The organism is Methylorubrum zatmanii, from assembly GCF_014845115.1.
GTDB classification, from domain to species: Bacteria; Pseudomonadota; Alphaproteobacteria; order Rhizobiales; family Beijerinckiaceae; genus Methylobacterium; species Methylobacterium zatmanii.
Genome location: NZ_NKUI01000045.1, coordinates 1 through 49,737, shown reverse-complemented (window position 1 = coordinate 49,737; position 49,737 = coordinate 1). Strand labels below are relative to the sequence as shown.

The following is a 49,737-nucleotide window of genomic DNA, read 5'->3' as shown; positions in this document are numbered from 1 at the left end:
GCCGGCAGGATCGAGCAGCCGGAAACGGCCATCGCGGCGCCGACGATCGCGAGCGCAGCGGCACGTCTCACGGGCTTCTCCCTCAGGGTCACGACGGATCGTCCCATCACGTCCGCCCCCTCCTCGATAGCCGCGCGATCACTGCGATCCATTTAACGCTTGCCCATGCCTGACTCTTCGGACGACGCGCACGAGAGGCGCCGACGGCCCGCGAGCGCTCACGCAGCAATGCGTCACCACCGTGGCACAGCCACGCTTATCCCCTTAATCCCTCGGTTTTGCCCGACAGGGCGTCCCGCAGGACACAGCCGAGCCGGGCCGCGGTGAGATCGATCCGGGCCGGGGAGGGCGCCGCGTTCCGTCCGAAGCGGAACAGGGCGTAATCGGTCGCGAGCGGTCCTTCCGCCGGGGAGCGCAGGCCCGGCAGCGACGGCGCGTGGTCGCCGAACACGCAGAGCGTCGCCCGTCGGTGGGCGAGGCCGTCGATCAGCAATTCGACGGCCCGGCCGGTATTGGCGACGTGATGGACATATTGCGCCAGCGGCGTATCGATCCCGGTAAGCCGCCCGGCCTTCCAGGGACCGTGGTTCTCCATGGTGACGCTGAACAGGAAGGTACGGCCGCTGCCCTCCGCCACCTCCGCCAGGATGCGCTCCGCCACGGCGACATCGCCGACATAGGGGCCGACCCGGGGGCTCCGCGCGAAATCCTCTTCCATCACGAGGCGGTCGAAGCCGAGCCGGGCGAACACCCGCGCCCGATCGAAGAAATCGCGGTCGAAGGGATGCACGAAGATCGTCCTGAACCCGGCGGCGCGGGCGAGCCGGGCGAGGCTCGTCGGCTCGTCACCCTTGCGGGCGAGGTAGGGGTCGAACCGGCCGAAGCCGAGCGTTTCCGGTTCGCAGCCGGTCAGCACGGCGTGTTCCGAGCGCATGGTGTAGGCGCCGTGGGCCGGCACCGCGAGGCGGCCATATTGCGCCGCTTGCGCCCGGATGCGCGCCATCAGCGGCAGATCCGGTCCGCCGATCCGGGCGGGGTCGAGGAAGGATTCGAGCTGGACGACGACCACCACCTCGTCGGCGGGGCCGGCCGGCGCCCCGACCGGCGGCGTGGGAGCCACTGGCCTCGTCCGGCTCTCGCCGAGGCGGCGCAGGGCATAACCCATCATGGTCGCCACGAGGCCGTACCGCGCCACGTCCTCCGCGAGATCCGGGCGTGGGAAGACACGGCGCAGCCATCGTTCGGCAGGCGGGGTCAGGGCCGCGAAGACGAGGCCCGCCAGCGCCGCCGGAAGGCCGAGGATCGCGAGGAGGCGCGGAGCCGACGCTTCCGGCAGGGCCGCCGGCTCCAGAACGTACCACGCCACGATCGCCGAGAGGCCGAGGAACAGCGGACCGGCGATCCGCAGATCGGTGAGGGGCAGGGTGTAGTAGAGCTGCGGATGGCGCGGCACCTGCGCCAGCAGCGCGAGGTCGCTGAAGACCACCGGCTCGCCGATCACCTTCCGCTTCAGCCGGTCTACCACGGCGAGCACCGCCAGCGTCAGCAGGCAGGAGGTGGCCGCGAGCCAGGGGCGCCAGGAGAACTGAAACCAGAACAGCGTGATCAGCGTGTAGCCTGCGGCCCGGATCGCGAGATCGCCGGGGCGAAGGCTCGGGCGGCGCGAGGCCGCCGCCTCGATGACGAGGGAGCCGGCAAGCGCCATGCCCAAGGGAACGAGAAAGGTCGCCGGGCTCATGCGGCCTCAGCGTTCCGAGCCGCTGCGCACGCCGCGGCGGGCGCGCAAGCGGCGCAGGATCGGATTGATCAGGGCGTAGCGCAGCCGCATGGTGGCGTGGCGGGCGGCGCCCAGGGCGAGCCGCGAGGGTGGCGCGGCGGCGCGGGCCTCGCTCAGCCGGTCGAGCAGTTGCTCGGGCTCGCACGGCTTCATCGCCACCGGATCGAGATAGAGCGGGTAGAGGATCAGCGCGCCCGCCACCAATTCGTCGAGGCTGAGGCTCCGGCCCCGGTCGGCGCCGGGGGCGAGATCCTCGGTCAGGCCCCAGCCGGCATAGAACGGGCGGCCGTGAACGGCGACGGTCAGGCCCCGGATCAGTGCCTCGAAGCCGGCGAGCGAAGTCATGGTCTCGACGTGATGGCAGCGGTCGAGCAGGTCGACGATGGATAAGCCGCCGACCACTCTGTCGGCCAGCGCCCGCACCTCGTCCTCCGGGATCGTACCCGGTCTGAAGCCCGCCTCCACGTCCGGGTGCGGCTTGTAGAGCAGGAAGGCGTCGGGGTTGCGCGCCCGGGCGGTCCGCAGGAGCGCGAGATTGCCCCGCACCTGCGGCGAGCCGGTGAGCACCGAGGCATCGTCCTCGACCTGGCCCGGCACCAGCACGATCCGCCGGTCCGTCGGCCAATCCTCGCCGATCCCGGCAAGGCCGACGTTGTACTTGCTCAGGCGGCGCGCCACGATCGACTCCCGCAGGGCGGCGGCGCGGGCGGTCAGTCCCGGCGGGAAGTCGGTCTCGCGCAAGATGCGGGCGAGGCGGCTCTCCACTCGGGGATCGTAGTAGATGCCGAGGTCGTCCACGACGATGGAGGCTCCCGGCTCGAGGCTGGCGCCCAATCCCACCGAGCGCAGGAAGCCGTCCTCGATCCGCGCGAAGGGAATATCGGCCTCGGCGCACAGGCGCGGGAGCTGTTCCGGGCAGCGGGTCGCCCAGGCCTGGACCCGGCCGTCATGGCTGCGGGCGAGGCTCACCGCCTCCTCCGCCGTCATGGCGTGGAGCGGCGCCCCCTCCGGTCCCGTGGCAAAAACATCGAGCGCCGCCCGTTTCCAGCCGGAGATGCCGACGAGGACGATGCGGGTCTCATGGCCGAGGAAGCGGTCGCGCAGCCACGCCACCCGCTCGGCCGCCGCCGCCAGCGGGATCGGCCGGCGGGTCCAGGGGTCGAAGCCGTGAACGCCCGCGCCGTAGCGCCTGGCGAGGAACGCTTCCAGGCCCTCCGGCCGCGGCCCGGCGGCCGGGTCCGGGCAATGGGTCTCGAAACCGGCGAGTTCCGCCTCGCAGCCCGCCTCCCAGCGTGCCACCCAGAGGCGCGAGGCCAGCGGAAACAGCGGCCACGGATCGGTCGGCGCGGTGATGACGGCGAGGCGCGGATCGGCCGGGGCCGCCTCCTGGGGGCAGCCGTCCGGGCCGGCGGCGATGAAGCGACCGGCGGGATCCTCGGCCAGGAGACGGGTCAGGAAGGCGCGCGTCGCGCCGGCGGAAGTCCGAAGCCGCGGATCGATCAGGGCCAGCGCCGGCCGCGGATGCCCGGCGAAGGCCTCCGCATGAGGGGAGCGTTCCGGCCGGGGGAAGCGGTTGAGGCCCGAGAGACGGCGTGCCCGCAGCAGGTCGGCGAGATCCGGCAAGGCCGCTTCGCCGCCGACCGGCCGGCCGGCATAGGTCAGAAGCAGGCTCGACAGGCCGGTCTCGGGTGTATCGTACGGGCTCAGCAGCGGCCCCGGCATCACCCGCAGAGCCGGCCGGCCGTCCTCCGTCGCTGCGGGCGACCACAGCGCAGGGGGGCCGAAGGTCCGAAAGCTCAGCGCCGCCCCCGAGGCCGCCTCGATCTGGGCACGCAGGTGCCGCACCGTCCCGCCGAGCGGCAGGAAGGAGCGGGGCAGCCCGGGATGTCCCGGCAGCTCGATGTGGCGCAGGTCGATCATGGTGAGGACCGCTCCATAGCCCATGCCTCCGCCGCGGCACAGCGCGACAGTGGCATGAGCCATATCTTCATGGACGGCGGTGTGACGTGTCCCGGACCTTGCGGATTATTTTTTGAGGGACAACGAGGGGCGCTGACACACCTGAGCCGCAATCCGGCGCGAAAGCTGCCTCGACCGATCGTCGCAGGTGAAAACCCCGATGGGAAACCGTGACGAATCGGCAACGGCTTGAGTGGATCTTGTTGGCTGGCTCGCGCAGTGGTTGTCCGCTGCGGCCCATCGTGAGACCGTCAAGCCGAACGCCATGACTCGAATTGCTTCGTGAGCAGGGATTGAGCACCTGGGAATGTCGCAGCCTCGTGTCGATGCCATAGGCAGCCACGCCGCCACATTCCTGTTCCTGCAGGGGATCGCCTCCCCGTTCTTCTCGGTTCTCGGTGCGGCCCTGCGTGAGCGCGGCCATGGGGTCCGCCGCATCAACTTCTCCGCGGGCGACTGGCTGTTCTGGCGCCTGCCCGCCGATCACTATCGCGGCAGCCGCGACGGCTGGGACGCCTATCTCGAATCCTACATCCGCGAGCACGCCGTCACCGATATCGTGTTGTTCGGCGATTGCCGGCCCTATCATCAGGCGGCGATCCTCGTCGCCAAGCCCATGGGTGTGCGCATCCACGTGTTCGAGGAGGGCTATGTCCGGCCCTACTGGATCACCTGCGAGATGGGCGGCGTGAACGGCAATTCCACCCTGCCGAAGCGCGCGGAGGACATCCGAGCCCTGGCCCGCAAGCTGCCCCAACCCGGCCGGGCGATGCCGCTCACCGGGGACATGGCCCGACGCAGCCTGTGGGATATCGGTTTCAACATCGCCAATATCGGTTTCCCGTATCTCTATCCCGGCTTTCGCAGCCACCGGCCGAATCACATCGCGGCGGAGTACGGCGGCTGGATCAAGAAGTTCCTGCGCCGCAGCCGGACCCGCCGCGAGGCGGCCCGGGTCAATGAGATCTACGAGGCGATCAACGCCGACTATTTCCTGCTGCCGCTGCAACTCGACAGCGATTACCAGATCCGCGTCCACTCGCCCTTCCTCGGCGTCGAGGGCTTCATGGACCGGGTGATCGCCTCCTTCGCCAAGCATTCGAAGGCGCCGACGCGGCTCCTGGTGAAGCTGCACCCCCTCGACAGCGGCATCCTGAACTGGCGCAAGCGCGCCCGCCAATCGGCCAAGCGGCACGGCTGCAACGACCGCCTCGACTTCATCGACGGCGGCGATCTGCCCAAGCTCATCGATGGCAGCCGCGGCGTCGTGCTCGTGAATTCCACGGTCGGGATGCTCGCGCTGGAGCGCGGCCGGCCGACCCTCGCCTTCGGTTCGGCGGTCTACAACATGCCCGGCCTGACCCATCAGGGCGGCATCGACACGTTCTGGAACGACCCGCAGCCGCCGGACATGGAGCTGATGGGCGATTTCAGCCGGGTCGTCATGCACCGGACCCAGATCAATGGCGGCTACTTCTCCCGCCCGGCGATCGAGCGGGCGGTGGCGGGGTCCGTCTCGCGCCTCGAGGCGACGCTGCCGCCGGCTGCCCTCGCTTTCGCCCGCGACGCGCTGGAACAGGCCGGGCGCGACGGACGGCTCTCCCCCGCGTATTGACGGCGAACCATCGGCCATCCCGGCCCGGCCCGGCGGATCGTCCCTTCCCGAAAGCGTCCCGAATCCTTGCCCGTCATCCTGATCACCGGCGCCTCCAGCGGCATCGGCGCGGCCCTCGCGCGGCACTACGCGGCAGAGGGCACGCGCCTCGTTCTCACCGGTCGCGACCGGGAGCGGCTCGAAGCGGTGGCGCGGACCTGCCGGGATCGGGGGGCGGATGTGCGCACCCGCAGCATCGATGTTCGGGAGCGCGAGGCCATCGGCGCCTGGATCCGCGAGACTGACGGATACACGCCCCTCGACCTCGTGATCGTCAACGCGGCGGTGAATGGCGGCCATCCCTCGGGCGGCTTGGAGACGGAGGAGACCGCCTTCGAGACGGCGGACATCAATCTCACCGGTGCGCTCAACGTCATGCTGCCCTGCGTGACCCTGATGAGCGGCCGGGGCCGGGGCCAGATCGCGCTGATCTCCTCCCTCGCGGCCTATGCCCCGCTGCCCGACGCGCCAGCCTATAGCGGAGCCAAGGCGGCGCTCCTCGCCCACGGCCTCGCCCTGCGCCAGAAGCTCAAGCCCTTGGGGGTCCGGCTCAGCGTGGTGACGCCGGGCTACGTCAAGACGCCGATGGGCGGGGTCATCAAGGGCTGGCGGCCGTTGGAGATCAGTGCAGAGGAGGCCGCCGCCCGGATCGCCCGTGGTTTGGAGCGGGACCGCGACGTGATCGCCTTCCCGGCGATCCTCGCGGCGATCGCCCGCGGGGCGCTGCTGGTGCCCGAATCGATCCGCAGCGCCGGCTTGCACGGTTTCCGCTTCCGCAACCGGCCGCGCCGCTGATGCCCGCGCCCCGCCTCGCCCTGTTCGCGCTGGAAGCCTTGCCGAATGCCCGCGCGGTGCGCCGCTTCGTGGCCGACCGCGCGGCGCAGATCGCCTTCGTCGGCCTCTCCAACGCGGAGCGTCCCGCGACCGGCGGTCTGACCGGTCAGGTCCGGCGTCATCTCGTTCGCTCGGGCGCGGGCTTCCTGCCCTATCTCGCCGTCAATTTCGGCCTGCCCGATCTGCTGCGTCCCCTGGCCCCCCTCGGCCAGCGCCTCGCCGGCAGTCTCGATGCGCCGGAGGCGACGCCGCTCGCCGTCCTCTGCCGACGCCTCGGAATCCCGACGCTCGTCGTCGACGATGTGAACGGTCCCGAGGTGGCGCGGGCTTTCGCGGCTCACGCGCCCGACCTGATCGTCGCCTTTCATTTCGATCAGATCTTTTCCGAGCCGACCCTGGCGCGGGCGCCGCTCGGCGGAATCAACGTCCATCCGAGCCTGCTGCCGCTGCATCGCGGCCCGGTGCCGACGATCCATGCCCTGGCGGATGCGACAGGTGAGTTCGGCGTCACGGTCCACCGCCTCGCCGCCGCGATCGATGCCGGCGCGATCCTGGCCCAGGAGGCGATTGCCCTGCCGGACGACATCACCGCGACCCGCGCCGCCGTGCGGTTGCACGCGCAGGGCCGCATCCTCTTGGACCGGGTGCTCGGGCAGATCGCAACCGAGGGCACGGTGCCGCCGGGCCGCTCGGTGCCGGTGCTGCCCTATCGCGGCTTCCCCGACCGGGCGTTGCTGGCCCGGATGCGCCGGGAGGGGAGGCGGCTCACCGATGCCCGGGACCTGCGGGACGCGATGACCCTATCCCGCAAGGACTGAGACCGGACGCGGGATCGGCAAGCCCGCAGCCTCTGAGCGAAGACGCCTTCCGCCTGCCCGATAGGCCCAGCGGAGGGCGTATGAGGCCGTTACGCCCGCAAGGCCGCATCGAGATCGTCGATCAGGTCCTGCGCATCCTCGATGCCGATGGAGAGCCGAACCACCTCTGGGCCGGCGCCGGCGGCCCGCTTCTGCTCGTCGGTGAGCTGGCGGTGCGTGGTCGAGGCGGGATGGATCACCAGCGAGCGGGTGTCGCCGATATTGGCGAGATGGCTGAACAGCTGCAGGTTCGAGACGAGCCTGACGCCGGCCTCGTAGCCGCCCTTGAGGCCGAAGGTGAACACGGCACCCGCTCCCTTCGGCGTGTAGCGCTGCGCCAGGGCGTGGTAGCGGTCGCTCTCCAGGCCGGGATAGCTCACCCACGCGACATCCGGGTGGTCCTTGAGGAAGCGGGCCACCGTCAGTGCGTTGTCGGAATGGCGTTGCATCCGCAGCGGCAGGGTCTCGATGCCGTTGAGAATCAGGAAGGCGTTGAAGGGCGAGAGCGAGGGCCCGAGATCGCGCAGGCTGAGAACCCGCACCGCGATGGCGAAGCCGAAATTGCCGAAGGTCTCGGCCAGCACCATGCCTGCATATTCCGGCCGCGGCTGCGAGAGCATCGGATAGCGCTCGTCGCCCTGCCACTGGAAGCTGCCGCCATCGACGATCAGGCCGCCGATGGAGTTGCCGTGGCCGCCCAGGAACTTGGTGGCCGAATGCACGACGATGTCGGCGCCGTGCTCGAAGGGTTTGATCAGGTACGGCGTCGCCATCGTGTTGTCGACGATGAGCGGAATCTTGTGGCGCTTGGCGATGGCGCTCAGGGCGGCGATGTCGGTGATCACGCCGCCGGGATTGGCGATGGATTCACAGAAAATCGCCTTGGTGCGCGGCGTGATCGCGCGCTCGAAGGAATCCGGATCGTCGGTATCGGCCCAGACCACCTGCCAACCGAAGTTCTTGTAGGAATGGTTGAACTGGTTGATCGAGCCGCCGTAGAGCTTGTTGGCCGCCACGAACTCGTCGCCCGGCTGCATCAGGGCGTGCAGGGTCAGGAATTCCGCCGCATGACCGGAGGCCACGGCGAGCGCTGCGGTGCCGCCCTCCAGGGCGGCGATGCGCTCTTCCAGCACCGCGTTGGTCGGGTTGGTGATGCGGGTATAGATGTTGCCGAACGCCTGGAGCCCGAACAGCGAGGCGGCGTGATCCACGTCGTCGAAGACGAAGCTCGTCGTCTGGTAGATCGGCGTCGCCCGCGCCCCCGTGGCCGGGTCGGGCGTGGCGCCCGCGTGGATCGCGAGGGTGTTGAAGCCAGGCTGGCGGTCGGTCATCGCGTAAACTCCTCAGGGATTGTCGTTTACGCTCCCGGTCTTCGACGGTGCAAGCAAGGCGCGGCGGCCGGCCGCGCGGCTGAAACGTCTCGAACGTCTTGGCGCCATCGTTTTTCGGGTGACGATCGGCCAGGATCGTTTCGACGACTCATCACGCGTAAGCTGGGCAGTCTAGACAGGTTCGCATCTGGCATGCCAGAGAACCGCCCGGGAGACGACGGTAATCCGGTGACCCACGGTCGCATTGATTGCCGCTGCGCGATGGTGTCTGCACCTCGTGCAAGAATTCGAATTTGAAGGCCTCCAAGGTCCGAACGAGCCGAAGGGCTCGGCGATGGCCCGGAGGGGCTCGGCATAGTCTGACGACGGGAGGGTTGCACCTTGGCGGACGAAGGACCTCAGGGCACCAAGCGCGATTTCCTGTTCCTCGCGACGGGCGCGGGACTGGCTGTCGGTACCGCCGCCGTGGCGTGGCCCTTTGTGGCCTCCATGGCGCCCGACGCCGCCACCGTCGCCGCCGGTGCGCCGCTGGACGTCGATCTCACCCCGATCCAGGACGGCCAGATCGTCAACGTGTTCTGGCGCGGCAAGCTGATCTTCGTGCGCAAGCTCACGGAGAAGGAAGTCACGGACATGAAGGCCGTGCCCCTCTCCGAGATGATCGATCCAGCCGCCTTCGACACCCGCGTCAAGGCCGGCCACGAGCGTTGGCTCATCGCCTACGGCAACTGCACCCATCTCGGCTGCGTGCCCATCGGCCATTCCGGCAATTACGAGGGTTGGGCCTGCCCCTGCCACGGCTCGCAGTTCGATGCCGTCGGCCGCGTGCGCCGGGGCCCGGCGCCGACCAACCTGCCGATCCCCCCCTACGCCTTCGAGACCGATACCAAGCTGAAGATCGGTGAAGAGGGCGGCAAGGCCGTCGCCTGAAGCAGGACACGAGAAGCCGGAGCGGGCAAATCCGATGAGCAGCGCACACGCGACTTCGACCTACGTCCCCAAGAGCCGCCTCGCGAAGTGGTTCGAGTCACGGCTGCCGCTGGTCGGGCTGGTGCACTCGTCCTTCGTCGCCTTCCCGGTTCCGCGCAACCTCAATTACTTCTGGACCTTCGGCGCGATCCTGATTGCGTTCCTCGGCATCCAGATCATCACCGGCGTCTGGCTGGCGATGCATTACGATCCGAGCGCGGGCAACGCGTTCGAGAGCGTCGAGCACATCATGCGCGACGTGAATTACGGCTGGCTGCTGCGCTACGCGCACGCCAACGGCGCGTCGATGTTCTTCGTGGCGGTCTATGTCCACATCTTCCGCAACCTCTATTACGGGTCGTACAAGGCCCCGCGCGAGGTGCTCTACCTGCTGGGCGTCATCATCTACCTGCTGATGATGGCCACCGCCTTCCTCGGCTACACCCTGCCGTGGGGCCAGATGAGCTTCTGGGGCGCCACCGTCATCACCAACATCCTGGCGGCGATCCCGGTGGTCGGCGACACGATCCAGAGCCTGCTCTGGGGCGGGTACTCGGTCGGCAACCCGACCATCAACCGCTTCTTCTCGCTGCACTTCCTGCTGCCGTGGATGATCGCCGGCGTCGTCGTGCTCCACGTCTGGGCCCTGCACGTGACCGGCCAGAACAACCCGGCCGGCATCCCGATCAAATCGAGCAAGGATGCCGTGCCCTTCACCCCCTACGCGACCATCAAGGACGTGTTCGCGGTGGTGGTGTTCTTCATCCTGTTCGCGTGGTTCATCTTCTATCAGCCGAACTATCTCGGCCATGCCGACAACTATGTCCCGGCCAACCCGTCGGTGACGCCCGCGCATATCGTGCCGGAATGGTACTTCCTGCCCTTCTACGCGATCCTGCGTGCGGTGCCGGACAAGCTCGGCGGCGTGGTCCTCATGTTCGGGGCCGTGCTGATCCTGGCCTTCGCGCCCTGGCTCGACACCTCGCGGGTGCGCTCGTGCAACTACCGTCCGGTCTACCGGGTGTTCTTCTGGGTGTTCCTGATCAACGCCATCCTGCTCGGCTGGCTCGGCGCCAAGCCCCCGGAGGGCGGCTACGTCCTCGCCTCGCGGCTGTGCACGGTCTACTACTTCGCCCACTTCCTCATCATCATGCCGCTGGTCGGCCTGTTCGAGACACCGGATCGCCTGCCGGGCTCGATCCTCGAGACGGTCACCGGACCGGGCAAGCAGGTGAGCGGGGCGGGCCTACCCGCCGGCGCGGCGGCCGAACCGGAAAAGCGCGGCTAAGGGGTCGGGGAGAAAGAACGATGCGCATCGCACGCCTCGCCGCCGCCGCTCTCGTCGCGGCCTCCCTCGGTGCCGGCTCGGCCCTGGCCGAGGACGGCCACGGGACCAACCCGCCGCGGGAGAAATGGAGCTTCGCCGGCATGTTCGGCCGCTTCGACCAGGCGCAGCTCCAGCGCGGCTTCCAAGTCTACAAGGAAGTCTGCGCCAACTGTCACTCCATGCGCCTCGTCGCCTTCCGCAACCTCGCGGAGGAGGGGGGGCCGGGCTTCACCGCCGGTCAGGTCAAGGCATTGGCCGAGACCTACAAGGTGAAGGAGCTGAACGATTCGGGCGAAGAGGTCGAGCGTCCGGCCCGGCCGGCCGACCGCTTCCCGTCCCCCTTCCCGAACGACAAGGCGGCCGCCGCCGCCAATGGCGGCAAGGCGCCGCCGGACTTCTCGGTGCTGGCCAAGGCCCGCACCTACGAACGCGGCTTCCCGTGGTTCGTCCTCGATGCGCTGCCTTTCACCGGATATTCGGAGCAGGGCGTCGATTACATTCACGCGCTCCTGAACGGCTACGAGGAGGCTCCGAAGGGCTTCACGATGCCGGACAGCGGCTATTACAACAAATATTATCCGGGCCTCGTGATCGCCATGCCACCGCCCCTCAGCGATGGGCAGATCACCTACCCGAAGAACGAGGCCGGCCAGCCGGTGGTGCCGGAGACGATCGAGCAATATTCGCATGACGTGTCGGCCTTCATGGCCTGGGCGGCCGAGCCGCACATGATGGCTCGCAAGGCGCTCGGTCTGCGCGTAATCCTGTTCCTCATCCTGCTCGCCGGCCTGCTCTATTACGTGAAGAAGCAGATCTGGAAGAAGGTCGGTGGCGAGGTTCACGGCCTTCAGCCGGAGCTGCACAAGACCTACTGACCGATCTCACGAGATCGAACCGACGAACGGGCCCCATGCGGGCCCGTTTGCGTGTCGGGGCAAGCCTGCGATAAGGGCTATCGTCGCCGGATGGCTGATCCGGGCGAATCCAAAAACGTCATGGCCGATCTCGGCTCCGCACGCGCCGCGTGACCCAAGGGGAATCGCGTGGCGCGGCTTCAAGGCCGGAGGGCCGCTCCCGGACGGCGCTTGCCGGTTTCGGGATGAGACGGTGCAAGAACACTCGTCAGGTCCATCGTCCCGGAGCCGCTTCCAGGGAGGAGGCGCCGGGCACACACAACAAGGGATGCTCGCATGACGGCAGCGGTACTCGGCGTGATCGGTGGCTCGGGCGTCTATGATCTGCCCGGCCTGGAAGATGTCCGCGAGGAGGCGATCACGTCTCCTTGGGGTGAGCCTTCCGACGCGCTGCGCATCGGCCGCATCGGCGCGACGAAGGTGGTATTCCTGGCTCGCCATGGGCGCGGCCATAAGCTGTCGCCCACCGGCATCAATTACCGCGCCAATATCGACGTCCTCAAGCGAGCAGGCGTCACCGACATCCTCTCGCTTTCGGCCTGCGGCTCCTTCCGCAACGAGCTGCATCCCGGCCTGTTCGTGCTCGTCGACCAGTTCGTGGATCGCACCTATGGCCGCGCGACCTCCTTCTTCGGCAATGGCTGCGTCGCCCACGTGCCGTTCTCGCATCCGGTTGGACCGCTGCTTCAGAGGCGAATCGCCGCCGCGGCGGAGGCCGAGGGCATCGCGGTGCATCGGGGCGGCACCTATGTCTGCATGGAGGGGCCGCAATTCTCCACCCTCGCCGAATCGAAGCACTACAAGGCCTCGAATTTCGATGTGATCGGTATGACCAACATGCCCGAGGCCAAGCTCGCCCGCGAAGCCGAGATCACCTACGCGACGATCGCCATGGTGACGGATTACGATTGCTGGCATCCGAGCCATGACAGCGTGGATGTGGCCTCGGTGATCGCCGTCGCCCGGGCCAATGCCGACCGGGCGGCTCAGCTCGTCGCCCGCGTCGCCCGCGACTTCCCGGCCGAGCGCGAGAATTGTCCGGCCGGCTCGCACCGGGCCCTCGACGGCGCGATCATGACCGCCCCGGCCCATCGCGACCCCGCGCTTCTCGCTAAGCTCGACGCGGTCGCGGGACGGGTGCTCGGCGAGAGCTAGGCGCGGAAGCCTGGCGCGGGCGCTGGAAAGGCCAGTCCCGCGCCGGTCACCGCCGGGCCTCTCGTTGGTTGATGCCAGGAAGGCGCACCGGAAAAATCAGCGGGCGCAGCCGTTGGCGCGCTCCTGGCGCTGGATGTCGGCGATGTCGGCGCGTTGACGGGCTGAGAGCGGCACGTCGGCGAGATCGTCGTATTTGCATCCGGCATTCCCGAAGGCGCGGATCGCGCGCTCGGTGCGGAAGCAGTAGCCGGCATCCTTGTAGATGGCGTTGCGCTCGCCCCACAGCTCGTCGCAGGGGAAGCCCGCCAGGGCGGGCGAGGCCGCGACCATCACCAGAAGCAGAACGGCGAGACGGCGCATGAGGCAGGCTCCGGTCCGCCGAAGCCGAGTCGCCTCAGGCGGCCTTGAGGGTGAGGGAACGGCTCGGCTCACGGCCGTGGCCGCGGATCTCCATACGGTCGCCCGCGATCTCCACGACGGCAAAGGCCGAGCTGTCCGGCGTGTCTACCATGCCGTGGAGGTTGACGTAGTGGATTCCGTCGCGCTCGGCGTAGTTGCCCGCGTGGTTGTGCCCGTTGAAATAGGCGATCACGTGCGGCTGGCGCCCGAGGAGGGTGGTGATCCGCGCCGCATCCCAGAGATTGTGGGGGTTCTCCGGCGCGACCGGATAGTGATTGAATACGACGACCCGCTCGCCTGCCGTCCGCGCCGCCGCAAGCCTCTGTTCGAGCCATGCGACCTGCGAATCGCCGAGCGAGCCGTTCCACCGCTGGGCATTGGGCTGGTCGGCCGCCTTCGCCGCCGCGAGACGGTCTTCGGCAAGCGCCCGGCGCGGGTCGCCCGGCGGCGGCGCGAACAGGGAGACGTCGTTGCCGTCGAGGACGATGAAGCGAAGGCCGCCGAGGGCGAAGTCGTAGGTGCGGGCCTCCATCCCGAGCAGGGCCGGCACCCGTCCGAGATGCTCCGGCGCCACCGCGAAATCGTGGTTGCCGAGGACGAAGCGCGTCTCGTGGCGCAGCGTACGGTAGATCGGCAGGATGCGCTCGAAGCTGGCCACATCGCGATCGATGATGTCGCCGAGGGTGATGACGAAGCCAAGATCCTCCCCATTCAGGGTGGCGACGGCGGCGCGCAGCTTGTCGAGGCTGTTGGCGTAATAGCGCCCGAGCGTCAGGTTCGGCGGAGCCTCGGCATATTGCGGATCCGCGATGATGCCGAAACGGACCGGGCCCGCCGCAGCCTGGCCACCGCCCGCGAGGAGAGCGGCGCTGCCGGCAAGGACGGTACGGCGGGACAGCATGGCGGAGCCTCGGGAGGTCGTCGGAAGCGGTCACGGTGGCGCCCCCGCATGACCGGCAGATGACGCGGACTCGTTATCGCCGGACCGGATCGACGGGTTCGACCGTCAAAACCCTTCCCCCGCCGGGCAAAACCACACTACAAGGCAGGCCCGGCCGGCCTTTCGAGGGCCGCCGACCGTTCAGGGTCACCGCGAGCCTCACACCGCGATGCGTAGCGCCAGCATCAGCCGCCGTACGGCGGAGACCGACGTTTCCGTTTCGATCGATCTCGACGGCACGGGCAAGGCCGAGATCTCGACCGGTGTCGGCTTCCTCGACCATATGCTGGAGCTGTTCGCCCGGCACGGCCTGTTCGATGTCACGATCAAGGTCGAGGGCGACCTGCACGTCGATCAGCACCACACCACGGAGGATACCGGCATCGCCCTGGGGCAGGCCGTGGCCAAGGCTCTGGGCGACAAGCGCGGCATCGCCCGCTACGCCGACATCCACCTGCCGATGGACGAGACACTGAGCCGTGTCGCGATCGACATTTCCGGCCGCCCGTTCCTGGTGTTCCGCACGAGCTTCCGCGTCGAGAAGATCGGCCAGTTCGACACCGAGCTGGTGCGCGAGTTCTTCCAGGCCTTCGCGATGAATTCCGGGCTCACCCTGCATGTCGAGACGCTCTACGGCGAGAACGCACACCACATTGCCGAAAGCCTCTTCAAGGGAGTGGCCCGAAGCTTGCGCAAGGCCGTCGCCATCGATCCGCGCGAGGAGGGCCGTGTACCCTCCACCAAGGGCTCGCTCTGAGGCTGTCGAGGAAGAGTGATGCGGACCTATACGCTCCACGTTCCCGAGGGCGCCGCCCGTGGTGATACCCGCGCCCTGGAGCAGGCGGAACTGGTGCGGGACGGGTTCTCCTGGGGCGCCTTCGCCTTCACGGTGCTGTGGTTCCTGCGCCACCGGCTCTGGCTGGCAGCCCTGCTGGTGCTCGCGGGCCTCGTCGCCCTGGCTCTGGCCGGCCGCGCCCTCGGCCTATCGCCGCTGGCGGCCTTCGTCGTCACGCTGCTGGCAAGCCTCCTGATCGGGATGGAGGCGTCGAGCCTGCGCCGCTGGACCTATGGCCGCCATGGCCGGCCGGCGCGCGATGCCGTGATTGCGGGCTCGCCAGAGGAGGCCGAGATGAAGGCCGCTGCCCGCTGGCTCGATGGGGAGGCGGCGCCCCGTCCCGCCCAGCCCGCGCGCCCGGTCCATCGCCGCGACGAGGATGCGGTGATCGGTATCTTTCCCGTGAGTGAGGCTGGACGGTGAGCGAGCAGACCGTCGCGATCATCGATTACGGATCGGGCAACCTCCATTCGGCGGCGAAGGCCTTCGAGCGCGCCGCCCGCGAGGCCGGGCTCGATGGCACCCGCATCGTCGTCACCGATGGGCCAGATGCGGTGGCGAGCGCCGACCGTGTGGTGCTGCCCGGCGTCGGTGCCTATGCCGATTGCCGCCGCGGCCTCGACGCCGTGCCGGGCATGGTCGAGGCCATGACCGAGGCGGTGAAGGGCAGGGGCAGGCCGTTCCTCGGCATCTGCGTCGGCATGCAGCTCATGGCGAGCCGCGGCCTCGAATACGAGGAGACGGCGGGCCTCGGCTGGATTCCCGGCGATGTCGCCCCGATCGAGCCCGCCGACCCGGCGCTCAAGATCCCGCATATGGGCTGGAACATCCTGCATCTCGACCGCGAGCACGCCTTGCTCGACGGGATCGAGACCGGGGAGGGCGGGCTGCACGCCTATTTCGTCCACAGCTTCGCGCTGAAAGCCGCCGAGCCGGCGGATGTGGTGGCCCATGCCGAGTATGGCGGCCGGGTCACGGCCATGGTCGCGCGCGACAACATGGCGGGGACGCAATTCCACCCCGAGAAGAGCCAGCGCCTCGGCCTGGCTCTGCTCGGTAACTTCCTGCGCTGGCGCCCGTGAGGGGTCGACGCATCTTCACCCAACGATTTCGGCGAGCTGACGCGTGATCCTGTATCCGGCCATCGACCTCAAGGAAGGACGCTGCGTCCGCCTCGTTCAGGGCGACATGGCCCAGGCCAAGGTCTTCAACGACGACCCCGCCGCGCAGGCGGCTGCCTTCGAGTCGCAGGGTTTCCCCTGGCTGCACGTGGTCGACCTCGACGGCGCCTTCGCCGGTGCCCCGCGCAACGCCGCCGCGGTCGATGCGATCCTGGCGCGGGTGACGATGCCGGTGCAGCTCGGCGGCGGCGTGCGCGAGATGCGCACCCTCGAAGGCTGGCTGGAGAAGGGCGTCAGCCGCGTCATCATCGGCACCGCTGCGGTGCGCGATCCCGCCTTCGTGCGGGAGGCCGCCCGCCGCCATCCGGGAAAGATCGCCGTCGGCATCGATGCCAAGGACGGCCGCGTCGCGGTGGAGGGCTGGGCCCAGACCTCCAGCATGACGGCAGAGGAACTCGGGCGCCGTTTCGAGGATGCCGGTGTCGCCGCCATCATCTACACCGACATCGCCCGTGACGGCATCCTGAAGGGGCTCAATATCGAGATGACCCTGGCCCTGGCCTCCGCCGTCAGCATCCCGGTGATCGCGTCGGGCGGCCTCGCCTCGATGGCCGATGTCGAGCGCCTGCTGCAGCCCGATTGCGCGATGCTGGCCGGTGCCATCACCGGCCGCGCCCTCTACGACGGACGGATCGACCCGAAGGAGGCCCTGGCGGCCATCGCTCGGGCCAAGGGGGCAGAGAACGGGGCGGCGCAGTGAGTGCCATGCCTCGATCCATGCCCGCCATGACAGCCTGAAGGCGCCCCGCGTGCTCAAGACCCGCATCATCCCCTGCCTCGACGTGAAGGACGGGCGCGTCGTGAAGGGCGTCCAGTTCCTCGAACTGCGCGATGCCGGCGATCCGGTCGAATCCGCCAAGGCCTACGACGCCGCCGGCGCCGACGAACTCTGCTTCCTCGACATCACCGCCAGCCACGAGGACCGTGGCACCCTGCTCGATGTGGTGAGCCGCACCGCGGAAGCCTGCTTCATGCCGCTGACCGTCGGCGGCGGCGTGCGCACCGTCTCCGATGTGCGCACGCTCCTCCTGGCGGGCGCCGACAAGGTCGGGATCAACACGGCGGCGGTGAAGAACCCGGATTTCGTCGCCGAGGCGGCGGAGAAGTTCGGTGACCAGTGCATCGTCGTCGCCATCGACGCCAAGCGCGTCTCCGGCCCCGGCGAATCCGCGCGCTGGGAGATCTTCACCCATGGCGGCCGCAATCCCACCGGCATCGACGCGGTCGCGTTCGCCCGCCGGGTGTCCGAGCGCGGGGCGGGCGAACTCCTCGTCACCTCCATGGACAAGGACGGCACCCGCTCCGGCTACGATCTCGCGCTCACCCGCGCCATCGCCGATGCGGTGAAGGTGCCGGTGATCGCGTCCGGTGGCGTCGGCGGGCTCGACGACCTCGTGGCCGGCGTCCGCGATGGCGGCGCGAGCGCGGTGCTCGCCGCCTCGATCTTCCATTTCGGCGAGGCCACCATCGGCGAGGCCAAGGCCCATATGGCGGCGGCCGGACTTGCGATGCGGCTCGATCCGTAACGCGTAACGGTTGCGCCGATGCGCGCACCCCTTGACCGGGGCGCCCGCCCTGCGCAGGGTCCGCGCAGCCGGTATCCGATCATGCGATGCCGCATGGTACAGGTTCCGTTTGCACGCTCTATGACGAAGTTCAGCCTCGACGACCTCGCCGCCCTCGTGGACAGCCGGGCCGGCACTCCTCCCGAATCTTCCTACACCGCCAAGCTCCTGGCCGAGGGGCCGGCCAAGGCGGCCAAGAAGCTCGGCGAAGAGGCGGTCGAGGCCGCCATCGCCGCCGTGCAGGGCGACCGCAAGGCCCTCACCTCGGAAGCCGCCGACGTGCTGTATCACCTCGTTGTGACGCTCAAGGCGGTCGGCGTGCCGCTCGATGACGTGATGACGGAACTGGATCGGCGCACCGTCCAGAGCGGGCTCGCCGAGAAGGCGGCGCGGAGGCATACATGATCGGCGCCCCGATCCCGTCGGCCGGGATCGAACCGGAAGAGCGCCAGAACCCGGTGACCGGCCAGGGGCCGGGACGCCTCTCGCCCTACCGGATCTTCTCCCGCGAGGAATGGGCGCAACTGCGCGCCGACACGCCGTTGACGCTGACCGCCGAGGATATCGGCCGCCTGCAATCCCTCAACGATCCGATCTCCATCGAGGAGGTCGTGGCGATCTACCTGCCGCTGTCGCGGCTGCTCTCGCTCTACGTCGCGGCGACGCAGGGACTGTTCAAGGCGACCCAGCGCTTCCTGCTCGCCGAGCACGATACCAAGGTTCCCTACATCATCGGGCTCGCCGGCTCGGTGGCGGTCGGCAAGTCGACGACGGCCCGGGTGCTCAAGGCCTTGCTCGCCCGCTGGCCCAACACGCCGAAGGTCGATCTCATCACCACCGACGGCTTCCTTCATCCCAATGCCGAACTCCAGCGCATGGATGCGATGGAGCGGAAGGGCTTTCCCGAGAGCTACGACAGCGCCGCCCTGCTGCGTTTCCTCGCCGACATCAAGGCCGGCCACAAGCGCGTGTCGGCCCCGGTTTATTCCCACCTCGTCTACGACGTGGTGCCGGGTGAGGAGCAGGTGATCGAATCGCCCGACATCCTGATCGTCGAGGGCCTCAACGTGCTGCAGCCGGCCCGCCTGCCCCGGGACGGCACGGCGATTCCCTTCGTCTCCGACTTCTTCGACTTCTCGATCTATCTCGACGGGCACGAGGACGACCTGCACCGCTGGTACGTCAACCGCTTCCTGCGCCTGCGGCAGACCGCCTTCCGCGATCCGCTTTCCTATTTCCGCAAATATGCCGAGGCCGGTGAGGCCGAGGCCCTGGAGATCGCCGACCGGCTCTGGACGACGATCAACCTGCCGAATCTGCGCGACAACATCCTCCCCACCCGCCAGCGGGCGAGCCTGATTCTGGCCAAGGGGGCGAGCCATCGGATCGAGAGCGTGGCGCTGCGGCGGTTGTGAGGGGCGTGCCGTCCCGGTCCCGGCCCTTGGGTCTCCTACTTAGGGAAGAGCCATCCGCGCTTCGTTTTCGCTGACCCGGCGGATGGAGGCCAGGGTCCGTCGCCGGATCAGGCCGCTGACCGGGCGGATGAGATGCCAGTAGAGCCTGAGCTTGGCTCGGGCGTCGGCATCGGCGCAGACGATGCGCGTCTCTGTCGAGAGTTCGCAGATGCCCCGTCCTTCGGTCCGGACGGCGAAGTTGAGTGCGAGCCTCGCGACGCCCGGATCGTCGAGCGCCAGGAAGCCGGCTCCGCCTTCGACCGGGGTCAGATCGAAATCGGACCGCCAGAAACGACCGGCCAATCCGTAGACGATCTCATGGTCGTCGCTGTCCAGCAGAGTGAAATCTTGGAGGCCGAAGGGGCGCCGATCCACAGAAGACGGCTGTGAGAGGCGCTGCATGACCCGCATGGGCAGCTCGCGGAGCCCGATCATCGCTCGAAAGAACGGATCGGTCTCGGTGCGGTAGGCCCGCGCGGCCCGGAGTACGGTGCGGGACGGGGCCCTGACAGCGAGACGATGCCGTTCGCGGAAATGCGGATCGGGCAGATAGCGGTCGATCAGGGCCATGGAACAAGCTCGGCTTGAATGAACCGGGCTGCTTTACTGAATATCCTTGCCGCACAGCCAGTGTCTCCGCGCGGTGAGGGCTGATCTCCTGTCGATCCGTCCGGCTCCCGACCTCTTCGCGAAGGTGCGCTGGGCGATTCCGAGGTGAGACAGTGCCTGGGCGAGGTGCCCTCCCATCGCGCCCTGTGCATCCCGTCATCGGTGGAAAACACCGGGGATAACCACCGAAACGGCTCAGCTTGCCCGCAAATTGCCCCGCACTGCCCTGGGGATGCCACAACCTCGGCCGTGTTTGCGCCACATCCGTCACCGTAACTGTTGCCCATACGCCGCTGGCGGCATCACGAAGAGTGAGCGACGACAACGATGCAGGGCCGTACGATCGGATCGCAACGGACCACCGGAACCTCTCGCAAGAGCGGGCGCCCCGCCCCATCCTCCGACGTCATCACCCTGTCCGCTCGCACCGGTCGCGAGCATGGCAGCCGCACCGCACTTCTCCGCTCTATCCTGTCCATGACCCTGCTCGCCGGCGGTTTGAGCGCGGTTCTTCTCAATGCGGGGACCGATTTCGGTCGGGCCGAGGCCTCGACCAAGGCCGGCTCCGATCTGTCGATGCCGCGGCCCCGCGTGCAGTCCCTGGCGCCCGAGGCGCCGGTCCCGTCGGTGCTGGCGGCCTCGTCGAGCTTCCATGCCGTGGACGGCCTCGATACCGAACTCGGTACCAACAGCGTGGACCGGGTGTCCTACGACTTCCTGCTGTCGCAGACCGCGACCGGCGATCCGAATGACATCCTCGAATTCGGGCCGATGAAGATCCGCCGCCACCTCGTGCAGACCATCGTCAAGGCGGCTCAGGTGGTCGAGACCGATCCCGTGCTGCTGATGGCCGTGGCCGACAAGGAATCGAGCTTCATCACCGCCGTGCAGGCCAAGACCTCGTCGGCGACCGGTCTGTTCCAGTTCATCGAGCGGACCTGGCTCGGCGTGATCCGCGATTTCGGTCCCAAATACGGGTACGACAAGGAGGCCGCCCTCGTCGTGCCGGATGCCAATGACCGGCCGAGCATCCAGGATCAGGCCGAGCGGACCCGCATCCTCGATCTGCGCCGCGATCCCTACCTGTCGGCGGTGATGGCCGGCGAGATGCTCAAGCGGGATGCCGGACGCATCGCCCTCAAGATCGGCCGCGAACTGAGCCTCGGCGAGGTCTATCTCGCCCACTTCCTCGGACCGGACGATGCCGAGAACTTCCTGTCGCAAGTCGTCGACAAGCCGAGTTCGGCCGCCGCCACCCTCTTGCCGGGTCCGGCTCGGGCCAATCGCTCGATCTTCTTCGCCGGCACCACCGGCCGGGGGCGTCATCGCAAGCCGGCCAGCCTGTCCGTCGCCCAGGTTCATCAGAAGTTCGAGGCGATGATGAGCACCCGGGGCGACCGCTATCGCGACGTGCGCAGCGTCGCCGGCCTCATCACCATGGCCGATGCCGAGGCGGCTCAGTAAACTTCTTCCGCCTGCGTCCGCCCGCCGTGTGGCAGGATCCGCGACGACGAAAATCTCTCTTCGAGGCAACTGTGCGGCATCTCCCCGCTTTGTTGTCCTGTGCGGCCATCCAGGCGGAATACTCTGTGCCGGCCGCCCATCGGTCGAACGCGCGAGAGAGGACCGTTTCGCTTTGAACGACTCGTTTCGAGATCGCTCCTATCGCGGCCACACCAGCGATCCGCTGTTGCCGGGCATGCAACTGGACCAGATCGGGCAGGCGCTCGCCTCCTGCTACGATCACCTCGTGGCGGAAGGCATCCCCGACCATCTCGCGGCCCTCGTCCGGCGGGTGGACCGCTCGAACGAGACGCCGTCCGCGCCCGGTGGGCGCCCCAAGAGCCGCATCGCCCTCGTCGTCGAGGACGAGCAGGATACCCGCGAACTGGCCGAGGGTGTTCTGGAGGAGACGGAGCTGCGGGTGATCGGCTGCGACAGCGCCGAGCGGGCGCTCGGCATCCTGCAAGAGAGCGGCGGCGATGTCGCCCTGGTCTTCGCCGATATCCGCCTCGCCGGAGCGATGGACGGGTTGCAGCTCGCCCATGCGATTGCCACGCTGTGGCCGCGCACGCGGCTCGTGGTGACATCGGGCCTCGATCCGGAGCCGGATGTCGTCCTGCCGGAGGGCGCCGTGTTCATCCCCAAGCCCTGGCGCGCCTTCGATGTGCTGGTCGAGGCCGAACGGGCAGCCTGCGATCCCTTGCCTGTCATCAGCTGAGAGACAGCTCGGCCGCATCGTTCCCCATGATGAGGGGTCGAGCGAAAACCCGCCTTGGGTTGAGCCGCCCTCCATCATCCCAGGCGCCGGTCAGTCGATCCAGCGGCGCGCCGTGTCCGACCATTCGGCGGTTCGAAGCTTCTCCGCTACCCGCCCCGGTCGGGGGCCGTCCGGCCCATACACTCCGAGCCGTCCCGCTGCGACGGCCGAGCCGGCCGCTTCGTTCGGTTCCAACCACGAAGTCTTGTCCTGTCGCGCCCGGCCGATTCGGGAGTAAGCCGGACGATACGGCCAAGCTGTCGCCGGCTGCCCGCCACCTGATCCGTGCAAAATCCGTAAACGCCGTGGAACCTGTCAAGCACAGTCACGCTTGTAATAGCAAAGATTATTGCACAGGTAGGCACCTGCGATGAAGACTCTGGCTTCTGTTCTCGCCGGCGTTGTCGGCGTCTGTGTCCTCGCGACCGGCCCGGTCAAGGCGGCGCCCTATGACCCGTTCGGTTCCGACGGGGACGATTATTATCAAGAGCAGTCGTCGCAAGGCGGCTGGCCGGTCTACGATCCCTACTCCTCGCAGCGCGGTTCCAGCGCTCAGGGCTACGGTGAAGCCGAGGCGGCGCAGGCACAGGTCGCCCGCATCCCCCGCGAGGTCGTGGCCTATAACGGCCGCTATGCTCCGGGTACGATCGTGGTCTCCACCTCCGAGCGGCGGCTCTACTACGTACTGCCGGGCGGGCAGGCCGTGCGCTACGGCGTCGGGGTCGGCCGTCCGGGCTTCACCTGGAGCGGCGTGAACAAGATCACCGCCAAGCGCGAATGGCCGAGCTGGACCCCGCCGGCGGCGATGCTGGCCCGTCGCCCGGACCTGCCGCGCTACATGGCCGGCGGCATCGAGAACCCCCTGGGCGCCCGGGCGATGTATATCGGCCGGTCCGAATACCGGATCCACGGCTCCAATGAGCCGGATACGATCGGTCAGGCGGTCTCCTCCGGCTGCATCCGCATGACCAACGAGGATGTGACCGACCTGTATTCCCGTGTGAAGGTCGGTGCGACGGTTGTCGTGAACTGACGCGAGACGCCCTGTCCCCCCCCTGTGAGATCGGGCCGTGCCGGAGACATCCGGCACGGCCTTGTGCTGATCAGGGCGCGACGCGGCCGACGGCCGTGCGCGGCCCGTTCAGGAACGACACCGGCATATCGCAGAAACAGCGGGCGCCGAGCGGGCGCGGACCGGGCAGCGGGCAGGAGAAGGGCTGAAGGCCGCTGATGCCCGATTGAACCGCATCGCAGTTGAAGCCGACGGCCCTTCGCGGCGGCGGCCCGCCGCCCCAATCCCGATAGGCTCTGGCGCGCGGGGGAGGGGCGTCGTACCCGTCGTCGTCATACTGGGCCTGGGCGGGCGCGAGGCTCCCGGCCGCCCAAGCGGCCAAGGCCAGGATGCCGAGGTAACGGACGGCACGCATGATGTCGGAAACTCCGCGTTCGCGCGCTCTCCTGGGAATGGGAGGCCGACTCGGCCAGGATGAGCGCGCCAAATCAAGGATCGAGAAAGGTCACACGATCCTGCCGGATCGGCGCACCTCCTCAGGCCGCCCGGACCCTTGCTGTCCCTGGCGGCGGAAAAGAGGCGGAACCGGCCCGATATGAAAATGGCCCGCTCTGCCGAGAGCGGGCCACAGACGTTCGAGGGGCAACCGTGGCGGCCCCAGACGAAGACTTAGGAGGTGGCCTTCTGGGCCTCGCTGGCATTCTCACGGGCCGTCTCGACGCCCTGCTCGTAGGCTTGGCGGGCTTCGGCGGCCCCCTGCTGCATTGCGCTCTTGGCGTTCTCGGCACTCTGCTGGAACGCGCTCTGCGCGAGGCCGCCGAACTCCTTGGCCTGGGCCTGGATGGCGGCGAACTGCGCCCGCACGAACTCAGCCTGATGCTGCATCGCCTCTTGGACGTCGCGCGAACGGACGAGTTTCTGCGCCAGATCGAAAGCGGCGTTGACGTTTTGCTCCGCGTATTCGAAGCCACGGCTCGAGATGTTGGTGGCGTTGGTGCGAGCCAGATCGGTCGAACCCTGCACCGTGTCGGCGGTGCGACGGGCCGCGCCGATGAAGGAATCGAAGGCCTTGCGGGCCTGCTCGACGCTCTTCTCGGCGAAATCGCGCATCTCGGTGGGGACTTCGTAGTTAGGGGTGCTGCTCATTCCCGTCTCCTCTGGTGATCGCGTCAGGCGCTCGTTGTGCGGCGCACAATGTGCGATGCACAATAACGCAGGGTCGGCTTTTCCGCCAGCCCCGTGGTGCCGATTAAGGTTACCAGTTGATAAACGTGTGTCGGCACGCTTCAGTGTCCACGTCCGGTGGCAGTTAAGTTAAACAGGGCGACGAGCGCCCACGCCCAGAGGGACCACACAGGGCTGTGAAGGGCTTATGACCAGTGTTCCAATGTCGGGCCGCGCAGTGCCAGTAATTTCGCCGGAGAGCGATTCGACTGTCGGCGCGGCTCTGGCGCGCTGGCGGGACGACGCGTCGATCGCCCATCTCCTCCGCGAAGGCGGCTCCTTCCTGATCCTCGACGACGATGCGGGACGGGTGCTCCACGCGGCCGGCGGAGCGGCGACTTTGCGCGCGGGCATCGCCGGAGTCGACGGCACGATCCTTCCGGGCTTGCGCCTGCCCGATCAGGTTCGCCGTGCCGGGATGCTGGATGGGCGACCGCGCATGATCCGCCTGCGCCTCGATCCCCGTGGCGTCGCTCTTCCCGTCGTCGGCCTCGCCGCCCGGGCGGAGTTGGAGGGAGGCCGGTCCGCCCTCCTGTTTGCGCCGGTCGGCGCGTTGCCGGTCTTGCGGCCGGCTCAAGCCTCGCCGCCGAAGGCCGTTGCGCCGCGCGAGGAGGCGAAGCCCGCCGCTGCCGTCACCGGCCCCGAGCCCGAGATGACACCGCCCCCCGGTCTTGCCGAAGAGGGTATGGCGGGCGACGTGCCGCTGCGCTTCGTCTGGCGCAGCGATGCCGAGGGTGTGCTGACCCATGTCTCGCGCACGCATCCCGACCTGACGGAGGCCCTTGCCGGTCGCTCTTGGACCATGCTCGCGGCGGACGGCGTGATCGACGGCGAGGCCTTCACCGAGGCGCTCTCGGCGCAGCGCACTTTCCGGATGCTGCCGCTGACGGTGCTGGGACGCTCCTACAAGCATCGTCTCGAGATCTCGGGCGCTCCCTCCGGCCGGGCTCAGGCCGCGTTTGCCGGTCTCAACGGTTTCGCGATCCTGAGAGAGAGCCAGCCGCGTGCCCCGGAGGACGAGGCCGTTCCGGCGGAAGACGGGCCGAACGAGGCCTTCGAGACGGAACCCGGCCTGTCGGTGAACGAGCATGCCGCCTTCCGGGAGGTGGCCCGCCTGCTCGGTCTTCGCTTCGCGGCCGATGAGCCCGCCGAGGACGAGGCGTTGCCTCCGTCACGGGCGGAGGCCGCATCCGGCGGATCGGTGATGCCGTTCCCGACGCCACCCGGCCGCCTCGCGGAAGCCGAGGGCCGGGCGCGGTCGGCCCTGACCGAATTGCTGGAAAGCCTGCCGCTCGGCGTGCTGATCCATCGCGGCGACGAGCTTCTGTTCGCGAGCCGCGCCTTCCTGAGCCTCACCGGCTATGACGATCTGGCGGCCCTGCGGCAGGTCGGGCTTTCACAGCTGTTTTGCGGCCTCGCCCCGGCGGAGAGGCAGGCGGCGGTGCAACAGCCCTTCGCCCACGCCGCCGGCGGGACGATAGCCCTCCTCGTGGATCGCGCCGACCTGCTCTGGGACGGGGGGGCGGCCGAGATCTGCCTCGCCCGTGCCGCACCCGGACAGAACGGCGAGGAGACCGCTCCCCTGCCGCCCAACGATGCGCGGCTGCGGGCGCAGACGGTGCTGGACAGTCTGGAGGAGGGGGTCGTCACCCTCGATGCGGAAGGGCGTGTCGTCGGGCTGAATCCGAGCGCAGCCGAACTCGTCCATGCCCATCCCAAGGAGGTCGTGGGCGGGCGCTTCGCGGACCTGTTCTCGCCGGCCAGCCAATCCGTGCTGGAGGCGGCCGTGACGGATTCGCGCCGCTCCGGCAGCAGCGAGTTGCATGGCGTCACGCCACGTTCGGGCGCCGCCGCCTTGCGCCTGCGCATCGCCCGGCTGCTCGGCGAGGAGGCGCCTGGCTATTGTGCCAGCCTGCGCGAGATTCGCGACGAGCCTTCCCTCCATCCCGCCCGCCGGGATGAGCCGGAGGCGGAAGGGGTGTGGAAGGCCAATGCGCTCGCCCGGGTGAGCCGCGAGATCCGGCCCTCGCTCAACGCGATCCTCAGCCTGACCGACATGATGCTGTCCGACCGCTTCGACCGGGCGGATGCCGAGCGGCTGGAGGCCTATCTCCGGGACGTGCGCCTGTCCGGCGGCCGGATCGCCAGCCTGATCGACGATCTGCGCGACCTCGCCGAGATCCAGGCGGGACGCAGCAAGCTGACCTTCACCGAGCTTGCCCTCAACGACCTCGTCTCGTCCTGCATCGCCGCCCGGCAGGCCCAGGCGGCGCGCCATCGCATCGTCCTGCGCACCAGCCTCGCCCCCGACCTGCCGCGCCTGAAGGCCGACGAGCGCTCGATCCGCCAAGCGGCGCTGACCGTGCTCGGCAAGGCGATCCATGTCACGGAGGCCGGCGGTCAGGTGATCGTCTCGACCACGCTGGCCGAGCGCGGCGAGGTCGCCCTGCGGGTGCGCGACACCGGGACGGGGATGACCGAGGACGAGCTGCTGGGCGCCCTCGAGCCGTTTCAGATCGGTGCGCCGGCGGTTGCGGAGGGCGAGGAGCGGGGCTTCGGCCTGACCCTGACCAAGGCCCTCGTCGAGGCGAACCGCGGCCGCTTCCGCATCACCAGCCGGAAGGACGAGGGCACCCTGGTCGAGATGCTGTTCCCGGCTGCCTGACGGCGGCCGATGCGCGCTCTTCCGCGCCGGAATCCCCTGACATCTCTGACATTTCGGCCGTCCTCCCCCGGGAGTGGAGGACTATGCTGTCGTCGGCAATAAAATTGCTGCCAATTCGGTTGCGCGAAATTTCGAACCTCGACTTTTTGGTGCTTGCCGGGTCTGTTCAACTGCGCTTAAGAGTTTTGAGGAAGCCCCGGCTGCGCGGACCTTCGCGATACGATCGGGCACCGTCAGGGAAGAAACCAAATGAGCGAGAAGGTCATCGACGTCCAGGACGGGTGGCGCGAGCGGGCTCTCATCGACGATGCCAAATACACGGAGATGTACGCGGCCTCCGTCTCGAATCCGGAAGCTTTCTGGGCCGAGCACGGCAAACGCATCGATTGGTCGACCCCTTTCAGCAAAGTCAAAAACACCAGCTTCGCGCCGGGTAATGTCTCGATCAAATGGTTCGAGGACGGCAAGACCAACGTCGCTCTGAATTGCATCGACCGTCACCTGAAGACCCGCGGCGATCAGACCGCGATCATCTGGGAAGGCGACGATCCGAACGAATCGAAGCACATCACCTACAAGCAGCTGCACGCGGAAGTGGGCCGGATGGCCAACGTCCTGCGCAATCGCGGCGTCGGCAAGGGGGACCGCGTCACGCTCTACCTGCCGATGATCCCCGAGGCCGCCTACGCGATGCTGGCCTGCGCGCGGTTGGGCGCCATCCACGCCATCGTCTTCGGCGGCTTCTCCCCCGATTCCCTGGCGAGCCGCATCAAGGGATGCGGCTCGAAGTTGGTCATCACCGCCGACGAGGGTCTGCGCGGCGGGCGCAAGGTGCCGCTGAAGGCCAATGTCGACGAGGCGATCAAGCGCCTCGACGCGGACCTCGTCGACCATGTCGTCGTGGTCAAGCGCACCGGCGGCAACGTGGCGATGGAGCCCGGCCGCGACGTCTATTACCATGAGGCCGCCGAGCAGGTGACCGACGAGTGCCCGGCGGAGCCGGTCGAGGCCGAGCACCCGCTGTTCATCCTCTATACCTCGGGCTCGACCGGGCAGCCGAAGGGCGTGGTGCACACCACCGGCGGCTATCTCGTCTACGCCTCGATGACCCACCAATACGTCTTCGATTACCATGACGGCGACGTCTATTGGTGCACGGCGGATGTGGGCTGGGTCACCGGCCACAGTTACATCGTCTACGGACCGCTCGCGAACGGCGCGACCACGCTGATGTTCGAGGGCATCCCGACCTACCCGTCGAATTCCCGCTTCTGGGAAGTCATCGACAAGCACAAGGTCAACATCTTCTACACCGCGCCGACCGCGATCCGCTCGCTCATGGGCGGCGGCGAGGGGCCGGTGAAGAAGACCTCGCGCCAATCCCTGCGGGTGCTGGGCTCGGTCGGCGAGCCGATCAACCCGGAAGCCTGGGAGTGGTACTACCGCGTGGTCGGCGATTCCCGCTGCTCCATCGTCGATACGTGGTGGCAGACCGAGACCGGCGGCATCCTCATCACCCCGCTGCCCGGCGCGACCAAGCTCAAGCCCGGCTCGGCGACCCGGCCCTTCTTCGGCGTCCAGCCGGTGATGGTCGATGCCGAGGGCAAGGAACTCGACGGCGCCTGCGAGGGCAATCTCTGCATCAAGGACAGTTGGCCGGGCCAGATGCGCACGGTCTACGGTGACCACGAGCGGTTCGAGCAGACCTACTTCTCCACCTACAAGAACCTCTACTTCACCGGAGACGGCGCCCGCCGCGATGCGGACGGCTATTACTGGATCACCGGCCGCGTGGACGACGTCATCAACGTCTCCGGTCACCGCATGGGCACGGCCGAGGTCGAGTCGTCGCTGGTGGCGCATCCGAAGGTCTCGGAGGCGGCGGTGGTCGGCTACCCGCATAACCTCAAGGGCCAGGGCATCTACGCCTACGTCACTCTCAACGAGGGCGAGGAGGGCTCGGACGCCCTGCGCAAGGAACTGGTCGCCTGGGTCCGCAAGGATATCGGCCCGATCGCGTCGCCGGATCTGATCCAGTTCGCGCCGGGCCTGCCCAAGACCCGCTCGGGCAAGATCATGCGCCGCATCCTGCGCAAGATCGCCGAGGACGATTTCGGATCGCTGGGCGATACCTCGACCCTCGCGGAGCCGGCGGTGGTCGACGATCTGATCGAGAACCGCCAGAATCGCCCCGCTTGATCTCGAAGGGCCCCGCCGGAAGATCCCGGCGGGGCCCTTCTCACGTCGTTCCATCCAAAAGGCGGCGCGTCCCCCCATGCGAGCCGCTGCCGAGCGAAGAGATCACGGTATAACAGCAGCTTAGGCCCGCAGCCGATTGCAACGTGCTCGCGAGCGGTTCTAAGGTGACATCGATGGCGGCGGATATTCTGTATCCACCGCCGCGAAGGACGGCCGGTGACCCGTGGGGCTGCCGGAACAAGCCTGCGACGAAGCGGAGAAACAAGCCCGCGTCGCATTCGCCATAAGACAAGCCGGCCGATGGGCCCGCCTTCGCGGGGATCGAGCCGGCGGGAGGAGATTCATGAGCGCCACACAGTCGGTGGGCCGATCCGCGACGTCGGACGCCCGCACGCTTCATGGGGCTGGGGCCCTGGACATGCCCGAGCCCGATCACCGGCTCGACCGCATCGCCGAACACCCGACCTTCAAGACCCTGGTTCACGAGCGCACCCGCTTCGGCTGGATCCTCACAGGCCTCATGCTGCTGGTCTATTTCGGCTTCATCGGCCTGATCGCCTTCGACAAGGCGCTGCTCGCCACCAAGATCGGCGGCACCGCCTCCCTCGGCTTCTACATGGGCATGTTCGTGATCGTGTTCGCCTTCGTGCTGACCGGCATCTACGTTGCCCGTGCCAATACCCGTTTCGACCGGCTCTCGGCCGACCTCGTCCGGAGCCTCGCCAAATGATCCGCTTCGTTCCCCTTCTCGGCGCGGGCCTCGGCCTCGGCGCGACCTCGGCCCTCGCCGCCGGGCCGGATCTCGGCCAAGTGCAGCAGCAGGCCACGAACTGGCCCGCCGTGGCCATGTTCTTCTTCTTCGTGATCTTCACCCTCGGCATCACCTACCGGGCGGCCAAGGGCTCGAAATCGGCGGCCGACTTCTACGCGGCCGGCGGCGGCATCTCGGCCCGCACCAACGCCCTCGCCATCGCCGGCGACTACATGTCGGCGGCCTCATTCCTCGGCATCTCGGGCCTCGTCTATTCCTCGGGCTTCGACGGCCTGATCTACTCGACGGGCTTTCTCGTGGGCTGGCCGATCGTGCTGTTCCTGATTGCGGAGCGGCTGCGCAACCTCGGCAAGTTCACCTTCGCCGACGTGGCGAGCTTCCGCCTCGACCAGACCTCGATCCGCATCATCTCGGCGACCGGCACCCTCGTGGTGGTGGCGTTCTACCTGATCGCCCAGATGGTCGGCGCCGGTAAGCTGATCCAGCTCCTGTTCGGCCTGCCCTACCTCTACGCGGTGGTAATCGTCGGCGCGCTGATGATCATCTACGTCGCCTTCGGCGGCATGAAGGCGACGACCTGGGTGCAGGTCATCAAGGCCTGCCTGCTGCTCGGCGGCGCGAGCTTCATGGCCGGCGCGGTGCTCTACCATTACGGCTTCAGCCCCGAGAGGCTGTTCGCCGCCGCCGTGCAGACGCATCCGAAGGGCGACGCCATCATGGCGCCGGGCGGCCTCGTCTCCAACCCGATCGACTCGATCTCGCTCGGCGTCGGGCTGATGTTCGGCACCGCCGGCCTGCCGCACATCCTGATGCGCTTCTTCACGGTGTCGGACGCCCAGGCTGCCCGCAAGTCGGTGTTCTACGCCACCGGCCTGATCGGCTACTTCTACATCCTCACCTTCATCATCGGCTTCGGCGGCATCGCCCTGCTGATGTCCGATCCGAGCTACTTCAAGCTCGGCGCGGACGGCACCACCTACGACAAGATCAAGGACATGATCGGCGGCACCAACATGGTGGCCGTGAACCTCGCCAACGCCGTCGGCGGGCCGTACTTCCTCGGCTTCATCTCGGCGGTGGCCTTCGCGACCATTCTCGCGGTGGTGGCGGGCCTGACGCTCGCCGGCGCTTCGGCGATCAGCCACGATCTCTATGCCCAGGTCTTCGCCCGCGGCCGCACCACGGAGAAGGCGGAGGTGAACCTCTCCAAGGCCTCCGCCGTCGGCATCGGCATCGTGGCGATCTATCTCGGCTACGTGTTTGAGAACCAGAACGTCGCCTTCATGGTCGGCCTCGCCTTCTCGGTGGCGGCGAGCTGCAACTTCCCGGTGCTTGCCATGTCGATCCTGTGGCGCGGCACCACGACCTGGGGCGCGCTTATCGGCGGCCTCGTCGGCCTGATCGCGGCGGTGGTCATGGTGGTCCTGTCGGACGCGGTCTGGGTGAAGACCTTCGGCCATCCGACGGCCCTGTTCCCCTATGCCAACCCGGCCCTGTTCTCGATGCCGCTGGCCTTCGTGACGATCTGGGGCGTCTCGCTGCTCGACCGCACCCGCCGGGCGAACCGCGAGCGCGCCGCCTTCGACGCTCAGTATGTGCGCTCGGAGACCGGTATCGGGGCCTCGACCGCGCACGCGCACTGACGCGCTGCCTCACGCACACAAGAGAAAGGCCCCGCCGCGAGGCGGGGCCTTTTTCGTTCGGGCTTGAAGGAGGCCGAGCCGATTTTTTCGAAATCCGCCCGGCCTCTCCGATCTCATACGCCATCCGGTTGATTCCTTCGGGATGGCGGATGGCGTCATCGCTCAAGTGCCGCGCGGGCTGGCCGATACGGAACCCGCTCCGATCAAGCGGGCGCCGTATCAGTGCCGGAAGTGGCGCGTGCCGGTGAACACCATCGCCAGCCCGGCCTCGTCGGCGGCCTTGATCACCTCGTCGTCGCGCATCGAGCCGCCGGGTTGGATCACGGCGGTGGCGCCGGCCTCGGCCGCCGCGAGCAGACCGTCGGCGAAGGGGAAGAAGGCGTCGGAGGCGACCGCCGAACCCTTGGCGAGGCTCTCCGTCAGGCCGAGGCGCTGGGCCGCTTCCGCCGCCTTGCGCGCGGCGGTGATCGAGGAATCGACCCGCGACATCTGCCCGGCGCCGATGCCGACCGTGGCGCCGCCCTTGGCATAGACGATGGCGTTCGACTTCACGTGCTTGGCGACCCGGTAGGCGAACCGCATGTCGGCGAGTTCCGCCTCGCTCGGCGCGCGCTTGGTCACGACGTTCAGCGTCATCTCGTCGACGCTGGCGGCGTCGCGGCCCTGGACGAGGAAGCCCCCGGCCACGGTGCGGATCACCTCGCCCTTCGCCCGCGGATCGGGCAGGCCGCCGGCGAGCAGGAGGCGCAGGTTCTTCTTGGCGGCGATGATCGCCTTGGCCTCGTCCGAGGCATCGGGGGCGATGATGACCTCGGTGAAAATCTCGACGATCTTCCGCGCGGCCTCCGCGTCGAGGGTGCGGTTGAGCGCGACGATGCCGCCGAAAGCCGAAGTCGGGTCGCAGGCCAGAGCCCGCTCATAGGCATCGAGCAGGCTCGATCCTTCCGCCACGCCGCAGGGGTTGGCGTGCTTGATGATCGCCACCGCCGCCGTGCGGGCGGGATCGAACTCGCCGACGCATTCATAGGCCGCGTCGGTGTCGTTGAGGTTGTTGTAGGACAGTTCCTTGCCCTGTACCTGCCGGGCGGTGGCGATGCCGGGGCGCAGGGTGCCGGGCAGGCGGTAGAAGGCCGCCGCTTGATGCGGGTTCTCGCCGTAGCGCAGGCTCTGGGCCAGCGTTCCCCCGAGTGCCCGGAAGGTCGGCGCCGCCTCGCTCCCCTCGACCTCGGCAAGCCAGTTGGCGATGGCGGCGTCGTAGGAGGCGGTGCGGGAGAACGCCTTCTGCGCCAGCCGCCGCCGGGTCGCGGCGCTGAGGCTGCCCGTCTGGGCGGAGAGCTCGGCGAGGATCGCGGCATAATCCGTCACATCGACCACCACCGCCACGTCGGCGTGGTTCTTGGCGGCGGCGCGGATCATGGCCGGCCCGCCGACATCGATGTTCTCGACGCAATCGTCGTAGCCCTTGCCGGCCTTCAGCGTCTCCTCGAAGGGGTAGAGGTTGACCACGAGCAGGTCGATGGCGCCGATGCCGTGGGCGGCGAGCGCCGCCTGATGCTCGGGATTGTCGCGTACGGCGAGCAGGCCGCCATGGACTGCCGGATGCAGCGTCTTGACCCGGCCATCCATCATCTCGGGGAAGCGGGTCAGCTCGGACACTTCCCTGACCGCCAGCCCGGCCTCGGTGAGCGCGCGATGGGTGCCGCCGGTCGAGACCAGTTCCACCCCCTGTCCGATCAGCGCGGCGGCGAAATCCGTGAGCCCGGTCTTGTCCGAAACCGAGAGCAGGGCGCGGGTCACTCGGATCTGGTCGCGCGGCATCGTGGTGGCCCTTGTCGTCATAGGAGGGATTTGCGCGCGCGGTAGCACGGAACCGGCGCCGGCAGCCAGTTCGACCAGGGGAAGATGGCCTTTCGGAAACGACGGTGCCAGCCCAGATCCCGTCCACTCCTTCGACAGGGCGGATCCGGACTGCGCCCAGAGGGCGCGATGGGAGTGTTCGTCAGACCTGCTCGATCCGCCAGCGCACGAGGGTATCCTCCCCGGTCGCTATCAGGTGCAGCACGATCTGTGCCGTACGGCGGGCGCCGACCACTCCGGCGAAGTACACGCTTTCCTCGATCGCCACCGTCGCGCCTTCGGCCGAGAAGCGCCACGTCTCACCGGTCGGTAGCCCAAGGGTCACACTGCCGTCTTCCCGCGCCTGCGCGGCGACGGCGGTGTGAAGGTGGAAACGCACCGCCACCGGATGCGGCCGGGCGCGCTGGTTAGTGCGCTGGTTCTTGCCGTCGCGGCGGAAGGCGTCCTCGCCCTCCAGGCGGATCGGACCTTCGGCGAGGCGCCAGCGGCGCTCGTGGACGAGGCCGAATTCCTGGACATAGCCGTCATGGCGCGCGGCGAGCACCGCCGCGCCGTTCTCGGTGCGGCGCTCGACCGCCACGGGGCCGGGCCCCCGCAGCACCACCGGGCCGCGGCGCGCCAGCAGCCAGCGCGCGGCGAGGCGGCCGATCCACCAATCCTCTGGCTCGTCGAGGAAGCGGCAGGAGGAGGTGTCGGCTACCGTCGCGGTCGAGTGCGCGGCGGTGCTGCGCGCCGCCCGGCGCAGTTCGCCGCCACTGGCGGGGCTGCCGCAATTGACGACGATGCGCTGCGCCCCGCTGGTCAGCTCGAAGGAGAGGCAGCCGGCGGCGGCCTCCCGCGACTGATCCATCGGCGGCGGCGCGCCGACATCGCAGACGAGCACGACCCGACCCAGCTCCAGCCGGGCATAGCCGGAATGGGGGGCGTACATCAGCGGCTCTGTGCCGGCGCCGTCATAGACCAGTAGCGTGGCGAGATGGTCGGCGGCGGTGACGCCCATGCCATTGAAATGGCTGAGCGAGGCGTCGCCGTGGCGCAGCAGGCGCAGGGCCGGCAGCATCCGGTCGACGGCGCGCAGGAGCGCTTCCGGCGGATCGACGCTGCGGCTGAGGAAGCTCTGGCGCAGCGGCAGCAGGTCGAGCAGCAACTCCATGGAAAAGCGCGGATCCCGCGAACGGTGGCCGCCATCGGGCAGGATCTGCTGTTCGAGCTCGCGCACGAGGATGCGCGTCGCCCGGCGCAGGATCGGCTCGATGCCCTCGCAGCACAGGCCGGCATAGGTCAGGGCCACCGCCGCCAGCAGGCGCGATTGCGGCGGTGCCGAGCGGCGCAGCGACCGCTCCAGCTCCCGCGCGCCCTTGCCGATGGCTTTCAGGAAGGCCTGATAGAAAGCGTGGTCGGCCCCCTCCAGCACCAGCGGCGACTGGCACAGGAACGAGATCAGCCGCCGGGAGGCTACCGGCACCGGGCTCGCGCGGGCGGCCTCGCCGCGTCCGCTCATGAAGTCCGAGACGAAGGCGCGGGCATTGGCGCGGGCGAGCGCGGTGTCGGCGGCGCGCAGGTGGCGCAGCCAGCCGAACCCGTAGAGGGCATCCGCCCATTCGGGGGAGGGCGGGTCGTAGTCGAAGGGCGAGCGGCCACTGACCACCAGCGAGCGGCCGGCGAAGACGAACAGGCCGGAATAGATGTCGTCCGAGAGTGAGGCGTCGCTGGTGCGCAGATCGTGCGGGGCGATGACGAGGCCGGTCACCCGGGCGCGGGTGAGGATCTCCGGGCGCGCCGTGAGCCGCATCGTCCGCTCACGGACCGCGCGCACCACCTCGTGACCGAGCAGGCGGTAGAGCTGCCAGCGTTCGGGGCCCCTGCCCAAGCCGTGTCCTCCGAACCTTTCGCGACGCGCGTCCGGTCGCCCAGGCGAAACGGGGCCCCGGCGGCCCGCTTCGGCCAAGCCTAAGGCGCCCCTCTTAGCTGTCCGTTAACGCTGTGTCGTCCTCTTCCCGGCCGCCTTCCCCGGAATGCACCGCGGCCGGTATGTCGGGCGTTCAGGCCGGACCGGTCTCAACGGGCCGCTTCGGGTCGGCTCCCCATTCCGACCACGAGCCGTCGTAGAGGGCCCGCGGCTGCCGCCCCAGGGTCTCCAGGGCGAGCGAGACGATGGCCGCGGTCACGCCCGAGCCGCAGGTGGTGATGACCGGGCGGTCGAGATCGACCCCGGCCTCGGCGATGGCCGCGCGCAGGGAGGCCTCGTCCCGCAGACGCCCGTTGGCCTGGAGCGCCGCGTAATGCAGGTTCTTGGCGCCGGGCATGTGGCCGGGGCGCACGCCGGGGCGGGGCTCCGCCTCCTCGCCGCGAAAGCGTGGGCCGGAACGGGCATCGACCACCTGGGCCGAGCCGTTGGCCAGCGCGCGGGCGATGTCGTTTCCGTCCGCCACCGCGCCGTTGTCGAGCCGGGCGGTGAAGTGGCGCCGGTCGCGCGGGCGGGCCTCGCCATCTTCCGTCGCATAGCCGGCGGCGATCCAGGCGGGCAGTCCGCCTTCGAGGATCTTCACGTCGCGCATGCCGAAGGTCTGCAGCATCCAGCGCACCCGCGGCGCCGAGAACAGGCCCATCCCGTCATAGACGACCACCTGCGCCCCGTCGCCGACGCCGAGCGCCCGCATCCGCGAGGAGAACACCTCGGGCCGGGGCAGCATGTGGGGCAGGTGGGACTCCGTGTCGCTCATCGCGTCGAGATCGAAGCGGATCGCGCCGGGAACATGGGCCGCGCGATACTCTGCCTCGGCGTCGCGCCCCTGCGCCGGCAGGTACCACGAGGCGTCGAGCACGACGATGTCCGGCGCGCTCAGGCGCTGGTGCAGCCAATCCGGCGTGACGAAGGGCGATGTCGTCATGGGTGTCCTCGCCTGCGCGCGTGACCCTCGAGAAAGACACCACATCCGGCATCGGCGGGTTTTCGGCAAGGCCGTCCGAGCGAAACCCGTGCGGTTGCGGGGTGCGACCGTGCGGCTCGCCTGTCCGGGGCCTGCAACCGGCGCGGGGTTCGGGTAAGCCCGGAGCGAAAGTCAGGAGACGAGACCGACGTGCGAGAGACCTATCACATCGAAGTGCTCGGTCCCGAGGAGCCGGACGCGCCGGGGGGCGTCCAGCAGCGCGTGTCCGTGCGGACGTCGAGCGCGGAGGGCGCGGCGGAGCGGGCGAGGCGGCTGTTCGCCCGGGCCAGGGTGCCGCAGCGCTCCGGCACGGCGGCGGAGGCGGTGCGCGTGATCGACGGAGCGGGCACGGAGGTGTTTCGGATGAGCCGGTTCGACGAGGGCTGAGACTGGGGCGAGGTCCCGGTGTTCCGGCGGCCCACCGGCTGTGAGATGGGCATGCCGACAGACCCTGCGAGGAGAGCCTCGCAGGGCCGTAGCCGACGTGAGCGCATCAGCCGGCTCAGGCGAATGCGCCGTCGTCGTAGGTCGCGCGTCCCTCGACCGCGCCATTCTCGAGGTAGTGCAGCAGCGGGTTGATTCCGGCCGCCGCCACATCGCCGTTGACCGCCAGATATTGCTTGGTATCGAACTGCGCCGAGGGGTCTCGCCCCTCCTTCCAGCCATAGGTCAGGTAATGCTCCAGCGGGTTGATCCCCGCTGCCGCCACATCCGTATAGACTGTCAGATAGCCCTTGGTGTCGAAGAAGGCGTTCGGATCCCGGCCTTCCTTCCAGCCATAGGTGCTGTAGTGCGCTTCGGCATCGATGCCGTTCTTGTACACGTCGTCGTAGTGGCTGAAGTAGAACAGGTCGTCGACCGACTGATTGCCGTCACCCTGGACGATCGAGCGGTCTGAGAATTCGAAGATCTCCGTGTTCTTGACGGTATCGGTCGAGTTCTGCCCGGCGATCACCGACAGCGTGCCGGCAGAGCTGACACCGGCTTGAGCGAAGGCGAAGTCGAACACCGCCGTATCGACGCCGAGCGCGCCGTCGAGGGTGTCGATGCCACTGCCCCCCGACATCCGGTCGTTGCCGTCATCGCCGAAGGCGGTGTCGTTGCCCGCATCGCCGAAGAGCGTGTCGTTTCCGAGATCGCCGTCGACGAGGTCGTCGCCGTCGCCGCCATGGACGATGTCGTCATCCTCGCCGCCGGCAACGAAATCGTTCCCCTCGTCGCCGTAGACGAGATCGGCGCCTTGCTCGCCGACGAGGAAATCGTCGCCGCGCCCGCCATGGAGCGTGTCATCGCCGGGATTGCCGGCGGCGTAGTCGTTGCCGTCCTGGCCGTAGATGACGTCGTTGCCGGCTTCGCCGATGATCTGATCGGAGCCGTCCCCGCCATAGATCGTGTCGTTGCCGGGGCCGCCGGCGATGTCGTCGAGGCCGTTGCCGCCGGTGATCCGGTCGTCGCCGTCCTGGCCATCGATCCGGTTGAATCCGCCCGGATCCACGATGATGTCGTTTCCGAGAAGCCCGAGAATGATGTCGTCGTCCGTCGTGCCGGTAAGAATGTTCTCCCCGTTCGTTCCTGAAATAACGGCCATGTCGCATCTCCTGCCCTGTTGACTGTCGCGCAGCCAATTCGGCATCCGATGCAAGCTGTTCGATGTTCCGGTAATCGGAAGTATTTTTCCTGATAATCAGTGCGTTTTATGGTCAAGATTTATAATTGATCGGAACAAATGATGCGAAGTATATGATGATTTCTGGAAAAATCATTTTGTTTGTATCCTTTGCCTCATGCATCGGACCGCGCGGAGTACCTCGCAAGAGTGGGCCCCATCCAAGAGTGAGCCTGATCGAAGTGCAGATGTGAGGGGGGGAAGCGGGCCGGTCTTGCCCGGGCAATCGTCGCGGGCGGGCGCGGGGCGCAAGAGCGGGCGGCCGGATCGAGGCTCGCAACGGGGCTCATTGACTTCGCAGATGCAAAGCCGCATATCGCACTCGCAGCGTCAGCGGCCGAACGGGGTCGCTTGAGGGGGCTGCGTGACGGTTCGCGCCCTTTGGGATCGCGCCCCGGCCCCTCTCTTCAACGTGCATGCACCCCAGGCTGCTCCATCACGCGGGCCGCCTCCCGGACCGTCGGACCCATCATATTCCCGTGCGAGTCGTCTCGCCGGCCTTCGGGTTCCGCTGCCTCGAAAGTAACGACTTGACCCAGTTTACCGATTTCGGCCTCGCCGAGCCCATCCTGCGCGCGCTTGGCGAGGCTGGCTACGTGTCGCCGACGCCGATCCAGACGCAGGCCCTGCCGCCGGCGATGGAGGGGCGCGACCTCTGCGGCATCGCCCAGACCGGCACCGGCAAGACCGCCGCCTTCGCTTTGCCGATCCTGCACCGCCTCTCGCTCGAGAACCGCCGGGCGCCGCGCCGCGGTTGCCGCGTGCTCGTGCTCTCGCCGACCCGTGAGCTGGCGAGCCAGATCGCCGAGAGCTTCTCGGATTACGGCCGGCACCTGCCCTATACCAGCACCGTCGTGTTCGGCGGCGTGAACATCAGCCGCCAGGAGCGCGCGATCGCGCCGGGCGTCGACATCCTCGTCGCCACTCCCGGCCGGTTGATCGACCTCGTCGACCGCCGGGCGCTGACGCTGGAGGGCGTCGAGATCCTCGTCCTCGACGAGGCCGACCAGATGCTCGACCTCGGCTTCATCCACGCGCTGAAGCGCATCGTGAAGATGCTGCCGGCGCGGCGCCAGAGCCTGTTCTTCTCGGCCACCATGCCGAAGAACATCGCCGGCCTCGCCGACCAGTATCTCTCCAACCCGGTGCAGGTCGCGGTGACTCCGGTGGCCACTACCGCCGAGCGCGTCGATCAGCAGGTCATCTTCTGCCATACCGGTGCCAAGCAGGCGCTGCTCAACCACGTCCTGCGCGATCCGAAGATCGAGCGCGTCCTCGTCTTCACCCGCACCAAGCATGGGGCGGACCGGGTGGTGCGCGGCCTCGACAAGGTCGGCATCGTCGGCGCGGCGATCCACGGCAACAAGAGCCAGCCGCAGCGTGAGCGGGCGCTGGCCGCCTTCCGCGACGGCTCCTGCCGCGTGCTCGTGGCGACCGATATCGCGGCGCGCGGTATCGACGTCGAGGGCGTCACCCATGTGGTGAACTACGACCTGCCGAACGTGCCGGAATCCTACGTCCACCGCATCGGCCGCACGGCCCGCGCCGGCGCGGAGGGGCAGGCGATCTCGTTCTGCAACGACGAGGAGCGCGCCTACCTGCGCGACATCGAGCGGACCACGCGCCAGAAGGTCCCGGTGGTCGGCTTCCCCGAGGGCTTCCAGCCGCCGAGCCGCCAGGAGGCGCAGGAGACCGCCGCCGAGGAGGCGCGCCGCCCGCCGCGTCAGCCGCAGGGTCGTCCGGGCCAGCGCCAGGGCCGTCCGGGCGGTCGTGGCCAGGAAGGTCGCGGCGAGGGTCGCGGCGAGCACCGCGCCCACGAGGCCCGCGGCGGTCGCCCCGGCGGCCAGCCGGGCCATCGCCAGGACCAGCGTCAGGACAGCCGTGGGCCGCGTCCCGATGGCCAGCGCTCCGACCAGCGCCGCCCGGAGCGGGCCGGCGAGGGCCGGCCGCAGGGCGCGCGTCCCCAGGGCGGGCGCCCGAATGACGGTCGTCGCGGTGATGCACGGCCCGCCCGCTCCGGCGCCGAGGGCGGCCGGGCGATCGGCTGGCTCGACCGTTCCCCGCGTTCCTGATCCGCGGAAGCGATCCTTTCGGCGCGGGATGCGTTGTATCCCGCGTCGCGCTCTATCGAGGCGCGGCCGGCAGGAGACAGGTCGAATGCGCTTCGAACTCTATCGTGACGCGGGCGGCGAGTGGCGCTGGCGCCTGCGGGTGCAGAACGGCAACGTCATCGCCGATTCCGGTGAAGGTTACGTCCGCCGCGAGGATTGCGAGCACGCTATCGCCCTGGTGAAGCGCAGCGGCGAAGCCTCCCTCGTCGATATGACGACGAAGATCGCCTGAATCCACACGGCGCCGCCTCAACGTTTTTCGCGCAACCCTCCCGCGCGTCCGTGCGTTTCCGCCCACGCGACGCACCAGCAGCCGTGCGTCCGTTCGCGAATGCTGCGGAGGAAACGTTCCCTTGCTCAAGAAACTCCTGATTGCCGCGCTGATGGCCCTCGGCCTCGCTGCGGTCGCCCCGCAGGGCGCTTCGGCTGCGCCGGTCGGCCCGTCGGCCGCGCTCATGACCGAAACCGCGCCCGCGACCGTCGAGAAGGCACAGTACTATTATCGTCGTGGCTGGGGCCCGCGCCGTTACTACGGCCGCCGCTTCTACGGTCCGCGCCCGTTCTACCGTCGTCCGTACTACCGCCGCCCGTATTACGGTCCGCGTCGTTTCTACGGCCCGCGCCGTTTCTACTACTAAGACGATCGATTAATCCCAGTGATGTCAGGCCCGGAGCTGATTGCTCCGGGCTTTTTGTTGTAACGTATCTACTTCAACGCTCGGTCGGTCGATGCTTTGCACCAATCGCCGCCGGATGTAGGGTGGGAGGCAGTGAGCCGGCTCGCGACAGACGAGGCGCTCCGGAGGAAGCCCGATGATCGAGCTCGTGATGCGTCGGTGGCGCACGCTGGCGCCTCCCCGTTTGCCCTCCTGGGAGGACATCCCCCTGGAGCTGTTCGTCTGCGCCGCAGCGATCTTTCTCGCCGCCGCTCTTGAGCTTTTGGGCTTCATGCCCTGACACGCCGACACACCCCTAGCGCGCATTGAGAGCCCGTGCTTGGCTGTCATCCGCTGGCGCGGACGACTCGCGGAGTTGGGTCGAGGCGCGGGGGAGGGGGCTATGGCGCAGGCGATCGATTTGGGCGACGAACATCCCACCGGCGATCTGACGGTGCGCACCATCGCCATGCCGGCGGACACCAATGCCAATGGCGACATCTTCGGCGGCTGGGTGCTCTCGCAGATGGACCAGGCCGGTGGCATCGCCGGGGTCGAGCGGGCCCAGGGCCGGGTGGTGACCGTGGCCGTCGATGCGATGACCTTCATCCGCCCGGTTCGGGTCGGGGACGTGCTCTGCGTCTATACCCGGATCGGCAAGGTCGGCCGCACCTCGATGAAGATCCATCTCGAAGCCTGGGCCCGCCGCTTCCAGACGCAGTTCCGCGAAAAGGTGACGGAGGCGACCTTCACCTTCGTCGCCATCGACGAGGCCGGACGGCCGCGCCCGATCCCCGTGGGGGAGTAAACGGCGCCGAATTGGCGCTTCCCGGCGCGGCGGGCTAGAACCGCATCAGTCCCGTTTCAAGCCGCGAGTCCGCATGCCCGCCACGCCCCGCGCCGCGATCATCCCGGTCACCCCGTTCCAGCAGAACTGCACCTTGATCTGGGACGACGCCACCAAGGTCGGCGCCGTGGTCGATCCCGGCGGGGATCTCGACCGGATCGAGGCGGCGATCCGGTCCCAGGGCGTGACGGTCGAGAAGATCCTGCTCACCCACGGCCATATCGACCATGCCGGCGGCGCCGCCGAGCTGAAGGAGCGCCTCGGCGTTCCCGTCGAGGGTCCGCACGAAGCCGATCGGTACCTCCTCGATTCCCTGCCGGAGACCGGTGCGAGCTACGGTCTCGACGGCGCCCGCGCGGTGACGCCGGACCGCTGGCTCGACGAGGGCGATACCGTCCATGTCGGTGGCCTGACCTTCGACATCCTCCACGCCCCCGGCCATTCTCCCGGCAGTGTCGTCTTCATGAGCCGTGACGCCCGCTTCGCCCTCGTCGGCGACGTGGTGTTCCAGGGCTCGATCGGCCGCACCGACCTGCCCGGCGGCAATCACGAGCAACTGATCCGCGCGATCAAGGACAAGGTGCTGCCGCTGGGCGACGACGTGGCCTTCATCCCGGGTCACGGGCCGACCGGGACCCTGGGCCAGGAACGGCTGAGCAACCCGTTCCTGCAGGGCTGAGGCGGGTCTGCCGGCCGGCTGGAAGAGTCATCCGCCGCCCGGCCGGCCGATCTGCCCGTGCGCCTAACGGAGGTTTAACGGAACCGCGTCAGAAATCAGGCGGCTGTAGCGCTCTTCCATCGCGAAAAGCGATGCGAAATCAGGGGCGAACGCCTATATGAGATCGAGACGGAGCTAGCAGGCATGCCGGGCATGGCCCGGGGTTGAAAAGAGGCTCTTGAGCCGCCTGCCCGAGGAATTTCATGGCTGACTCCCCGAACACAGAACACGCCGAAAGCTACGGCGCGGAATCGATCCGCGTGCTGAAGGGTCTCGACGCCGTACGCAAGCGGCCGGGCATGTATATCGGCGACACCGATGACGGCTCCGGCCTCCACCACATGATCTACGAGGTGGTGGACAACGCCATCGACGAGGCGCTCGCGGGTCACGCGGACCTCGTGACGGTGACGCTCAACCCCGACGGTTCCTGCACGGTCTCCGACAACGGCCGCGGCATCCCCACCGACATCCACAAGGAGGAAGGGGTCTCGGCGGCCGAGGTCATCATGACCCAGCTCCATGCCGGCGGTAAGTTCGACCAGAACTCCTACAAGGTCTCGGGCGGCCTGCACGGCGTCGGCGTCTCGGTCGTCAACGCGCTCTCCACCAGCCTCAAGCTGCGGATCTGGCGCGCGGGCAAGGAGCACCGCATGGAGTTCCGCCACGGCGACGCGGTGGCGCCCCTGGAGGTGGTTGGCCCGGCGGGCGACCGGCGCGGCACCGAGGTGACCTTCCTGCCTTCGCCCGAAACCTTCACGATGACGGAGTTCGACTACGCGACGCTGGAGAAGCGCCTGCGCGAACTCGCCTTCCTGAATTCCGGCGTCCGCATCGTCCTGACCGACGCGCGCCATGCCGAGCACCGGCGCGAGGAACTCTGCTACGAGGGCGGTGTCGAAGCCTTCGTGCGCTATCTCGACCGCTCCCGCAAACCCGTGGAGGGCATGGCCAAGCCCGTCACGGTGCTTGGCGAGCGCGACGGCATCCGCGTCGAGGTGGCGTTCTGGTGGAACGACTCGTTCAACGAGACCGTGCTGCCCTTCACCAACAACATTCCGCAGCGCGACGGCGGCACGCATATGGCCGGCTTCCGCGCCGCGCTCACGCGCCAGCTGACCGGCTACGCCGAATCCTCCGGCATCGCCAAGAAGGAGAAGGTGTCGCTCACCGGCGACGATTGCCGCGAGGGCCTGACCGCCGTCATCTCCGTGCAGGTGCCCGATCCGAAATTCTCCTCGCAGACCAAGGACAAGCTGGTCTCCTCCGAGGTTCGCCCGGCGGTCGAGAACATCCTCAACGAGGGGCTCTCGACTTGGCTTGAGGAGAACCCGGCCCAGGCCAAGTCCGTGATGGGCAAGGTGGTGCTGGCCGCCGCCGCCCGCGAGGCGGCGCGCAAGGCCCGCGAGACCATCACCCGCAAGGGCGCCCTCGACATCGCCTCGCTTCCCGGCAAGCTCGCCGATTGCCAGGAGCGCGACCCCACGAAGTGCGAATTGCTGCTGGTGGAGGGCGACTCCGCCGGCGGCTCGGCCAAGCAGGGCCGAGACCGCACCTTCCAGGCCGTGCTTCCCCTGCGCGGGAAGATCCTGAACGTCGAACGCGTGCGCGCCGACCGGATGCTGTCCTCCGCCGAGATCGGCACGCTGATCACGGCGCTCGGGGCCGGCATCGGCCGGTCGAGCACCGACCGCGAGGGCTTCAACCCGGACAAGCTGCGCTACCACCGCATCATCATCATGACCGATGCGGACGTGGACGGTTCGCATATCCGCACGCTGCTGCTGACCTTCTTCTTCCGGCAGATGCCGGAGATCATCGAGCGCGGGCACCTCTACATCGCCCAACCGCCGCTCTACAAAGCCGAGCGTGGCCGCCGCGCCATCTACCTCAAGGATGAGCGGGCGCTGGAGGATTACCTGATCGACCAGGGCGTCGAGGGCGCCGTGCTGCGGCTCGCTTCCGGCACCGAGTTCGGCGGTGCCCAGCTCAAGACGCTGGTCGAGGAGGCGCGCGCCTTCCGCGGCATCCTGCAGGGTCTCCATACCCGCTACGACCGCTCGGTGGTCGAGCAGGCCGTGCTGGCCGGCGCCTTCGCCAAGGATGCGGCGGAGAACCCAGGCGAGGCGGAGGTGCTGGCCGACCGCACCGCCAAGCGCCTCGACCGGATCGCCGACGAGATCGAGAAGGGCTGGACCGGCGCGGCGCAGGAGGGCGGCTACGTCTTCAACCGCACCCTGCGCAGCGTCCGCCAAGTGGCCACCCTCGACGCGTCGCTGCTCTCATCGCAGGAGGCGCGCCGGCTCGCCGAGCGGGCGGAGACGCTGCGCGAAATCTATGAGGAGCCGGTGACGCTGGCCCGCAAGGGGGACGAGACCGAACTCTACGGCCCGGTCGGGCTGTTCGAGGCGGTGATGGCCTTCGGCCGCAAGGGACTCCAGCTCCAGCGCTACAAGGGGCTCGGCGAGATGACCGCCCAGCAGCTCTGGGAGACGACCCTCGACCGCGACGTGCGCTCGCTGCTGCAGGTCAAGGTTAAGGATACGACCGATGCCGACGACCTGTTCGTCAAGCTGATGGGCGACGTGGTCGAGCCGCGGCGCGAGTTCATCCAGGAGAACGCGCTGAGCGTGGCCAATCTCGACGTCTAGCGCGTCCTCCTGTAATTTCTCAGTAAAGTTTGACCCTATGGAAGGGTAACTTGACCGGATTTACTGAGAAGTTCGACCCTCGCGGCTCTGGGGGAAAGTGATTAGGCTGCCTTTCAAAGCGAATAGGCTGACCTATGAAAGCGATTAAGTGTTCTTCCCGGGCATCCTGGTGCGTTCAACAGGCAGCTGGCGTTCGAGACCGAGGGCGAAAAGAGCGCGCGCCATCCGTGGCGCTCGTTATAGCACGGGACAGGCGCAAGTGCCTACTTCCGACGTGAAAGCCAACGCCAGCTTGAGATCTCACCTGGTTCGGGAGATCCACGGACAGTCGGCTGTCTTTGCTTAAAGGTAATCTGGTGCTTACGCGTAGGGAAAATAGCAAAGCTTGGTGAATAACGGCGCGGCCGCGGCATCCCCCCGGATGCACCGCGCCCCGCCAACTACGCCCACCGGGAGGCACGTCGGCCGGAAATCGGCCTCTCGGCTTCACCCGTCGCCGAGCATTTCTCAACGAGCCAGGCTCGCTCTTGAACGGCGGGTCGCGCCCGTCCGTCGGATCGTTGATGATCCCGAAGTCCTCGCCAGGTTCATAGAACACTCGACCGCAATCGAGGTCAGGTGCGAATGGCCCGCCTTCGGTCAGGAAGTACGCATCACCGTCGTGTCTGACGTAGAGGGGGACTCATCCCTCCGCTCCGTCACCATAAATACGCCCCTGCGGTTCCCGTGGCCGTTTCAGGCGTAGAAGCTGCTCGTGTCCACCTTCAGCCGTAGGATGACCGGCCCCGCGGGGGAGAGGCTGCCCTCGAACCGTCCTGGAAAGGTCTCCGATACCGTAAGGCCGTCCGCGCCGTTCCCGTAATTCAGGGTGCAATGGACGTTGATCGGGCCCTCGAAGCTGCCGGCACGCACCTTGATCTCGTCGGCGAAGACCTCGACGGAGTCGACGTGCGTGTGCGCCGACAGCGCGCCCAGGTCCCCCCAGGCTTCGGTCCCGGTCAGGTCGATCTCTCGCACGGCCGTTGCGACGGCCTGGAGGACAGCCGCATCCGTGCTTGCTGCGTCAGGGCCCGGCATGCAACCTCCTCAGAACACGGCGGCGCCAATGCCGAGACGCTGCCGATACTGCCAGCTCAGCGAGAGACATACGCCCTCAAGGCTAGCCCAGATATGGGCCGCATCGATGCCGAGGCTGAAGAGCTTGCGCTGGAAGCGCGACCGGACCCCTCGCGGTATGACGAAGCTGTTTTCAGCCAGTCCGCTCGGCATCCAGGGTTCGCTGGGCCTGGGATGGACGGAGAACAACCCGCGCTGGCTCGCGATCCTCGGGGCCGTCGTGGTCGGGAGCAGGAACCCCACGCGGTCGATCTCGAACGGGCCCGGTCCGCCCTCCGGATTTATGACGAGCGTGTCGTCCACCGGATAGGCGTAGATCACGGCATCGGCGTCCAAGGGGTCGCTGGAGACCGCGAAGAAGCACGCGACGAGTGGGTTGGTCGTCCAGTCCAGGAGGCGCGTCGGCAGCCCGAAATGCTGCCCCAGGGCCAACCAGTCCCAATCGGTCGCCCCCGGCAGCGAGACGTGCAACCGTGCCTCGCGCTTGAAGGCGCGGAACAGGTGCTCCTCGAACAGCGGGTCGTGGTTCGGCGTGCGGCCCGCGCTCGGCACACATAGGAATTCGCGGGACGCGCAGCCCCGAAAGACCCAGCGCGAGTGCATGCGCCGGTCCAGGAAGTCCTGGAAGGATTGCCAGGTCTCCTGCGCCGACTTGAGACGCTCCACGGTGTCCGCGGCCGAAGCTGGGCCACGCGGCTGGACCGGCTCCGCCGAGACGCCACGGAGCGGTTTGGGAGGGGGTCGGGTCGGAGGTCTCATCGACGATGTCCGGTCGGGTCAGCGCATTCCGGCCAGGTGCGCGCGGTACAGGGCGGTCGTGAAGTCGCGGGCGATCTCGCACGACATGCCCGCGTGCACCGCGAGGTCCGTCGCAGCCACCGCTTCCGCCAGGACGACCACCGGAACCCCGACGGCCCGGGCGTGCCCGATGACGGCGCTCGTTCCCGGGTCGCCGCCATCCGCAAGCGCGAGGACAGCCGTGCAGGCCCTCAGTCCGGCGAGCGCGGGACCGGCGCTCGCGGCAAGCCGCTCGCCGTACTCATGGAACGGCGAGAACACCTCGCTCCCGAGATCAAGAAGCCACCACCGTGCCTGGTCGAGGAGCCAACGTTGAGGCAGCGTCGCCGCCGGTCCCGAAAGAAAGACCCGCCCCCCATGCGCCGTGTCCGGCTGCGGCACGAGAGCGCTCAAGGCATGCGGCGCCGGGAGAGGCAGGCGATGACCGTCGTTGAAATGGGCGACGCTGCGCGATGCCAGGTCGGCGGCCTCGACGGGGTCGAGCCGGCGCTCGCCCCAGTAGTGCGCGAAGGCGGCGCAGAACACGTCGCCGGAGCCGATCTTGAACCACGTGTCCGATATGTAGGCCGGAACCAGCCGCGGCTTCGTGTCACCGACATAGACGCTGGCGCCGCCGATGGCGTGGCGGGCGACAACGACCGAGGCGCCCTCATCGGCCATGATGCGTGTCGCCACATCCATCGCCTCCTGCGACGAATCCGCCGCAGCGAGCATGTAGTCCCTCACCACGTATGCCAGCTCGCCCGCCCGCGACCCTGACGCCGAGAAGGCCGCCTCGGGACTGTCCGACTGCGGGTCGTGGACGGCCCGGCCGGCCACGACCGTGGCCGGCCCCTCCAGCATCCCGAAGCTCAGCACGACCTCCCCGGAGACCGTGATGCGGGGCAGACCGGCCGACGCCTTGGGCACGGGCTCCTTGCTCAGGGGATGGTAGTACTCGAAGACGAGTTCCTTCTCGATCTCGACCACTTCGGCACGGACGCCGAACGACGCCATGGTCGCGCGTACGTCCGCCGCCCAACCCGAGTAGGCGTAGGTGTGCAGCACGGAGCCGGGCGCGAGCCCGCTCACGGCCACGGCGGCCCGGCCACCGGAACCGTAAATCCGGTCCCATTCCGGGTAAGCGCAGACCTCCCGGTAACTGCCGCCCACGATGATCATGGGTCGGTCCTCGACACCGTCACCACGCACCGCGTCGACGAGACCTCCTCGACATGGGCGACGAAGGGCACCTCCCGCGCGAGGCAGTCGAGAAGCCGCGTCAGACCCGGGAACGCGGCGAGGGCGCCCACCACGGCGCCCTCGCCGTTCCGGCAGATCGCGCCGACCGCGGCCCCCTCGTGGACAAGCTCGATCCGCAGGTCGTCGCCCTCGCGTACCCGGTCCGCCGCCTCACGACGCACCCCTATCAGGTCGACGGTGAGGTGGAGGTCGCAACCGTCGCCGGACTGCTGCAATCGCCGCGGAGCCCGCCCTCGCCGGCCCGGGGGTCCTCCCGACATGACTCAACCTCCCGTCGCCGCGGACGCCCGGGCCGCGGTGCCGGCGCGGGCCCGGCCGCCATCGATGCGCGCCAGCGTTTCCTGGTGCTTCTCGCAGCCACGGCACCGACCGCAGGCGTATTCCATGACATGGCAGGAGAAGGTGGCACCCAGGAGTGAACGGGGGATCCCCGACCGCCTGACAAGCTCCAGGGCCGAAAGGTGGCGCGCGGGGGCCATGACCCGGACGCCTCCCTCCTGCAGGTGCATCAGCCGGTCGACGGTCCGCAGGAAGGGAGCGCGACCGTCGGCATGAACATCCGTCCTGATCGCCCCGAGCAGGATCTCGGTCAGTCCCTCGGCCACGAACCGCATGCCGGCGAGCGTCACCAGCATCTGGTTGCGGTAAGGCCACCACTCGGGCGCGCGCGCCAGATCCGAGGCCGCGCGCCCCGCGAGCGGGCCAAGGCCAAGGGCCGACAGGTCGACCCGCGCGATCTCGTGGCGAAGTCCCAGCTCGCGCGCGACCGAGTCCGCCGCGGCGATCTCGCCCTTGGCCGGCCTCTGTCCGTAATCGACCGTGAGGCAGACGTCCGGCCTCTGCCAGGCGGCGATGGCCGCCGAGTCGAGGCCGCCCGAGAGCAGGAGCGCCCTCATTCCATGGCGGCCCAGGCCGCCTGGTAGAGCGCGGATGTGAGGTCGCGAGCGACCCGGCAGCCGGTGCCGACGAGCATCGTCAGGTTCGGGTCGTCGAGGCGCTCGGCAAGGACGACGACGGGCTTGCCGCGGGCGCGCGCGTACCCGACCTCGAACAGGGTGCCCGGATCGGCGCCGTCGAGCAGCGCGAGCAGCGCGGCGCAGCGGTCCAGGCCTTCGAGATCGGCAGCCGCGGTTTCCTGGGCCGGACGGCCCGTACCGACCTCGTGCAAGGGGGAGAACACCGGCGCGCCCAGTGCCTGGAGCCGTTCGAGCGCCTCCTCGACGAGCCAACGCTGCGCGAGATCGAAGAAGGGTCCCGCCAGGTAGATCAGGCCCGGACGCCGGCCAGCGGGCAGGGCAGACTGGGACGCGAGCTCGGCGGCGGGGGGCAGGGGCAGCGCGTGGTAGTCGACGAAGTGCGCGACGCTGCGTGAGGCCAGGTCCGCGGCGTCGACGGCGTCCAGCCCGCGCTCGCCCCAATGGTGCGCGAAGGCCGCGCTGAACACGTCGCCCGACCCGATCTTGAACACGCGCTCCGAGCGGTATGCCGGGATGTCGGCCGGCATGCCCCCGACCCGGAACACGCGCGCGCCCTCGCACCCGCGCTTGACGACGACGATCTCGGCGTCGTGCGCGGCGAGAAGCGCGGTGCCCACGTCGTCGCCCGCCGCG

Annotated in this window: 47 protein-coding genes; 29 read left to right on the top strand and 18 right to left on the bottom strand. The window is 68.5% G+C overall.

The annotated features are described in order from the left end of the window. Window positions 1-256 precede the first annotated feature (256 nt). Window positions 257-1,738: an LTA synthase family protein gene (locus tag MZTS_RS06370; RefSeq protein ID WP_192282641.1), complete on the bottom strand. Its 1,482-nt coding sequence runs from the start codon at window positions 1,736-1,738 to the stop codon at window positions 257-259. Window positions 1,739-1,744: 6 nt separating this feature from the next. After that, the gene (locus MZTS_RS06365) at window positions 1,745-3,697 is read right to left on the bottom strand and encodes a capsular polysaccharide export protein, LipB/KpsS family (RefSeq protein ID WP_192282647.1); all 1,953 of its coding nucleotides are present in this window, start codon (window positions 3,695-3,697) and stop codon (window positions 1,745-1,747) included. A gap of 346 nt (window positions 3,698-4,043) precedes the next feature. On the opposite strand from MZTS_RS06365, the gene MZTS_RS06360 reads away from it, so the two are divergent. From MZTS_RS06360 to MZTS_RS06350, 3 genes are all read left to right on the top strand, one after another. Further along, window positions 4,044-5,351 carry a capsule biosynthesis protein gene (locus tag MZTS_RS06360; RefSeq protein WP_192282639.1) on the top strand — a complete coding sequence of 436 codons (1,308 nt, stop codon included), beginning with the start codon at window positions 4,044-4,046 and terminating at the stop codon, window positions 5,349-5,351. A 66-nt stretch (window positions 5,352-5,417) separates the two neighbouring features. Beyond that, window positions 5,418-6,185, top strand: coding sequence for an SDR family NAD(P)-dependent oxidoreductase (locus MZTS_RS06355; RefSeq protein ID WP_192282637.1), 768 nt, complete (start codon window positions 5,418-5,420; stop codon window positions 6,183-6,185). Beyond that, entirely contained in the window at window positions 6,185-7,042 is an 858-nt protein-coding gene (locus tag MZTS_RS06350) for a formyltransferase family protein (RefSeq protein ID WP_192282635.1), read from the top strand. The genes MZTS_RS06355 and MZTS_RS06350 overlap by 1 nt, the downstream gene beginning before the upstream one ends. Before the next feature lie 89 nt (window positions 7,043-7,131). Here MZTS_RS06350 and MZTS_RS06345 read toward each other — a convergent pair whose 3' ends face one another. Further along, window positions 7,132-8,412: an O-acetylhomoserine aminocarboxypropyltransferase gene (locus MZTS_RS06345; protein WP_192282633.1), complete on the bottom strand. Its 1,281-nt coding sequence runs from the start codon at window positions 8,410-8,412 to the stop codon at window positions 7,132-7,134. Between the two features lie 381 nt (window positions 8,413-8,793). Between MZTS_RS06345 and petA the strand changes: the two genes are divergently transcribed. The 4 genes from petA (at window position 8,794) to MZTS_RS06325 (ending at window position 12,777) form a co-directional block, all read left to right on the top strand. Continuing rightward, entirely contained in the window at window positions 8,794-9,342 is a 549-nt protein-coding gene (gene petA, locus MZTS_RS06340; protein WP_192282631.1) for a ubiquinol-cytochrome c reductase iron-sulfur subunit, read from the top strand. Between the two features lie 34 nt (window positions 9,343-9,376). Further along, window positions 9,377-10,669 carry a cytochrome b gene (locus MZTS_RS06335; protein ID WP_192282629.1) on the top strand — a complete coding sequence of 431 codons (1,293 nt, stop codon included), beginning with the start codon at window positions 9,377-9,379 and terminating at the stop codon, window positions 10,667-10,669. A 20-nt stretch (window positions 10,670-10,689) separates the two neighbouring features. Continuing rightward, window positions 10,690-11,583 carry a cytochrome c1 gene (locus tag MZTS_RS06330; protein ID WP_192282627.1) on the top strand — a complete coding sequence of 298 codons (894 nt, stop codon included), beginning with the start codon at window positions 10,690-10,692 and terminating at the stop codon, window positions 11,581-11,583. Window positions 11,584-11,898: 315 nt separating this feature from the next. Beyond that, on the top strand, window positions 11,899-12,777 hold the full coding sequence (locus MZTS_RS06325; RefSeq protein ID WP_192282625.1) for an S-methyl-5'-thioadenosine phosphorylase: 879 nt from the start codon (window positions 11,899-11,901) through the stop codon (window positions 12,775-12,777). Window positions 12,778-12,873: 96 nt separating this feature from the next. Here the strand turns inward: MZTS_RS06325 and MZTS_RS06320 are convergent, their stop codons facing one another. Next, a complete protein-coding gene (locus MZTS_RS06320) occupies window positions 12,874-13,137 on the bottom strand; it encodes a YARHG domain-containing protein (protein WP_192282623.1) in 264 nt (87 codons plus the stop codon). Between the two features lie 34 nt (window positions 13,138-13,171). After that, window positions 13,172-14,077, bottom strand: coding sequence for a metallophosphoesterase (locus MZTS_RS06315; protein WP_192282622.1), 906 nt, complete (start codon window positions 14,075-14,077; stop codon window positions 13,172-13,174). Window positions 14,078-14,285: 208 nt separating this feature from the next. Between MZTS_RS06315 and hisB the strand changes: the two genes are divergently transcribed. The 7 genes from hisB to coaA all read left to right on the top strand — a co-directional run bounded on the left by hisB (window position 14,286) and on the right by coaA (window position 19,112). Beyond that, window positions 14,286-14,873, top strand: coding sequence for an imidazoleglycerol-phosphate dehydratase HisB (hisB, locus tag MZTS_RS06310; RefSeq protein WP_192282620.1), 588 nt, complete (start codon window positions 14,286-14,288; stop codon window positions 14,871-14,873). A gap of 18 nt (window positions 14,874-14,891) precedes the next feature. Next, window positions 14,892-15,374, top strand: coding sequence for a DUF2628 domain-containing protein (locus tag MZTS_RS06305; RefSeq protein WP_192282618.1), 483 nt, complete (start codon window positions 14,892-14,894; stop codon window positions 15,372-15,374). Then, window positions 15,371-16,033, top strand: a complete 663-nt coding sequence (gene hisH / locus MZTS_RS06300; protein WP_192282616.1) for an imidazole glycerol phosphate synthase subunit HisH — start codon at window positions 15,371-15,373, stop codon at window positions 16,031-16,033. The genes MZTS_RS06305 and hisH overlap by 4 nt, the downstream gene beginning before the upstream one ends. Window positions 16,034-16,076: 43 nt before the next feature. Next, window positions 16,077-16,832 (top strand): 1-(5-phosphoribosyl)-5-[(5-phosphoribosylamino)methylideneamino]imidazole-4-carboxamide isomerase, encoded by a 756-nt coding sequence (hisA, locus tag MZTS_RS06295; protein WP_192282614.1) that lies wholly within the window; start codon window positions 16,077-16,079, stop codon window positions 16,830-16,832. Window positions 16,833-16,881: 49 nt separating this feature from the next. After that, window positions 16,882-17,658, top strand: coding sequence for an imidazole glycerol phosphate synthase subunit HisF (gene hisF, locus MZTS_RS06290; RefSeq protein WP_009863515.1), 777 nt, complete (start codon window positions 16,882-16,884; stop codon window positions 17,656-17,658). 120 nt (window positions 17,659-17,778) lie between these two features. After that, window positions 17,779-18,102, top strand: a complete 324-nt coding sequence (locus MZTS_RS06285) for a phosphoribosyl-ATP diphosphatase (protein WP_192282612.1) — start codon at window positions 17,779-17,781, stop codon at window positions 18,100-18,102. Then, window positions 18,099-19,112 (top strand): type I pantothenate kinase, encoded by a 1,014-nt coding sequence (coaA, locus tag MZTS_RS06280; RefSeq protein ID WP_192282610.1) that lies wholly within the window; start codon window positions 18,099-18,101, stop codon window positions 19,110-19,112. Before MZTS_RS06285 ends, coaA begins: the two co-directional genes overlap by 4 nt. A 39-nt stretch (window positions 19,113-19,151) precedes the next feature. Here coaA and MZTS_RS06275 read toward each other — a convergent pair whose 3' ends face one another. Continuing rightward, window positions 19,152-19,721, bottom strand: coding sequence for a hypothetical protein (locus MZTS_RS06275; RefSeq protein WP_192282608.1), 570 nt, complete (start codon window positions 19,719-19,721; stop codon window positions 19,152-19,154). 366 nt (window positions 19,722-20,087) lie between these two features. Between MZTS_RS06275 and MZTS_RS06270 the strand changes: the two genes are divergently transcribed. The 3 genes from MZTS_RS06270 to MZTS_RS06260 all read left to right on the top strand — a co-directional run bounded on the left by MZTS_RS06270 (window position 20,088) and on the right by MZTS_RS06260 (window position 23,053). After that, window positions 20,088-21,224 carry a transglycosylase SLT domain-containing protein gene (locus tag MZTS_RS06270; RefSeq protein ID WP_192282606.1) on the top strand — a complete coding sequence of 379 codons (1,137 nt, stop codon included), beginning with the start codon at window positions 20,088-20,090 and terminating at the stop codon, window positions 21,222-21,224. 235 nt (window positions 21,225-21,459) lie between these two features. Further along, window positions 21,460-21,981, top strand: coding sequence for a response regulator (locus MZTS_RS06265; RefSeq protein ID WP_192282645.1), 522 nt, complete (start codon window positions 21,460-21,462; stop codon window positions 21,979-21,981). Between the two features lie 409 nt (window positions 21,982-22,390). Then, window positions 22,391-23,053, top strand: a complete 663-nt coding sequence (locus MZTS_RS06260; RefSeq protein ID WP_192282605.1) for a L,D-transpeptidase — start codon at window positions 22,391-22,393, stop codon at window positions 23,051-23,053. A 70-nt stretch (window positions 23,054-23,123) separates the two neighbouring features. Here MZTS_RS06260 and MZTS_RS06255 read toward each other — a convergent pair whose 3' ends face one another. Beyond that, complete coding sequence (locus tag MZTS_RS06255) at window positions 23,124-23,447, bottom strand: hypothetical protein (protein WP_192282604.1); 324 nt, start codon at window positions 23,445-23,447, stop codon at window positions 23,124-23,126. 254 nt (window positions 23,448-23,701) lie between these two features. Then, window positions 23,702-24,178 (bottom strand): phasin, encoded by a 477-nt coding sequence (locus tag MZTS_RS06250; protein WP_192282603.1) that lies wholly within the window; start codon window positions 24,176-24,178, stop codon window positions 23,702-23,704. Between the two features lie 241 nt (window positions 24,179-24,419). On the opposite strand from MZTS_RS06250, the gene MZTS_RS06245 reads away from it, so the two are divergent. The 4 genes from MZTS_RS06245 (at window position 24,420) to MZTS_RS06230 (ending at window position 31,535) form a co-directional block, all read left to right on the top strand. Then, window positions 24,420-26,921 carry an ATP-binding protein gene (locus MZTS_RS06245; RefSeq protein ID WP_192282643.1) on the top strand — a complete coding sequence of 834 codons (2,502 nt, stop codon included), beginning with the start codon at window positions 24,420-24,422 and terminating at the stop codon, window positions 26,919-26,921. A 249-nt stretch (window positions 26,922-27,170) separates the two neighbouring features. Beyond that, window positions 27,171-29,120, top strand: coding sequence for an acetate--CoA ligase (acs, locus tag MZTS_RS06240; protein WP_192282602.1), 1,950 nt, complete (start codon window positions 27,171-27,173; stop codon window positions 29,118-29,120). Between the two features lie 418 nt (window positions 29,121-29,538). Next, the gene (locus tag MZTS_RS06235; RefSeq protein WP_378739389.1) at window positions 29,539-29,850 is read left to right on the top strand and encodes a DUF485 domain-containing protein; all 312 of its coding nucleotides are present in this window, start codon (window positions 29,539-29,541) and stop codon (window positions 29,848-29,850) included. Further along, the gene (locus tag MZTS_RS06230; protein WP_192282600.1) at window positions 29,847-31,535 is read left to right on the top strand and encodes a cation acetate symporter; all 1,689 of its coding nucleotides are present in this window, start codon (window positions 29,847-29,849) and stop codon (window positions 31,533-31,535) included. Before MZTS_RS06235 ends, MZTS_RS06230 begins: the two co-directional genes overlap by 4 nt. Window positions 31,536-31,754: 219 nt before the next feature. Here the strand turns inward: MZTS_RS06230 and purH are convergent, their stop codons facing one another. From purH to sseA, 3 genes are all read right to left on the bottom strand, one after another. Next, window positions 31,755-33,353 (bottom strand): bifunctional phosphoribosylaminoimidazolecarboxamide formyltransferase/IMP cyclohydrolase, encoded by a 1,599-nt coding sequence (purH, locus tag MZTS_RS06225; RefSeq protein WP_192282599.1) that lies wholly within the window; start codon window positions 33,351-33,353, stop codon window positions 31,755-31,757. Window positions 33,354-33,534: 181 nt separating this feature from the next. Then, complete coding sequence (locus MZTS_RS06220) at window positions 33,535-35,262, bottom strand: heparinase II/III family protein (RefSeq protein ID WP_192282597.1); 1,728 nt, start codon at window positions 35,260-35,262, stop codon at window positions 33,535-33,537. 172 nt (window positions 35,263-35,434) lie between these two features. Next, window positions 35,435-36,283: a 3-mercaptopyruvate sulfurtransferase gene (sseA, locus tag MZTS_RS06215; RefSeq protein ID WP_192282595.1), complete on the bottom strand. Its 849-nt coding sequence runs from the start codon at window positions 36,281-36,283 to the stop codon at window positions 35,435-35,437. Between the two features lie 189 nt (window positions 36,284-36,472). Here sseA and MZTS_RS06210 point away from each other — a divergent pair, with 189 nt between their 5' ends. Next, the gene (locus tag MZTS_RS06210) at window positions 36,473-36,709 is read left to right on the top strand and encodes a hypothetical protein (protein ID WP_009865797.1); all 237 of its coding nucleotides are present in this window, start codon (window positions 36,473-36,475) and stop codon (window positions 36,707-36,709) included. Window positions 36,710-36,824: 115 nt separating this feature from the next. Here MZTS_RS06210 and MZTS_RS06205 read toward each other — a convergent pair whose 3' ends face one another. After that, entirely contained in the window at window positions 36,825-37,910 is a 1,086-nt protein-coding gene (locus MZTS_RS06205) for a calcium-binding protein (protein WP_192282593.1), read from the bottom strand. A gap of 608 nt (window positions 37,911-38,518) precedes the next feature. Here MZTS_RS06205 and MZTS_RS06200 point away from each other — a divergent pair. The 7 genes from MZTS_RS06200 to gyrB all read left to right on the top strand — a co-directional run bounded on the left by MZTS_RS06200 (window position 38,519) and on the right by gyrB (window position 44,971). Further along, window positions 38,519-40,060, top strand: coding sequence for a DEAD/DEAH box helicase (locus MZTS_RS06200; protein ID WP_192282591.1), 1,542 nt, complete (start codon window positions 38,519-38,521; stop codon window positions 40,058-40,060). Window positions 40,061-40,145: 85 nt separating this feature from the next. After that, entirely contained in the window at window positions 40,146-40,331 is a 186-nt protein-coding gene (locus tag MZTS_RS06195) for a YegP family protein (protein ID WP_009866536.1), read from the top strand. A gap of 121 nt (window positions 40,332-40,452) precedes the next feature. Then, complete coding sequence (locus tag MZTS_RS06190) at window positions 40,453-40,737, top strand: hypothetical protein (RefSeq protein ID WP_009866537.1); 285 nt, start codon at window positions 40,453-40,455, stop codon at window positions 40,735-40,737. A gap of 175 nt (window positions 40,738-40,912) precedes the next feature. Further along, window positions 40,913-41,056: a hypothetical protein gene (locus MZTS_RS06185; protein ID WP_192282589.1), complete on the top strand. Its 144-nt coding sequence runs from the start codon at window positions 40,913-40,915 to the stop codon at window positions 41,054-41,056. A 102-nt stretch (window positions 41,057-41,158) separates the two neighbouring features. Further along, on the top strand, window positions 41,159-41,563 hold the full coding sequence (locus MZTS_RS06180) for an acyl-CoA thioesterase (RefSeq protein ID WP_192282587.1): 405 nt from the start codon (window positions 41,159-41,161) through the stop codon (window positions 41,561-41,563). A 73-nt stretch (window positions 41,564-41,636) separates the two neighbouring features. After that, window positions 41,637-42,281, top strand: a complete 645-nt coding sequence (locus MZTS_RS06175; protein ID WP_009864316.1) for an MBL fold metallo-hydrolase — start codon at window positions 41,637-41,639, stop codon at window positions 42,279-42,281. A 242-nt stretch (window positions 42,282-42,523) separates the two neighbouring features. After that, a complete protein-coding gene (gyrB, locus tag MZTS_RS06170; RefSeq protein WP_192282585.1) occupies window positions 42,524-44,971 on the top strand; it encodes a DNA topoisomerase (ATP-hydrolyzing) subunit B in 2,448 nt (815 codons plus the stop codon). 735 nt (window positions 44,972-45,706) lie between these two features. On the opposite strand, the gene MZTS_RS06165 is transcribed toward gyrB, so the two are convergent. The 6 genes from MZTS_RS06165 to MZTS_RS06140 form a co-directional block, all read right to left on the bottom strand. Next, complete coding sequence (locus MZTS_RS06165) at window positions 45,707-46,048, bottom strand: pPIWI-associating nuclease domain-containing protein (RefSeq protein WP_012454400.1); 342 nt, start codon at window positions 46,046-46,048, stop codon at window positions 45,707-45,709. A 9-nt stretch (window positions 46,049-46,057) separates the two neighbouring features. After that, complete coding sequence (locus tag MZTS_RS06160) at window positions 46,058-46,753, bottom strand: FRG domain-containing protein (RefSeq protein WP_238255312.1); 696 nt, start codon at window positions 46,751-46,753, stop codon at window positions 46,058-46,060. 111 nt (window positions 46,754-46,864) lie between these two features. Further along, window positions 46,865-48,046 carry a hypothetical protein gene (locus MZTS_RS06155; protein ID WP_142583508.1) on the bottom strand — a complete coding sequence of 394 codons (1,182 nt, stop codon included), beginning with the start codon at window positions 48,044-48,046 and terminating at the stop codon, window positions 46,865-46,867. After that, window positions 48,043-48,387 (bottom strand): hypothetical protein, encoded by a 345-nt coding sequence (locus MZTS_RS06150; RefSeq protein ID WP_012454403.1) that lies wholly within the window; start codon window positions 48,385-48,387, stop codon window positions 48,043-48,045. Before MZTS_RS06150 ends, MZTS_RS06155 begins: the two co-directional genes overlap by 4 nt. A 3-nt stretch (window positions 48,388-48,390) precedes the next feature. Further along, window positions 48,391-49,023, bottom strand: coding sequence for a 7-cyano-7-deazaguanine synthase (locus tag MZTS_RS06145; protein WP_012454404.1), 633 nt, complete (start codon window positions 49,021-49,023; stop codon window positions 48,391-48,393). After that, the coding region (locus MZTS_RS06140) for a nucleoside 2-deoxyribosyltransferase (protein WP_192282583.1) at window positions 49,020-49,737 on the bottom strand (718 nt) is incomplete at its 5' end. The genes MZTS_RS06145 and MZTS_RS06140, both read right to left, overlap by 4 nt.

Excerpts from the sequence above, each read along its gene's own strand:
- MZTS_RS06345 (WP_192282633.1), bottom strand. The coding sequence starts at position 8,412 with ATGACCGACCGCCAGCCTGGCTTCAACACCCTCGCGATCCACGCGGGC.
- acs (WP_192282602.1), top strand. The coding sequence starts at position 27,171 with ATGAGCGAGAAGGTCATCGACGTCCAGGACGGGTGGCGCGAGCGGGCT.
- MZTS_RS06370 (WP_192282641.1), bottom strand. The coding sequence starts at position 1,738 with ATGAGCCCGGCGACCTTTCTCGTTCCCTTGGGCATGGCGCTTGCCGGC.
- MZTS_RS06335 (WP_192282629.1), top strand. The coding sequence starts at position 9,377 with ATGAGCAGCGCACACGCGACTTCGACCTACGTCCCCAAGAGCCGCCTC.
- MZTS_RS06275 (WP_192282608.1), bottom strand. The coding sequence starts at position 19,721 with ATGGCCCTGATCGACCGCTATCTGCCCGATCCGCATTTCCGCGAACGG.
- sseA (WP_192282595.1), bottom strand. The coding sequence starts at position 36,283 with ATGACGACATCGCCCTTCGTCACGCCGGATTGGCTGCACCAGCGCCTG.
- MZTS_RS06325 (WP_192282625.1), top strand. The coding sequence starts at position 11,899 with ATGACGGCAGCGGTACTCGGCGTGATCGGTGGCTCGGGCGTCTATGAT.
- MZTS_RS06195 (WP_009866536.1), top strand. The coding sequence starts at position 40,146 with ATGCGCTTCGAACTCTATCGTGACGCGGGCGGCGAGTGGCGCTGGCGC.
- MZTS_RS06245 (WP_192282643.1), top strand. The coding sequence starts at position 24,420 with ATGTCGGGCCGCGCAGTGCCAGTAATTTCGCCGGAGAGCGATTCGACT.
- MZTS_RS06285 (WP_192282612.1), top strand. The coding sequence starts at position 17,779 with ATGACGAAGTTCAGCCTCGACGACCTCGCCGCCCTCGTGGACAGCCGG.
- hisB (WP_192282620.1), top strand. The coding sequence starts at position 14,286 with ATGCGTAGCGCCAGCATCAGCCGCCGTACGGCGGAGACCGACGTTTCC.
- MZTS_RS06145 (WP_012454404.1), bottom strand. The coding sequence starts at position 49,023 with ATGAGGGCGCTCCTGCTCTCGGGCGGCCTCGACTCGGCGGCCATCGCC.
- MZTS_RS06205 (WP_192282593.1), bottom strand. The coding sequence starts at position 37,910 with ATGGCCGTTATTTCAGGAACGAACGGGGAGAACATTCTTACCGGCACG.
- MZTS_RS06155 (WP_142583508.1), bottom strand. The coding sequence starts at position 48,046 with ATGATCATCGTGGGCGGCAGTTACCGGGAGGTCTGCGCTTACCCGGAA.
- coaA (WP_192282610.1), top strand. The coding sequence starts at position 18,099 with ATGATCGGCGCCCCGATCCCGTCGGCCGGGATCGAACCGGAAGAGCGC.
- MZTS_RS06350 (WP_192282635.1), top strand. The coding sequence starts at position 6,185 with ATGCCCGCGCCCCGCCTCGCCCTGTTCGCGCTGGAAGCCTTGCCGAAT.
- gyrB (WP_192282585.1), top strand. The coding sequence starts at position 42,524 with ATGGCTGACTCCCCGAACACAGAACACGCCGAAAGCTACGGCGCGGAA.
- purH (WP_192282599.1), bottom strand. The coding sequence starts at position 33,353 with ATGCCGCGCGACCAGATCCGAGTGACCCGCGCCCTGCTCTCGGTTTCG.
- MZTS_RS06320 (WP_192282623.1), bottom strand. The coding sequence starts at position 13,137 with ATGCGCCGTCTCGCCGTTCTGCTTCTGGTGATGGTCGCGGCCTCGCCC.
- MZTS_RS06230 (WP_192282600.1), top strand. The coding sequence starts at position 29,847 with ATGATCCGCTTCGTTCCCCTTCTCGGCGCGGGCCTCGGCCTCGGCGCG.
- MZTS_RS06255 (WP_192282604.1), bottom strand. The coding sequence starts at position 23,447 with ATGCGTGCCGTCCGTTACCTCGGCATCCTGGCCTTGGCCGCTTGGGCG.
- MZTS_RS06185 (WP_192282589.1), top strand. The coding sequence starts at position 40,913 with ATGATCGAGCTCGTGATGCGTCGGTGGCGCACGCTGGCGCCTCCCCGT.
- MZTS_RS06365 (WP_192282647.1), bottom strand. The coding sequence starts at position 3,697 with ATGATCGACCTGCGCCACATCGAGCTGCCGGGACATCCCGGGCTGCCC.
- MZTS_RS06150 (WP_012454403.1), bottom strand. The coding sequence starts at position 48,387 with ATGTCGGGAGGACCCCCGGGCCGGCGAGGGCGGGCTCCGCGGCGATTG.
- MZTS_RS06235 (WP_378739389.1), top strand. The coding sequence starts at position 29,539 with ATGCCCGAGCCCGATCACCGGCTCGACCGCATCGCCGAACACCCGACC.
- MZTS_RS06265 (WP_192282645.1), top strand. The coding sequence starts at position 21,460 with ATGCAACTGGACCAGATCGGGCAGGCGCTCGCCTCCTGCTACGATCAC.
- MZTS_RS06260 (WP_192282605.1), top strand. The coding sequence starts at position 22,391 with ATGAAGACTCTGGCTTCTGTTCTCGCCGGCGTTGTCGGCGTCTGTGTC.
- MZTS_RS06165 (WP_012454400.1), bottom strand. The coding sequence starts at position 46,048 with ATGCCGGGCCCTGACGCAGCAAGCACGGATGCGGCTGTCCTCCAGGCC.
- MZTS_RS06180 (WP_192282587.1), top strand. The coding sequence starts at position 41,159 with ATGGCGCAGGCGATCGATTTGGGCGACGAACATCCCACCGGCGATCTG.
- MZTS_RS06305 (WP_192282618.1), top strand. The coding sequence starts at position 14,892 with ATGCGGACCTATACGCTCCACGTTCCCGAGGGCGCCGCCCGTGGTGAT.
- MZTS_RS06330 (WP_192282627.1), top strand. The coding sequence starts at position 10,690 with ATGCGCATCGCACGCCTCGCCGCCGCCGCTCTCGTCGCGGCCTCCCTC.
- MZTS_RS06250 (WP_192282603.1), bottom strand. The coding sequence starts at position 24,178 with ATGAGCAGCACCCCTAACTACGAAGTCCCCACCGAGATGCGCGATTTC.
- MZTS_RS06175 (WP_009864316.1), top strand. The coding sequence starts at position 41,637 with ATGCCCGCCACGCCCCGCGCCGCGATCATCCCGGTCACCCCGTTCCAG.
- MZTS_RS06270 (WP_192282606.1), top strand. The coding sequence starts at position 20,088 with ATGCAGGGCCGTACGATCGGATCGCAACGGACCACCGGAACCTCTCGC.
- MZTS_RS06315 (WP_192282622.1), bottom strand. The coding sequence starts at position 14,077 with ATGCTGTCCCGCCGTACCGTCCTTGCCGGCAGCGCCGCTCTCCTCGCG.
- MZTS_RS06360 (WP_192282639.1), top strand. The coding sequence starts at position 4,044 with ATGTCGCAGCCTCGTGTCGATGCCATAGGCAGCCACGCCGCCACATTC.